Here is a 57,671-nt window from a genome sequence, read left to right on the forward strand (position 1 = left end):
TGCCAATTGAAGCAGTAAGTAATGGTATAGACTTACGCCTATTTACTCCTAAGAAAGTAGATTCTAGCTTCTTTGATAAATTCCATTTGCCTAAAGATAAGAAAATTATCATGAATATTGGCCGTGTTGATGCAGAAAAGCATATATCAACTTTAATTCTAGCTTTTAAAGAGAACTTAAAAAATAATAAAGATTCAGTACTAGTTATTGTTGGTGACGGTACGGATATGACTAACCTTCAGAATCTAACTTATCAGCTAGATATCTCTAATAAAGTTTACTTTATGGGCACACAAATTGGTGAAGATTTAATTAATTTTCACCGTATTGCTGATGTATTTGTTTCAGCTAGCCCTACGGAAACCCAAGGTATTGTATTTTTAGAAGCAGCCGCCTGTGGTAAACCAGTTATCGGCGTTGATGTAGGCGCTGTAAAAGAAATTTGCCAAGATGGCGTGAATGGATTCTTGTGTGAAACAGATAATGTGGATCAAATTGCTGAAAGTATAAATAAAATATTATCTAATAAAAAATTGGCTGACGAGTTCTCAAAAAATGGTTTAGAGATAATAAAACAGCATGACCTTAACTTCACAATTACTAAATTTGAAGAGATATACAAAAAAGTAGTAGATAAAAAATCTACTGAACCAAAAGATTGGCGTTCTAAGTTAATAAACCGATTTAAAAAATAATGCTTTTAGATGTAAATATTAGCGAAAAGTCATTTAATAATAAAAGTCTTATTAAAGATGTAAAATTTAGCGTTAATGAAAATGAAATTATAGGAATTATAGGTCGTAATGGAGTAGGAAAATCAACTATTCTATCAATTTTAACTGGTAAAGATTCGGATTATACTGGCAATATTATTAAAAAGAAAAATTTAATAATGGCCTCCTCCATTCAAGAGTACCATAGCGTAAAAAATAAAACGGTTATTAATTTTATTCTTAATGATTTACCAAACTACGCTAATCTTAAATATAAAATAGAACATCTACCTGAGGTTATGGGTGATAATCTTCGCCTTATAAATGAATATACTGAGGCTTTAAATAAATTTCATCAAAATAATTTCCATTTTATAGAAGATAAAATTATAGCTGAACTAAAAGATTTTGGTTTGGAAAATTTTCAAAATAAAAAAATGAAAGAGCTATCTGGGGGTCAAAAAAGATTAGTTGATGTTATTAAAATATTACACTCTTCTGCCGATATTGCCCTACTTGATGAACCAACTAACTTTATGGACTATCAATCAAAAAATATTTTCCTTAATTGGTTAAAAAAGAGCTCTGGCGCTAAATTAATTATTACTCACGACAGAGATGTTTTAATGAATGTAGATAAAATAATAGAAATTAAAGATCAAAAAAGTTATATTTTTGATGGCAATTACGAGCACTACCTTAAAGTAAATACAGAGCGTACCTCAGGAAATATTGACGATTATCAAAAAAAGCAAGCTGAAAAGAATAATCTAGCTGACAAACTTAAAAACTTTCAAAGAATGAAAGAAAAAGCTAGAGATCCTAATACTATTAAACGTTTTAAAAGATTAGAAAATAACGCTCGAGAAAAAATTGCTATTCTTGATAAAACTGAAAAACCTAGCTTTTGGATAGATGCCGAAAGCCTTAATTCTTTAAAAAATAATCAGCTAGCTAATTATGATAAATTTAAAGCAAAAAATATCAAAATAAACACTCAGTATAGTAGCAAAGATAAATCTAAACGTAATTTTATAACTATAAATAGTTTAACTGCTGGATATGGTAAGCTTGAAGATGCATTGGAAAGTAAAAATAATGCAAAAATACTATTTGAGAATTTAAATTTTACCGTAAACACACATAGTAAAATAGAGCTATTTGGGTTAAATGGAGCCGGAAAAACAACGCTTATAAAAATAATTCTCCATAGTATTTTTACCGACTACCCTATTAATTCGCAAATATATGATGGATATATAAAAGCAGATAGGGATATTAGGGTTGGCCTCTATTCCCAAGAAGTAAGTGAAGATATGTTTGAACTAGAGCTTAAAGAAGCTGTAGAGAATATTTATAAATCTCAGAATCTATCTATTACAGAATCAAAAATTCGCCAATTACTAGCACAATATCTTTTCTTAGAAGAAGATTTAGCCACAAAAGTTAAGGATCTGTCCGGAGGGCAAAAGGCAAGACTTCAACTAATTAAAATGCTCTCTACAGACCCACAATTATTAATATTAGACGAGCCAACATCTCACTTAGATCTTCCTAGTATAGAAGAGCTAGAAAAGGCTTTACTAAGTTTTAACGGTGCTATAATTTACGTATCGCATGATAATATTTTTCGCAAAAAAATAGGTGGAGAAAAAATTGAAATTAAATACTAAAACAATTTAAAATATAAATATAAAATAACGGTAAATTACTTACCGTTATTTTATTAGAATCTATTAATTCCTAGTAATTTTGAAAGTCTAGCTCTATCAAATCCAAGTACAATTTCACCGTCAATATCAGTAACTGGAACACCTTGGAATTGGCCACCCATCTTAGCTAATAGCTCTTCTCTTGCCTCATCATCTGATTCAACATCTTTAGCTACAAACTCTATATTATTATTAGCTAGCCATTCTTTTTCTGCTCCGCAGAAACCACACCAACTAGTTGTATATACAATAACTTTTTTCATATTTTAAATGATATCACATATTTCTTAGAAAATCATTAAAATATAAATTTATTTTCGTCTAGCTCTAGCAAATAGTATACCAGAAATTACTAATGAAATTCCTATTGGTAATAATACTAACAATGCATTAGGGTTATTTTTTACTACACCTGTCAATGGTGAAAGTATATCATTAATTTTATTGATTATCTTGCCCTTTTCTTTAGCTACTTCAGTTTTTGGTTTATAGATGTAGGTTATATGTTTAACATGGTCACCAAATTGGCCAACTGGTAAGTCTGATGAATCGCTAAGCATCATATATTCATATTCCTTACCATCTATTTTAACTATGCCTTTATCTTTAGTATTATATTTTTCACCTATTTTACCAGTACGATATTCTGTTTCAGAAACCTTTTTACCATCATTAGTTATATGGTCTACTATTATAGATGAATTCTTTAAGTATAGTAATCTGCGTTTTTTATTCTCTTTATAATTGTAAGTACCAATACCTTCATCTTCTTTTAACTTAACAAAAGTATATCCAGGAATTTCAGGGTGTGATATTTCTACAGGCTTTTTAATATTACCTTTAGTTAGGTCTGGTATAGTCTTATTTTTAGCATCCATCATTAAGAAAGAATCTGAATAATTGCGATAGTCGTTATCGGCGTATTTTGAATGTTTACTTCTACCTTGGTAGTGCCAAACTTTACTATCAACTTTCTTACCGTCTTTATCTATAGGCGCAGTTAGCTGTTCTTTTTCATCCATTGTATAAAAATCTACATCTAAACTTCCTGTAGGAAATAATCTTGCATATACATCGTCAGCTTTAGGGTCTCCGTTAGAATAAGTTTGGGTTCCACCAAAACCACCTATATCCCCAGTGATCTCTAGGTTAATTTGACCACCAACTTTGATAACTGGATTATCAGATGTAGATATTTTATTGTAACTCTCTTCTGTGATTACTGCATTTATACCACGTGAAAAGTTATCAGCAACAGATAGCCACATTGGTTTCATAAAATCTTCAAAAGATAGTTCAGCAAAAGCTTTAGGGTCAATTAAAGTTATAGGAATATTTACTTCATATTCACCATTAGCATTCTTCATCTGTTTTAGCCTTTCAGTAGAGAATGTAATAGTTGTTTTATTACCGTTCTGTCTTACACTTTTAGCACCTAATTCTTGCTGTCTTGCAGAATCTATTTTTTGCCATGTCGATTCAAAAGCTATTTCTACGTCCCTATCAAATTCTAATCTAGAATCAAAAACAGCTTTTAAATAACCTTTCCAAGATCTTATTTTATCAGTTCTTCCCCAAAGCACCCTTAAAGAATCACGGATATTTTCAAAATTTAACGTTGCTTTATAATGTAAATTCATACTTTGATCTACATTATAAGCTTCTGTATTTATAGTTTTACCATCAACCTGTTTTGTAGACGGACCAATACTTGTGTGAATATTAGGTTTAGATGCGTTAAGCTCATTATTTTCTTCGAGATAAATAACTGGCTTTACTTTCTTAACTTCTTTTACGAATGAAGTCATTTCGGCAGGACTTACCCACATTAGGTAAAGATCTAGCTTTTCTGGAGCGTTCGCAGGTAGTGGATATCCTAACCTGTAATAAGTTCCTGTTCCATCTGGTTTTGTATTCCATGCAAAAGTCCTATAGAATGGTCTACCGAAAAGAAAATCTAAACCTCAACCTATACCCATCCATTTTGATGTATTAGTATCAGCATATTTACCCCTATTCATTGTAGGGTTAGTTAAATTAGGATATTGATCCCAAAAATAGTAATAGATATAAGCATCATGAGCCATTTTGTCCCTTTCAGCTTTCATGCTAGGGTGTCCATCAAAAGGGCTAACCCCAAAAATAGCCTTATCACCAGCTAGTTGTAAATTGATAGTTTCATCTTGCTGGTTAGTATCCTTAGGGGGATTCCTATGGAATGTTATATTTCTAACTAGCTGATTAGTTGCCGCCATAGCTGGCATAGAATTAGTTAAAAATGATAACGTAAAAATAGCTATCACAGTAAGATATTTGGCTTTTTTAAACATTTAATAAACTCCACATTTTATTATTCCTATATATAATTTTACTGATAGATTCTTATAAAATCAAGCCTTGTTTTTACTTGTAAGATACCACCCGCCATCTATATCTTTATAAACTGTAAGTTTCAAATTTAAATTCAAAAGCATAGCATAGTTAGCAGCTTTTTCTGCCTCCGTTTTACTATTATATCTTTTTTTATTCGTTGGAGATCTATATATAGTTCTCCTAATAGGAATATTGTTATTTCTTCTAGGCATTTTTAAAATCTTCTATAATTTGCCTAACTTCGTCAATATTCTTAGTTTCCATTAGTTTTGCTCTTAGCTCACTAGCACCATAAAAATCACGAATATAAATCTTAAAAAATCTCTTTAAGGGATCGAATCGTCTTTGGCCTAATTCTTTCGTGTATTTTTCGAATAATTGAAGTTGTAACAAAAGCAATTCAATATACTCTTCTGTACTATGCTCTTCAATATTTTTTTCAAAACAATATGGATTTTCAAAAACTCCCCTACCAATCATTATACCGTCGATACCATTATATTGACGCCAAAGATTCATTCCTTGAGCTCTATTTTTTATGTCTCCATTTATTTGAATTAAAGTATTAGGAGCAATTTCATCTCTTAAAGCAATAATTTCAGGTATTATTTCAAAATGAGCTGGAACTTTACTCATTTCTTTTTTTGTTCGTAAATGAATAGTTAAAACAGCTAAATTCTGCTTTAATAAAAAAGTTAGCCATTCTTTCCATTCATCAACTCTAGAAAATCCTAACCTAGTTTTAACTGATATTGGTAAGCCAGATTCTTTAGCAGCATCTATTATTTGTAATGCTAATTCAGGATTACGGATCAAATCACTACCACCACCACTTTTTATTACTGCTTTATCTGGACAACCCATATTAATATCTATAGCTTGATATCCTATTTCTGGTAGATGTTTGGACATATAAGCTATATCTTCTGGTTTAGACCCCCAAATTTGTGCTACAATAGGCTCTTCATCTTCAGTACGAGCTAATCTACCCCTTGTGCTATGAATTCCTTTAGGACTAGCAAAACTAGAAGAATTAGTGAATTCAGTATAAAATACATCTGGCCTTGATGCTTTGGCTACAACATGCCTAAAAACCACATCAGTAACAGCTTCCATAGGTGCTAAAGAAAAGAAAGGTATTTTTTTACCATTTTCTTTACCGGTGCTAAGGGATATATCTTGCCAAAAATTATTTTGCATATTTTTTATTCTCACTTTTAAAATTAAAGGGCGAACACTTATATTTGTACGCCTCTATAAAACATGGTGTACACGAGAAGACTTGAACTTCCACGAACCGAGGTTCACTAGCCCCTCAAGCTAGCGCGTCTACCAATTCCGCCACGCATACATATGTTATTATAGTAGCAAAATTAAGGTGTTTTGTAAAGTTTACCCTTATCAACAGCCCAGTTACTTATATCTTCATATCTATTAATTTCACTATTAAATTTATTTCTATTGTCATAGGCTCTAACACTTTTACGGTAAACAAAAGTAGTTCTTGTTCTGGCTATTCCTATAGCTGGTACATCCCTAAGCCATCGGCGAGTAAATGCTGTTAAATACTTCTTTTTATCTTCTATATTATTAGCTTTTCTAGCATTCACTAACATATCACTGGCTACTGGATCGTTATATCCCGATAAATTTAAGCCCTCTGCGTTAGCTTGACTATAATGCCAAAAAGCATAAATATCTGGATCAGCACCAAATTCTAATTCATAAAGTAAAATACTATAACTTCTAGGTTTAATAATTGTCTTAACAAAATTTGCAGTTTTATCATTTTCTTCACCCACTATTAATTGCACATCAAAACCTAATTCTTTCAGTTGCTTTTCAATATTTTTAGATGCTTTTTCTAAATTGCTATTTTTTATAGTAGCTAGCTGGATTTGTAGCTTTTTACCATCTTTATATCTTATTTTATCGTTATTAGATAACTTCCAGCCATCATCGTCTAATAGTTTAGCTGCCAGTGTCTTATCAAATTTAGCAGGACTTATATCTTTCTGATTGATAAATTGTTCCAATATTGGGTAATCTAAACCATCCACAGCGTTCATATTAGATCTAACGGCGTTCATATCTATTCCGTGTTGCACTGCTTTACGTACCTTAATACTCTTCATAATTGAATCATTAGTATTTATAAAAGCATAGAAACCTCTATTTACACTGGTCTGATTCTCTTTTAACGTATTTTTCTCGCTATCGGTAAAATCACTTAATGATATGTCGTTAGAAGATATGACTGCCCCTGAGAGTAAAACTTTTTTAATATTTTCTTTATCTTTATACGTAAATATTTCATATCTAGACAATTTAGCTACATTACGGTAATAATTTTCATTTCTTACTAAACTAAGTATAGAATTTCCTTCGCTAGTATGTTGAAGTGATTTAAATTTAAATATACCCGAAGTTACCATATTTTTACTTATATCTAATTCTCTAAGCTCGTTATTCTTAACTTTGGATAATATGCGACTTGGCATTATTGGGAAATTAAGGCTATATAAAACAGAGTTAGATTCAACAGGCATAATCATCTCAAAACGATAATCATCTTTTTTAGTAATTTTTACATCTTTCCAGTTTTTATAGCCATAAGTATTTATAGAAGGATCTTTCATGAGGTTAACTGTATAAATAACATCATTAGCATCTAAACTGTCGTTATTGCTCCATTTTACATCTTTACGTAATGTAATATCTAAATTTCTATAATTATCTGTAGCTTTTAAATTATCCACTAAGTCTGCTTTAATTAACCCACTAGTATCAAAATCATATAATCTAGAAAACGCTAATTTAGAAAAAGCTTTTTCAGCAGAACTATCAGCAAATAAAGGGTTTAAATTATCTATATTTCCTATAAATGCTTCTGAAAATGTACCACCATTAATAAAAGAATTCTCTGAGAAAGATTTTTCAGATAATTCTCTAGTAATTCCGACACCGATAATTATAATTAAAATTATAGCTAACCACCCTAAAATAATTCTTTTAGTTAACCTTAAACTATAGGCCCTACGAATTACATTATCTCGAACATGGCGAAGGGCAATATTACCAACAAAGTATCTATATTCTTTGCTTAGTATTTTTTTACTTCTAATACCAGTACTTACAGTTGAAGGTTTTTTTGAAGCTACACTACGGTTATGTTTTTTTATATCCATAAAATATTACTAGGCAACAACTAGCATGAGTATAATTGAAGCTACAAATATGATTGCAAAGAATATTGTAGCATTAAATACACTCTTCTCTACTCCTCTTCTAGTAGTAAAAAGTTCTCCCGAAGCACCAAATCCAGCACCAAGGCTAGCGCCACGTTGCTGAAGCAGTACTAATATCATCATTAAAATACCTGATATAACTGTAGATATTTGCAATATTAAACTAAAATTCATTATTCAACTCCTCTTCTATTTTTATTAGTCCTATTCTACTAGTAATAATATAATTAACTATACTCATAACTATACCAACTGTAACTGCGTCAACAAATCTAATTGATACATTAGGGGCTATGCATAGTGAAATCCATACAATTATACCATTAATCACAAGAGTAAATAGCCCTAAAGTTAGTATTATCATAGGTAGTGATAATATAGTTATGATCGGCTTAACCATACTATTCATAATGGTAAATATTAGGCCAGCAAATATAAATGTTGAAATTGTATATTTGCTAGCTAAATTAAATAAATATATAAAAAATCCTAGTATAATACTATTTACTAACCAACGAAATACAAAAAAATAAAATTGCTTTTTCATTCTATATTTATTTTAACATATCTAAAAAATAAAAAAAACACCCTGTTAAAGGGTTATTTATCACAATGGAGGGTCTGATGGGGCTTGAACCCATGACACCCTGCTTAAAAGGCAGGTGCTCTAACCAGCTGAGCTACAGACCCACGCGTGATAAAAATAATTATATTAAATATAATTATAAAAGTCAAGCCTTTTTATCATTTTTACTATTACTATTAAATAAAATACTAATTAATGAAAAGCTTACTATTGATGTAACTATCCACTTGTTATATAGGCTTAAAAATCCCACCACTTTAGTTGAATAATTATCTAATGGTAATATTATGGAAATTTTAGGTATTATTACTACAAATATCAATATCCCACTACACAACACTAAAATAATATTCATAATAATATTATTTTGTTTTGGACTTTTTATTAAAGCGATAACTCCTAATACTATTAAAAGATTATAGATATAATAAAGCTAATTTTTTCTTTATTTAATATACTACCTAATAAGCTTATAACAAATTCTGTAATATCATTATTCCAATATTGGTCTATAGCCATACTTGATAAAACTGCCAAATTTAAAAAAGCAGTATTTTTCCTAAAAATAAATAATAAACAAAATATTATTAATATTAAAACAATGGCAACCATAATTTAAATTATACCCAATTATAGTTACCATTGCTATATTCTAAACACCAATTTTATCTTTTTTATTGCCTCGTTTTGCATTTCTCTCAATATAATCAATAATTTTTGAAGCAATATCACGATAAGTTATCTTCTCAATACCAAAACCAGGGCTAGCATTAACCTCTAATACTAGTGGACCCCTATTGGAACGCATCAAGTCTACCCCTGCTACTAAAAGACCCATAGCTTTAGCTGATTTTACTGCCATTCTTTTTTCTTCTGTAGTTAATTTAATTGGCTCCCCTAATCCACCCTTATGCAAATTAGAGCGAAAATCATCATCTAAACTTTGTCTTTTCATACTAGCTACAACTTGCGAACCAACTACAAAAGCTCTTATATCAGTTCCTGCTGATTCTTTAATAAACTCTTGAAGTAAGACGTTTGTACCATCTGAGTTAGTTAAATAAAATGCTTGGAGCACAGATTTAGCAGCTTTTTTTGTTTCTGCTAGTACTACTCCGTTACCATGAGTGCCTCTAGCAAGTTTAATTATCGCAGGAGTTCCCCCTATCTCTTCCAATAAGTTATCAATATCAGTAGAATTACGGCTAAAAACTGTTTTCGGAATAGTAACTCCAGCCTTTGCTAATAATTGAGTTGAACGGAGCTTGTCCCTCGCTCTAGTAATTGCAATTGACTTATTCATGAAAAAAGCACGAGGGTTTGAAGTTTCTAGTTGCCTTACTACAGAAGTACCGTATTTAGTCATATGACTGGCAATTCTAGGTATGAATACATCGTAGCCTTTTACTTCATTCCCTTTATACATAACTTTGGGGTTTTTATCGTCTATAGAAACATAACAATTTTTATATTTAATAATATCAACTTGATGACCTCTACTCTCTGCGACCTCTTTTAGCCTTTTAGTTGAATAATTTGCAGAGCCATTACTTAATATTGCTATTTTCATAATTATTTATCTCCCATTTCTCTCCATTCATTATCGATATTTCTACTTTCTCTACAATCAACCATAATATTATTTCTTATTAGAAACGCCCTACCAATCAAAACGTCATATTTCATATTAGATCGATCATCAAGCCCTAGCCGTTCTATATATATATGATCGCGAATTTTTATTTTCATATTAACTAAATATCTTTTTTTAGACCCACCATGAGTATTTCGAACCTTACGCACTAAAAAATCAGTAGTAGCTATATCTTGGTCACTTCCATATAAATTAAAGTATAAAGTACCATTACGCTCTACTATATTTTGAGCATGAATAACTCCTGAAAATGCCCCTGTATCAATTTTAGCATCATAAAAACAACTCTTCTCTAGGTCTAAATTTTCAAGTCCTAAAGTTTCTACTTTTTCAAATGCTGATATTACAATATTATTCATATAACCTTTTTTATTTAGATAATTAAAACATATATATCTATTTTTGTCAATAATTATCTCTTCCCAACTTTTAATTCATATATCTGCCTTTGTTGGCTATCGTCTAGCAAATTATTCTTACCACCCAAGAAAAAATTATCAAACATCTCTTCTGAGCCTATATTTTCTTCAATGTACTGCCATATTTTTTGACCACCATTAAAATAGCTCAAGTCTTTAAACCAAGGTAACTCATCAGTACCTCTAAATATTCTCTGAGTGGCTTTATAAGCTTCTTTTCTTTTATTTTCTATATCCCCACGAGATAAATCACCTTTATTTGAAGTTAACAATTTAAGTCGCCAGTTAATTTCGAATACCTCTCTAAAATTTTTACTATCAAAAAAGGCTAATCCAGCAGTAATATAGTGGCCAATCCCAGCCTCTACATATTCCCCCTTTACGGCCATTTCCATAGCTCTAGCGATCCCCTCTTCGGTTTCTAAATAACCATCAAGCCCATTTTTTAAAGTTGGTATTTTATATTGGTTACCAGTTTGGCCCCTCATATAATGAGTTCCTAGCTCATGAACAACAAGCCCTTCAACTTCATTACGTGTCATAGATTTTCTATTTTTAGGAATGGATATTTTTTTAGTTCCAGAATTAACGGATATAGCTCCAGAATCCTTCCATTCGATATCGAATTTTTCCATTCCACTATTATGAAAATCACCTACTATATTCTCAAATATAGAGCAGAGCTCTTCAGGGGTAAATTTATCGCCATTAATAGGTTCTTTAGGGATATATTCTAATTGTTTAGCATAGAATATTCTAGAAAATTCCTCCATTTTTTTGAAAGTTTCTTCAGATGGCTTAAACCTCTCTTTCTTTTCTGTATTAATATATTTTCTACCTAATAAATCAATTAAATCATTATATATTTTTTCGCTAGTATTATTTAAATTATCAACGTCTATTTTTGCTAATTCATCACTAACTAGAGATTCAAAAGTATCTTTTTCTGGAGCTCCATATAGCTCAATATTGTCTCTCATAAAATTATCTTTGGCTATTCTGATATCTTTAGAACTTTGGCTATTTTTAATGGTGTTAGCACAGTCGATCATTCGTGCAGATTTAAATTTCCTCTCTAAGCTAGTTTCTAACATTTCTCGTTCAATATTACCTAAGTTCTCCTGGTTATCTAAATATTCAACCGATTTAGATATATTGTCATATAGATCATTTATAGAGGTAGGGGTTATATTACCATAAATATTGTTAGGTTTCCGTAAAGTAGCATCATTTAAAAACTCTTCTTGAGCCTTCCTAGCATTGGTTGCAGTAAATTTTTCTACCATATTTGGTTCGGTTTTTTGATAAATTTCACCAAAATTAATTTCTTCATGGCTAAGATGTTTTTCTTTCTCTATCATGATTTTCCCCTACCCAAAAAATCCTGTCTTATGGTTAGCCTTAAAATCTTTCAATAATTCTTTTTGTTTTTTTGATAATTTTGTTGGCGTATCTACGATAATAGTTATTATGTGGGCACCACGTTTATCTGTTTTCATATATGGTACACCATGTCCAGAAAGTTTAAAATCAGTATGACTCTGTGTTCCTGCCGGTATTTTCATTGTAAGCTTTCCATCAATAGTTTGAACTTCTATTTCTCCACCTAAAGCGGCATCAACCATAGAAATATGTTCTTCGCTAAGAATAAGGTTTCCCTCTCTTGTAAATTTTTTATCTGGCTTAACTGATATATTTACATATAAATCACCTTTTTCACCATTTTTTATAGCTTCACCACGACCAGAAAGCCTAATAGTAGCGCCATCATCTATGCCAGCAGGTATTTTTAATTTTATAGATTGTTTATCTTTAGTAATTCCACTGCCCTTACATTCTTGACATTCTTTTTCTGGAATTTCCCCTTTACCATCACATGTATGACATACTGTAGACTGTTGAATAGGTCCAAATAAGGTTTGAGTAACTCTAACCTGCTGTCCACTACCTTTACATTCAGGGCATGTTTTAGTGCCAAAATTAGGGTCTCCGCCACTGCCATGACAAACATGACATTCATCATCAATATTTAAAGATATCTCAGTTTCAGTACCAAAAATAGCTTCTTTAAACCCTATTTCTAAATTAACTTCTATATCTCTACCTCTATTGGGCGTATTTTTACGAGAATTCGAAAATCCTCCACCAAAAATACCATCAAAGATGTCGCCGAAACCCCCACCGAAATCAAAGTTGATATTTTGAGCATTAAATCCTCCAAATCCTTCAAAAGGATTTCCGCCACCATTTCCACCAACACCAGCATGCCCAAACTGATCATACCTTTGTCTTTTTTCTTTATCTTTTAAGACTTCATATGCTTCATTAACCTCTTTAAAAGCTTTTTCATCACCTCCTTTGTCGGGGTGTAATTCTACAGCCTTTCTTCTAAAAGCTTTTTTAATTTCATCAGCACTTGCATCTTTTTTAACACCTAAAATATCGTAATAATCAGCCTTACTCATATATAATATGATATCATTTTAGCACTTTAATATCAAGAGTGCTAAGTAATCTATCTATTGACATATTAGTATTTTTATGTTATTATTTTGGAAGTGTCTAGATTTTGTCATTGCTAGGCATAAGATATTACACGAAAGAGGTGAAAATATAATGACAGTACTTTCACAAAAAGAAATTTTTACAATTAATCATAAAGGGGGTTCTTTACCAGAACTTATAGTTAATCAGAAAGGAGTAGCTAATGCTCTTAAAGATTTAAAGAATCTTCTTTCATTAGAACATATCAGAATATCAGATCTTGATCCAGATAAGCTAGCTAAAGTTCAAGATTTTAGAAATAAATATGTCCCTAACAGAGATGAGCTACTAGGCAACTTCAAAGATACTATAGTCTATGCTGAACTTCGCATGATTGAAAGACTATTTGAAAATGCTCAGTATAAAGAAGTTGAGAAGTGTCTAATAGCTCTTCAAGAAATGTAAAAATTTTATCTTCATCCCTCACGAAAAGTGAGGGATATTCTTTTATTAAAAATACCCTACTCTTTAATAGAATAGGGTATTTTTGTTATTTTACTGTTGATGGTTATTTATCTACCACTTCGCCTTCTACAGGTTCGTCATCAGCTTTTTTGCGCGTTGTTTTAGTTGTTCCTTTACCTTCACTACTATCAGATTGTTGAGCTTGGTATAGTTTAGCCCCAATAGGCATAATAGCATCTTGTAAGTCTTTGGCTGCTTTTTCTAATTCATCTTTGTCTGTTGAATTTTGATGTTTTTTAGCTTCATTTACAGCATCTTCTATAGCTTTTTTATCTTCTTCTGAAATCTTGTCCTTAAATTCATTTGGCATTTTTTCAGCTTGGTAAATAGCATTCTCTAAAGCATTTTTAGCATCAATTGCTTCTCGTTTCTTCTTGTCTTCATCTGCATGCATTTCAGCTTCTTTTTGAGCTTTTTCAATATCTTCTTTGCTCATATTTCCTGAATTTTGAATCGTAATATTATTCTCCTTGCCAGTACCTTTATCTTTAGCAGTAACTGTCAAAATTCCATTAGCATCAATATTGAAGGTTACTTCAATTTGTGGAACTCCTCTAGGGGCTGGGGCAATTCCAGAAAGAACAAACATTCCAAGAGATTTATTATCAGTAGCCATTTCACGTTCACCTTGGAGAACATGGATTTCTACTTGTGGCTGATTATCAGCATATGTTGAAAATACTTGTGATTTTGAAGTAGGAACAGTAGTGTTGCGATCTATCATAGGAGTTCTAACTCCACCAGCAGTTTCAATTCCTAGAGTCAAAGGTGTTACATCTAGCAACAACACATCTTTAACATCTCCAGCAAGAACACCTCCTTGTATAGCCGCACCAACAGCAACAACTTCATCAGGATTTACTCCTTGAGTAGGTTTTTTATTAAATATTTTTTCGACCTTCTCTACAACAGCAGGCATACGCGTCATACCACCCACCATCACAATTTCTGAAATTTCATTAGCACTTAAGTTAGCATCTTTTAAGGCTTTTTCTACAGGAGTAGCTAAACGATCTATTAAATCAACAACTAGTTCTTCTAATTTAGCTCTAGTTAGAGTATATTCAAAGTGCTTTGGGCCATCTTCATCTGCTGTAATAAATGGCAGGTTAACTTCATAGCTAGTAGTTGAAGATAGCTCTTTCTTAGCTTTTTCTGCTTCATCCTTCAAGCGTTGCATTGCAGCAGAATCATTTTTGAGGTCAATACCTTCTTCTTTTTTAAACTCATCCAAGAAATGGTTCACTATACGGTTATCGAAATCTTCACCACCAAGGTGTGTATCTCCATTAGTTGATAGCACTTCAAATACACCATCAGCAATATCTAGCACAGAAACGTCAAAAGTACCACCACCAAGGTCAAACACTACAATTTTCTCATCCTTTTTACCTTCAAGGCCATAGGCTAACGCAGCAGCAGTTGGCTCATTAATAATTCGCTTAACTTCCAGCCCTGCTATTTTTCCTGCGTCTTTAGTAGCTTGACGCTGAGAATCATCAAAGTAAGCCGGAACAGTAATAACTGCTTCTGTAACTTTCTCTCCTAAGAAAGCTTCTGCATCAGCTTTAATTTTAGAAAGAATCATTGCTGATACTTCTTCAGGAGTATATTCTTTATCTCCCATTTTTACGGCTACACCACTACCTTTTTTAACAATTTCGTAAGGCATAATATCAAGATCTTTCTGAATCTCGTTATCACTAAACTTACGTCCAATTAAACGTTTTACGCCATAAATTGTATTTTTAGGGTTAGTAACACGCTGCCTTTGAGCTACTTGACCTACAAGCCTATCACCTTTTTTATTGATAGCTACAACGCTTGGAGTAGTTCGGTTTCCTTCTGCATTAGTAATTACTTCAGGTTTACCAGCAACCATGTAAGCAAATGCACTATTGGTTGTACCTAAGTCAATTCCTATTATTTTACCCATTTTTTCCTTTCTTTTATTGTATTAATCTATTTTAAACAAATATCAGTAGCACTACCTCGCAATTATTCATTAGTGCTATGTATAAATTATATATTTTTAGCACTCAAGTGTCAAGACTGCTAATGATGTTTTATTTACAATAAATTATTTACATATCTAAAAAAATATAGCAGACTACTGCTATATTTCACTAAAAATGATGTTATCATTGATATTCTCAGGATCTACGCCATGTTCTCTAGCGTACTTAATTGTTTCTTCTGTTCTAGTTCTGTATTTTTCAATCAACTTATCACTATTAGAATTTTTAATTTTACATAACACCCTTTCGGCAATATCAAATCTACTTACTCCATTTCTAGCTAACATATCGAAAGGTGTAGTGGTGGAGCCCTTTTCTTGATAACCTAAAACATCAAACCTTGCAGGATTCCAATAATCAAATAATACTGATTTTATGGTTTTAGGATATCCATGAAATACATATACTGCTGGTATATTATCTCCAAAAATCTTTTTAAATTCCTCTATAGTAATAGTTTTTTCTATACTACCTATTCCATTACTATTTAAAATAGGAATATTAACAATTCTAATTTTTAAATTAGGTAAATCATTCTGTAATATCTGAGAACTAGCTATCACTTCACGGTACATATAATCTCCACTCGCTACCAATATCACATCTGGCTCTTCATTATGATTATCATGTAGCCAGTCTAAATATGTTTTTCGCCATAGATCATAAACAGTTATTCCTCCATTTGCTAGGCTATTGACAATTTGGTCACAGCTAAAGAATCTTGGCTCTGGAGTTTTACCGGCAACTAACACATTAATATTATTTTTTGTTTTTAGCATATAATCTATACACACTAAAGCAGATATATCGTCGCTAGGCAAAAAAACTTGTCCAATACTATTACCTCTACGTAATACGTCATCAATAAATCCTGGGTTTTGGTGAGAAAAGCCATTATGATCTTGTCTCCATCCTGTTGAGGTTAATATATAGTTAAGGCTAGCAAGATCACCCCTCCAAGAAACTTCTTTGCTTTGTGCTAAAAATTTAGCATATTGGTTCATCATACTTCCAATAATAGGCGCAAAAGCTTCGTAGGATGTTAATACCCCATGTCTCCCTGTTAATAGATAACCCTGCAACATACCTTGCAAACAATGTTCGCTCAGTATCTCCGAAACTCTTCCATTCTTCTCTAAATCTTTCTCCCATGAATTTATTTTACGTTGCCACATTCTAGCTTCTTTAGAAAATATAGCATCTAATTTATTTGAATACGTTTCATCTGGACTAAAAAAGCGAAAATCATCTTTATTTTCTTCAAATACTTTAGCAAGATAATTGCCTATTGAATTCATAGCTAAAGATTCTTCCTTCTTTTCAATAAGTTCTTCTAAATTATGCTTTGGTAATTTTAGCGGCTTATAATTATTACCTGCATAGATATCTTTATTAATACCTATTTTACCTTTATTGTTAGGCAAAAATTCCAATAACCAATTACCAAATAAATTACTTCTAGAACTAAATAGCTCATTAAATTTATAGGATTTCAACCAATCTTCCAATTGTCTAAGTTCGTATTCATCTTGACCAGCTTTAGGTAAAGGTACTTGATGAGCTAAATAGTTACCTTCTATTTTTTCACCGTGATTATTTTTAACTCCTGAGCTCCCTTTTTTAGAGCGTACAATAATCATAGGCAGCCGTACAAAATCTTCTTCACTATTTTTAAATTTTATTCTAGAAATATCCCTATAAGATTCTTCAAAAACTCTTTCCATATCTAAATCAAAATCTTCAGAGGTATATTCATCTACAATCTTAGGGTTCCAGCCTGCGCCATGAAAAAACTGTATTAGCTCAAAATCACTCATCGAACCAAAAATAGTAGGACCAGATATTTTATATTTATTTAAGTGAAGAATTGGTAACACTACACCATTTTTTATTGGAGAAACTAGTTTATTTAATTGCCACGCAGAAGCTAACGCACCAGTTTCTGCTTCTCCGTCGCCAATAACTGTAGCCATTATCAAATTAGGCTTATCAAGAACAGCACCAAAAGCAGTAGCTAGTGAATATCCCAATTCTCCACCCTCTAAAATTACACTTGGTGTAAATGGACTTGCGTGAGACGGAAAGCCATTTGGCCAAGAAAAATTTTTACAAATATATGCAATGCCTTGTTTATTCAAACTAGCCTTATTGTCATATTTATTTAAAGTAGATTCCATAAATAAATTAGCTTGTAGCGCAGGAAAAGCATGCCCAGGCCCAAGCATAAAAGCAGTACTTAAATTACTGTTAGCATAAACTAGTTTAGACTGAGATAATAATAAATGAGCATATATATGATTCACCCCAGGGCAGCTGCCCCAATGGCCTAATAGCCTTGGTTTAATATCCTTAAATTCTAAAGGCCTCTCTAAAAGAAAATTGTCCTGTAAAAAAATTTGCGCAACAGATAAATAATTTGTTGCTCTAATAAACTTTTTTAAATTATTAAGATTATTCCCACCGTTCATTTTTATATTATAGCATAATTAAGCATAATTTCATTCTAAAATAAGGTGTTATTTTTATTCTCTATAAAATAAGGCCCATATGTGTGGGTCAGGGTAAGGTGATTATTCCTCAATTGATCTTGAAAGAAGTTGAGATAATTGACTAGGGCTTAAACCTAATATTAAAGCAACTCCTCTAATAAAACTGTAATCACTAAACGAATATTGCTCAGGATCTTCAGACTCTAGTACTTGACCAACAAATGAAGCAAATAATCTTACTTCTTTAATACAGCTAAAATTCTTATTCTCAAGTGCTATCACATATTCAATAGGTACATTGAATAAATGAGCTATATCACGAGCATCTCCATCAAGAGCAAGCATTCTCCGAATTAAAGATTCACGAGAGAATGGATTAGCTGATGTGGCTTGCCATATTAGAGCTTCATCGAGGAACATATCTGGATACATTAGTATCTCCTTATCTATCTAGCCCCTCCGCTTACTCGGCGGGCTAGAGTACTAAACCAACCTAATAAGAGGTATTGCTATAAATTAAATGTGCTATAATAAATATATTACAATAAAAATATAGTTTTGTCAATATGTCACCTAAATACTTATTTTTTAGCAACTTTAACCATTGAATGTCTTAATACATTTCCGTGTAATTTATATCCTGTCCTAAGCTCTTCTGCTATGATTTCGGTTTCCCCATCCCCATCTTCAAATTGAATAGCTTCATGAACTTCAGGGTTAAAAACTTCTCCAGCTTTAGAATTAATTTTTTCAATACCATTTTTAGCCAAATTTTTCTCTAGCTTACCATACATTTTAACTACACTTTGTGCCCAAGCATTATCTACTAATTCTTCTGGTAAATGTGCTATAGCCCGCTCAATATCATCAATTATTGGCAAAATATTATTTACAGCTTTACGCTCACCTAAATTTTTAGCATCCATAACCCTATTTTCTACATTTTTTCGGTAATTTTCAAAATCTGCCCTAGTTCGCTGTAAGTCGTTAGTTAGTTCGTTTATTTTATTTACTAGATCAATATTTTCTTTTTTTTGTTCTTTCTTCATTCTCTCATACTCCTACATAATTATAAGTTAATACTTTACTATATATTGTCATTATAACATTATTGTTTTTATATTTTATTCTCCAAGTATGTCTTCCAAAAACTCACCAGTATGTTTAACAAGCCTTACAACTTTACTATAATTTTGTCTTGTTGGGCCGAGAACCCCAATATAAGTATTCTCGCTTAATGGTGAACTAAACTTACTAATAATTAAACTTACACCACTTGTTTTACCAATTGGGTTTTCACTACCTATATATACATTAATTGGTTCATTTGGCGAAGCTTCTTTTAACCAAGGTTCTAAATTATCAAGAAGCCTTGCTACGCTTTGTACGGCTTCACCACTTTCAAATTCTGGCTGTGAGAATAAATTATAAATACCATTAATATAAAGTTGATCACCAATTGTAGCTAGGCCTAAATTTCCTGTTAGTTCCACTAGAGAATCTACCGCCGACCTTATAGATTGATCAGCTCTATTATTCTGAGCCGTAATTCTAGAACATAAAGCTGAAGTAGCCCTTGTTAAATTATCTTTATTATTGTCTGCATTTAACAATAAATTACCCTGCTCTAATAAACTATCATTATTTTCATTTAATCTATTCACATAAAAACGGTAGCCTTTATCTGTAGGTATTCTTCCAGCTGATGTGTGAGGGTGTGTAATATAACCCATATCTTCTAGCTTTGCCATTTCTGATCTTATAGTTGCACTAGATACTCCAAATAGTTTAGCTAAGGTAACGCTACCAACTGGGCTAGCAACCTCTGCATATTGTTCAATAATAGCTACCAATATTTGAATTTGACGAGAAGATAATTGCATGTTCTTATTATAATACAAATTAGCACTTAATACAATAGAGTGCTAATTTATTTTTCATTATTCACTAAAAAATCATGTATTACATTATAAAATTTTTCTAGTTTATTCTTATATATAAACTCGTTTTGATGGTGCGCCTCACTAAACTCCCCCGGGCCATACACTACTACTTCTGTGTTATTTAAGCCTTTAACAAATTCTCCTTGATCAGTAGCTCCTGCGCTAATTCCAACATTATCAATATTTAAATTACTGCTTTTAAGCAGTTTTTTAACTAAATTAGAATTTTCACTTACTAAAGTTGATCCAACAGGAGTACTATGATATTTCCAACTAAAATTAAAATCTGTGGCTAGTTCATTCATAAAGCTATCTAACTGTTTATCTAGTTCTGGGGTAGTACGAATATCTATTACCATTTTACATATATCAGCAGTCTTATTTGGCGACTGACTATCTCCAGCAATAACAGAGGTAGGCACAAAACTAGGCATACCCAAAATATCGTTCCTATATTTAATTAATAAATCATGCAATACCCCCTTATCTTCAATATCTTTTACTGAAGCTAGTAAGTTATTCATACTATTAAGTGCCGATATATGATAATTGCCTTGCTGCGAGGCATGACCACTTTTACCTAGAAAAGTTATTTCTACAAAACAATTTCCTCTATGCCCTATTTCAATTGTATCTAAATTAGTAGGCTCCGGTATAATACCCTCAATTTTATTATATTTAAAACCTTTTTCTTTAAACCAAGCTACAAAATTTCTGCTCCCTCTGCCGTCAATCTCTTCATTAGCTACGGCAACAAGCCATAGATCGTCTTCGATGTTACCATTATCAAACGCTTCAATTCCTGCAATAAAAGCAGCAGATAAGCCAGCCTTCATGTCAGTAACACCCAGCCCTATTAATTTTTCATCATTTTCAATACAGCTCCAAGGAGAATTTTTCCAGTTACTTTCATCTCCTGCAGAAACAGTGTCGATATGACCTGTTAAAATAGTAGCATTCTCTGTTTTACCGTTAGTGAACAAAGCAGCACAAAAATCTTCATTTTGCCACACTTCTTTAGCTCCTTTGTTTTTCAAAAAGCCAGCTAAATACTCTAGTATTTCTTCTTCTTGACCAGAAACACTATTGATTTCAACCATTTTTTTTGTTAGTTCTATTACTTCTTTCATTAATAAGACCTCTAAAAGTATATTTTGTTAATATGCTATAATTATAACATGAAACAGATACGAAAAATACTTCTTCGCAACTTTATATCACCAATTTCTATAGCTATTTATTTGCTTGCTGGAGGGCTACTTTATCTTGGTGAATTTAAAGATGCTTGGTTTATTTCTTTCGTAATAACTATTAACTCAATAATCTCCAGCGTTCAAGAAATTCGTGCTTATTTAACACTTAAAAAAATTGAACTTATGAGTGCGCCAAGAGCTATAGTACTAAAAGGCGATAAGACAGAAGAAGTCATTTTTACTCAATTACAGAATGATGACATTATTATTCTAAAAACAGGCGACGAGATACCTGCAGATTGCGTAGTATTAGAGTCTAACAATCTAGAAGTTAACGAATCAATGCTTACTGGTGAAAGTATTGCTATAAAGAAAGACAGAGACGACAAAATACTTAGTAGTACCATTGTGGTATCTGGGGAGGCTAAAGCTAAAGTTATAGCTACAGGAGACCAAACTGAGGCCGGGCAAATGACTAAAAAACTTAAAGAATATAAGCCAACCCTTACCCCTATACAAAGAAATATTCAAAGGCTTATCTCTACTATGACCTATTTTGCAGGCTTTTTAGCATTATTGATTATTTATAGATATACTATATTAGGAGAAAATGAAACAACGATTCTAAAAACAATTACCTCTGCTGCAGTTGTGGTTGTTCCTGAAGGATTATTGCTAGCTAGCTCTCTATTTTTCGCTTACGGTTCTTTAAAACTATTACAAGCTAAGGTGTTACCTCAAAAAATATCTGCAATTGAAGATATGGCACTATTAGATGTTCTTGCCACCGACAAAACAGGAACCCTAACTTCTCCCGATATTATATTTGATAATATTAAAAATTTAAGCTCCGATCAAAAAGATAATGAAAAAATATTATTTGCTATCAACTCTCAAGGTAAAGAGCAAAACAGTACAGCAAAAGCCATACTTTCTTTCTTGAAAAAGAATAAAATAAAAAATGATATGCAAGTTGACGAATACCTTCCTTTTTCTAGCTCTAGAAAAATGTCTGCTATAAAAATAAAAAATAAAATATATAGTTTTGGCGCCCCAGAATTTGTATTAAAAACAATACCTTCAAATTTAAAAAAGGATATTGAAAAATTAGCTTCCCAAGGTTTAAGAGTTTTAATTCTTGCTAGTTGCAGTAATAAAAATAATCAAAAAATAGAAAAAACTATTAGTAATTCTACTTTTACTCCTCTAGCAATAGTAACTTTACGTAATAGTTTAAGACCTAATGTTAGAGAAACTGTTGAATTCTTACAAAAAAGAGGAGTTTCTTTAAGAGTAATATCTGGTGATAATCCACATACTGTTAGCTATATAGCAAATAGTGCTGGCATAAAAAATTCTGATAAATTTATTACAGGATCTGAGCTAGCTAAAATGGATAAAAATGAATTTAAAAAAACAGTATTAAACACTACTATTTTTGCAAGAGTTTTACCAGAGCAAAAAGAAAGAATTATATCAGTTTTTCAAAAAAATAAACTATATACAGGTATGGTTGGAGACGGCGTTAATGATGCTCTCGCTATTAAAAAGGCCGACTTAGGAATCTCCATGTTTGATTCAGCTCCAGCAACCAGAAGAGTTGCCGACCTAGTACTTATGGATAATAGCTTCACTTCTCTACCTAGTGGAGCAAAAATAGGTAACCGTATAATGCTATCTATTGAAATGATTGCTATATTATTCTTCCATAAGATTATTATGGGAATAACAATTCTATCAATTACGCTATTTCTTGGAGAAAACTACCCTTTCTTACCTAGAAATATAACTTACCTTAACTTTATCTTAGTAACCTTGCCTACCATATTAACTACTCTACTTCCACCACTACCTATTGAAAAAATTAACCCTAAAAAATTTTGGCAAGACACTTTATTTTCTATAGCTCCTATTGCCCTAATTAGTGGATTATCTATATCTTCAATATATTTATTACTCTTAAGAAACAATACACCTATTAGCCAAACTTTAGGAACAGTTGCTATAACTACTGCAGTATTAGGTATATGCACCTACTTAATTGCAGAAAAAATATTAAACTCCAAAATTACATTACAGAGCTATCAACGTAGAGGAATTTATGTTCTAATAACCATTATTTTTACCTTTATAGTTTTCGGTTTCGCTAAATTGAGAGCCTTTTTTGAATTTGGGTTGCCATCACCAGAAAAGATAGAGGTTGTATTAGGAATAATAGCTTTCACCATTTTATTACAAATACTATTAGCTAAATTTATTAAAAAGAAAAAACTAAGTTAATTTTAAGTAAAATTTGTTACTATTTAAATTATGCGAATATTAGTAGTAGATGACGAGAAAAAGATAGCTCTAGGCATAAAAAAAGCGTTAGAATCACAAAAATATGCAGTAGATGTATGCCATGATGGAATAGAAGCTTTAAATATGGCCGAAGCTATTGAATATGACCTGATTATTCTAGATCGTATGCTTCCAGGTATGGATGGAGTTTCCATAATTAAAAACCTCAGAAGTCAAAATATCTATACGCCTATATTGTTACTTACTGCCCTTGGCACTGTAAAAGACAAAACTGATGGGTTAGACGCTGGGGCTGACGATTATCTGCCTAAGCCATTTGCCCTTGATGAGCTATTAGCTAGAGTTAGGGCAATCTTAAGAAGGCCAAAAGTAAAAGCTGAAATAATACTAACTGTAGGTGACTTATCTTTAAACTTAAACACTCATTCAGTTAAAAGAAGTAATAAAGACATCATTCTTACTAATAAAGAGTTTTCTTTATTAGAATTTCTCATGCGTAATAAAAATCAACCTATTTCAAAAGAACAAATTATCACGCACGTATGGAATTGGGATTCTGATATTTTACCAAATAATATCGAGGTATATATTAGCTATTTAAGAGATAAAGTTGATAAGCCTTTTTCTAAAAAACTAATAAAAACAGTTCGTGGAGTTGGATACAAAATAAGTGATGATTAATAATATTAAAAAAATACTTAGGCTAGATACAAATATTTTTAAGTCTGCCCTATTTCAGCTTACACTAACATATCTAGCTATAATAATGGCAGTGGTATCGATATTTAATATTGTCATATATAATTCATTAAATATTCCTGAAATTAATGATAATAAAACAATAAACACCTATAGTCATGAAATTATAGAAATTAGTAGTAAAAAAACTAGAGATAATATATTACAAGCACTATTTATCTTAGATACTAGTATTTTAATAGCTGGTTTTTGGGGAAGCTGGACCCTTGCTAAAAAAACTCTTTTACCTATAGAAGAAGCCCATAGGCTTCAATCTGAATTTGTAAGTAATGCAAGCCATGAGATGCGAAACCCTCTTGCCTCTATGCAATTAGAAATAGAACTAGCCCTAGCAGATAAAAACACTAATAAGAATGAATTAAGAGATACCTTAAGGAGTAATCTAGAGGAAGTTAAGTCATTAACATCCCTTATAAATACACTTCTTAAGTTATCTAACATAAATAGCCATATAGAACTTGAAAAAATTAACCTTAATGAAACTATTACTAATCGTATAAGTAAATATAAACAAGATATCAAAATGTCATCTACTAAAAACTTTACTATTTACGGAAACAAAGATATATTGGAAGAATTATTGTCCATATTAATAGATAATGCATTAAAGTATCGCATCAGTAAAGAAAAAATTGAAGTTAAAACTTTTCGTTATAACCGTAAAGCAATACTAGAAGTATCTAACTACAGTAGCAAAATAGCTCCGTCTGAATTAGAAAAACTATTCGATAGATTTTATCGGTTAGATGATGTTAGAAGTTGCAATGGTAAATGCCAAGGATATGGGCTAGGGTTAGCTATTGCTAAAAAAATAAGTGAAGCATCCGGTTTTCAAATATCGGCTCAAAATATTAAAGAATCACCTAACAAATATAAAACAACCTTTACTATTAAAATGCCTTTTTATAAAGAATAAAATTATTTTATTTTATTATACTGCTTTTTTAAGTCTTCTAACATTTTTTGTGCTCTAACCCTAACTTCAATATCTTTATAATTAAATTCTATAGGTTGGTGCATTATTTGGTCAATAATCCTTGCGGTATCCCTAAAATCTTCATTTAAAATAAAATGAAAATATGGTAAGTCTAAAGCAGTAGTTAGGCTATTAATAGCTTCAGGAAGTCTTCTTTTAAACTCTCTTTCAAACTCTTCTTTATCGTTATATCTATTAGCAAATCTAGACCTCCAAATATCATAATCTGGTGGAAGAATAAAAACAGCTACAACACCAGGACTCATTTTTTTATATTCAGCAATACCATTAATATCTATATCTGTAACTGCTATTTTATTATTAGAATAAGCATTACAAATTTGACTTACACTTGTAGCATAAATATTACCATGGACAAACTTAGCTTCTATAAATTGGCGTTCTTTCAACATTATCTCTGCCTCTTGCGAATCTATAAAATTATAATCAATCCCATTAATTTCTTCTCTTCCGTTATTAAGTCTCGGTTTTCTTGTAGTATGTGAGATTATATCGCAATACTCCTCATTTTTAAGTAAATGTCGTTTAGTAGTATCTTTTCCAGCACCACTAATACCAGCAAGAAGTAAAATACGAGTTTTAGCAACCAATTCAATAGCATCCGGTAAAGTTTGGTAATTTTCTACTAAAAATTGGAGCTTATTATTCATTGTTTGATTCTAACAAATTTACAAAATTTTATCAATTTTGTTCAATAATATTTACCGTATTTTATACTCTTCTAACTTTAAAATGTCTTTTCTGCTTCTGAAAAATATTGCGTTATTCTATGTTTAAACTCATTTGAAATATTTTGATTAAAAGACAAATTAAATATAACCACTTTATTTAATAAAATCAAGAACTACTATTCTACGATATTTGCATTCGTGTGAACATTCACAACATCATCAACGTCATCAAGCGCATCAAGTAATTTTTCTAGTTTAGCTTGACTCTCTTCATCTGTAATTTCAATTTCAGAATTTGGTACATACTGAAGTTCAGCTTCTTTAACTTCTATATTTGATTCTAATAAAGCCTTTCGGACTTTCATTAAATCTTTTTGATCAGTGTAAACTGTAATCATTCCATCTTCTTCTACAGCGTCTTCCGCGCCTGCATCAAGAATTTCAAGTAGGGCGTCCTCTCCACTAGCATTAGCTATAATTACACCTTTTCTAGAAAACTGGAACATAACGCTACCTGCATCAGCAATACGGCCTCCATTTTTTACAAGAGCTGTTTTAACCTCTGGAAAAGTCCTATTTCTATTATCGGTAGCTGTTTCAATTATAATACCAACCCCTCCAGGACCGTATCCCTCATAAGTAATTTCCTCTAAGGTAGCTGCATTTTTATCTGCAGCCCTAGCTATAGCTCTATCTATATTAGCATTTGGCATATTAACAGCTCTAGCTTTTTCAATAGCTAAGGCTAGGCTAGGATTCATATCAGGATCTGCTCCAGATCTAGCCGCGATGGCGATTTGATTACCGATACGTGTAAAGATAGCTCCTCTTTTAGCATCATTAACACCTTTTTGTCTTTTAATTTTAGACCACTTATTGTGACCAGCCATATATCTCCTTTTTTACTATATACTATCTATAATCTTATTTATATTTTAACATATTATAGTATAATTAAAAATTTCACATACTTAGCTAGATCTAAAAAAGGCAATATAATATTGTGCCACAAAGAATGAAAATTCAATAGCCTCAATTAATATATGGGCGATAATTCCCCCTTTCGTATAGTTTGTAATTTAATCTTTTTTATTTTTGTTTTAATTCTATAAAACTACTATATTTTAGCATATATATTATATTTTGTCAATACTTAAACACTTATTAAAATAGCCTTGGGCTATTTTTTATCCTAAGGCTATTTATAATCTAATTAATCGCGCTTTAGCATTACAGTAAAGGCTTCGCTAGGTATTTCAACATTACCAAATTTTTTCATTCGTTTTTTACCGCGTTTTTGTTTAGCTAATAGCTTCTTTTTTCTAGATACATCACCACCATATAGGTAGCCAGTAACATCCTTACGATAAGCAGAAATATTTTCTCTAGCAATAAATTTTCCACCTATTGCAGCTTGAATAGCTACTTGAAAATTCTGTCTAGGTATAACTTCTTTTAACTTTGCAGTTATTTCCCTACCCATTTTTACGCTCTCTGATCTATGGCACATAACACTAAGTGCATCAACCATCTCTCCGGCAACATAAAAATCTACCCTAACTAAATCTTCAGTTTTATACTGCCATAATTCATAGTTAAAGGATCCGTAGCCACTCGTAACACTTTTTAGTTGATCATAAAAGTCTGTTAACAAATTAGCTAGTGGCGCTTCAAAACTAATTAGTACTCTTTGATCTATATAGCTAAGGTTTTTCTGCAATCCTCTTTTACTAACAATCAATTGAATTACTGCACCTACATAATCTTGAGGTACTACAATCTCGCCCTTAATCCAAGGTTCTTTGATTTCAGCAATTTTAGTTTGATCAGGCAAGTCAGCTGCTGATTTTATATCTAGCTCTTCTCCAGTAGTTAATAATACATGGTAGTCAGTTGATGGGTTGGTTATAACTAAATCTAAGTCATACTCCCTCTCAAGCCTCTCCCTAATAATATCCATATGTAAAAGACCTAGGAATCCAATACGTACTCCAAAACCTAAAACAGGCGAATTCTCAGGCTCAAACTGTAGGGCAGAATCACTAAGGCTAAGCTTTTCTATAGCATCTTTTAAGTCTTGATAATCTTCATTTGAAACAGGAAAAAATCCAGCATAAACAAACGGCTGAACGTTTTTATACCCAGGGAGAGGCTCATCAGATGGATTTTTTGATAAAGTAATAGTGTCACCAACCTTAGCGTCTCTTGTTGTTTTTAAGTTAGATACTATATAACCAATCTCTCCAGCTGTCATTTTTTCATAAGGCGTCATCTTTGGCCGCAGCTTACCTATTTCTAAGGCTAAACCTTTTGATCCAGTTGCCATCATTTGAATTTCATCACCTTTTTTCAGCTCGCCAGAGAAAATCCTAACATACAAAATCACACCACGATAATCATCGTAATAACTGTCAAATATTAACGCTTTCAACTTCTTCATTTATCTTCTCCAAAAAAATTCCGATATTCTTCAATTGCTAGCTTTATTTGCTCTTTATTAAAGACTACATATGCGTGAATACCTTCTTCTATTTCAATTGTTAATAGATTATTTTTATTACTAATATATGGCTGGCTATATAGTTTAATATTTTTTCTATATTTGATATACTTTTTATTTGCTAATAAATTTTTAAGTTTTGAGGGATTTTTAAAGTGTCCATCCTTTATTATTTGAATTAATTCTCTCCTTAAAGATTTAGTCCTTTTTTCCTCGGCAATTTTTTCAATTTTCTCTTCAGCATTAATTTTCTTTGGGAAAATTATTTCTCCCTTTAAAGCATAGAATAAAGTTTCTATTAAATCCCTATCGAGTGCGAAAAATTCTGTTTCGGAGATTCTACTTTTACTGAAAATTTCATGTAACATTTTTTCTTTTTCTTCGTAATTCTCAACTTTAATTGCAATTTCTCGCTGAAGACCAGTAATATTACTATATCCATTTTTTTCTAGATGATACATACGGTTTTCAAAATTTCCTTCACCTGTCTTCCCGATTTTATAGACACCATCAATTACCGTTTTCATTAAATAAATAACACCCACATTATTTTTCATCTAAATCTCCTTTGGTGCTGGGATTTTTTCTATTACTGCATCTAAGACACTTTCTACTCCCATACCAGTCTTAGCTGATATATGAAGTATATCCTCTTCTTTACAGCCAAGTAAATTAATAACTTCTTTGGACACCCTTGGAATATCAGCTGCCGGAAGATCAATTTTATTCAATACTGGAATAATTTCCAACTCTGCATTCATAGCCAAATAAACATTTGCTAATGTTTGAGCTTGAATACCCTGCGAAGCATCAACAACAAGTATAGCACCCTCACAAGCTTGCAAACTTCTAGATACTTCATAACTAAAATCAACGTGACCAGGGGTATCAATCAAATTGAGTTCAATCCCTTTCCATTCCATCCTAACTGGGGCAAGCTTAATAGTAATACCTTTTTCTCTCTCTAAATCCATAGAGTCTAATAATTGAGACTTCATATCTCGCTTTTGTACAGTTCCAGTAATTTCCATCATTCGGTCAGCTAAAGTAGATTTACCATGGTCAATATGGGCAATAATACAAAAATTTCTAATTTTATCTAAACTCATAAACTATAGCTAGTATAACAGATGTAGTATTTTTAAAAAAGGTTAAAACCAAAAAATAATATGTTATTTTTATTTTAGAATTCCAAATTTATTATTTATGAGTAGCTTTCACGAAGTTAATTTTCAACCCCTCTTGGACAAATCTTTTCTCATAAGTTGTCATAACCTTATACTCATCTAATAAGTCGCTTTCATGTAAATCAAAGCTAAGCTCTTCAATATTCCACCCCTCATTAACTAATTGTTCTAAGCTCCATTTAAATAGTTCTGTCGCATCAGTCTTAAAATATAAGGCACCACCCTCTTTTTTTATTAGTTTAGCGTATTTCTTTAAAAAAGTAGGGTGAGTTAACCTTCTACCGCTATTCCTTTTTCTTGGATATGGGTCAGGAAAAGTAATCCATAAAGAATTTAAGCTATTTTCTTTAACTACTTCAGTTAACTGATCTCCTCTAGCACGTAAAAACTTTATATTATCTAAATTATCCAGTTCTGCTTTTCTGGCACCCTGAATTAGCCTATCGCCCTTAACATCAACTGCAAGAAAACACTCACCTGGCTTCATTTTAGCTCTTTCTTCACTAAAAAGCCCCGTGCCTGCACCTATTTCAAGGTTATTTACATTTTGAGTATTATCCCACTGGCTAAATTCATAGCAAATTTCAGAATTATGAAAAAGAGCAAATTTATAAAGCTTTCGCTTACGTGTAATAATATAATCTTTAGGGTTAATTTTTTCAATCATTTAATTCTCTTTTTACTTTATATTTAAGTTTTGATCTTCTAGACCGTCACCAAAATTACCATGGTCTAATGAGTTAATCTTATTATTATAAATATCTTTAAAATTATCTATTACCTTTTCATTAATTTCCCCATCACTAGAAAAATCAACACTTTTTTTGTCGCCATCTTTAAGTAATCTTTTCTGTTCTTCTCTAGCCTCTTGATAACTTGGCCTAGAAAGATCTAATTGAGCAGTACCATCATAGCTATATAAAAATAAGCTAAAAGCTACCACTACTAAGGCTATAGCAAGGGACATTCCTATAAATAATGTAAATTTATTTTTTTTCATTAATTAATCCCTCTTTAAACACCCCTACTTCCTTTTTGTAGTTTTCTGCAACTTTTAATAATTTATCCATATTAAAATTTACTTCATCTTTAGCTTTCCTTACCCTTATTAGCTGATCATAAAAATTATTAGGCTCTTTACTACAACTAATTTTAGTTAGATTCGTAATTTCTCTTTCATAATTTTGATAATTATTTTTAAAATATTGTAAGTTACGATTAAACTCAACAGCTAATGAAGATAGATTGATAGAAGTCATATGGTTTAAAGCTATTCTAGCATTAAATCTAGCCATCAAGTTATTAGAAAGATTTTCATATTGGCCACCTAGTTTAACCCTCTTAAGGGCATCTTTTGATCTTATCTTTCGTATCTGAACTTCAATATTTTTACAAGAATCCTTAATAGATTGGATCTTGCTATCAGATAACATATTATCTGCATAAGCTATTTTAGGCTCAGAAAGTATTAACGAAACAATAGCTATAATAATTATTACTCTATTCTTCATCTTCTATAGTTTTAATTTTTAATTCTTTTAGCTGGTCGTCCTCTACAAAGCTTGGGCTACTCATCATTACATCCACGCCAGAGCCATTTTTTGGAAATGCCACAACTTCTCGAATATTATCTTCATCCATTAAAATCATAAATATACGGTCTAGACCAAAAGCACAACCTGCATGTGGAGGTGCTCCGAATTTAAATGCATTAAGCATTGCACCAAATTTATTTTCAACATATTCATTATCATACCCAAGAACATTAAATACCTCATACATAACTTCTGGGTTATGGTTTCTTACGGCACCAGAGCAAATCTCATATCCATTCATAACCATATCGTACTGGTCGGCCACTATCTCTAGTTTTTCGGCATCTGTTTTAGCATTTCTTAAGGCCTCAACTCCCCCTTTAGGCATAGAGAATGGGTTGTGACCAAAATCAACCTTTTTATTTTTTTCATCATATTCATAAAATGGAAAATCAATAATCCAAGCTAAAGCAACTTTATTATTATCTTTAAGCTGGAAGAAATCAGCAAATTCGTTTCTTAAACGTCCTAATACTTTATTTACTAACTGTTTATTATCTGCACCAAAGAAAATTGCATCCCCATTTTCAGCCTGCATTGTTTCTATCATTTCACTAATTTCTTTGTCGCTTAAAAACTTAGCAATAGGGCTTTTAGCCTCTCCATTTTCTATAAAAATATAAGCAAGCCCACCAGCGCCCTCATTCTTCGCAATGTCCGTAAACTTATCAATTTGTGATCTAGTTAAGCTTGTACCATTTTTAACACGAATAGCCTTTACTGACTCCGCCTTCTTAAATACGGCAAAATCAGTATCTTTAAATACAGAAGTTAAATCTACTAACTCCATACCAAAACGTAGGTCAGGCTTGTCGCTACCATATTTATCCATAGCTACCTGATAAGGAATTCTTGGAATATTTTCATTTTGTAAAGTTTTGCCTGCAAAATCTTGAACCAGATTTTTTATTAGAACTTCCATTTCTTCACGAATCTCTTCACCGTTCTCTACAAAGGCTCTTTCTAAATCAAGCTGGTAAAAATCTCCATATAATCTATCAGCTCTAGGGTCTTCATCTCTAAAACATGTAGCTATTTGGTAATATTTATCAACACCACCAACCATTAATAGCTGCTTGAATTGTTGTGGAGCTTGAGGTAAAGCATAAAATTTACCTTGATGAACTCTACTTGGGATTAAGAAGTCCCTTGCACCCTCAGGGCTAGAATTAGCTAGAATTGGAGTAGCCACCTCAACAAACTGCCTATCTTCCATAAAAGCACGAATTTTACTATAAAATTCAGCTCTCTTCCTTAACATATTGTTCATTTTCGGGCGTCTTAAATCTAAAAAGCGATATTTTAACCTAAGTTCTTCATTGGATTTTTGATTAGAATCGCCCACAGCAATAGGTAAAGGCTCACTACGGTTTAAAATTTCTAATTCCTCTACTGCTAACTCGATTAATCCTGTTTCTATATTTTTATTTACTAAATTATTATCACGATTTTTAATTACTCCAGTTACAGATATAGCAAATTCATCTCTACACTGTTCTGCAAGCTTAAAACTTTGCGAATATTCTGGCGCAATAACTAATTGCAATAATCCTGTATAATCTCGTAAATCAATAAATATAAGTCCTCCATGGTCACGCCTAGAGTTCACCCAGCCTTTAACTGTTATCTTATCACCAACTCTTGTTACTGTATCTTTAACTAAAATCCGCATATCTCTCCTAATTGTCAATTTCTTAATTAATATTATACTACAGTTAATACTACTTTAAATATTCTTTAAAAAATCATTAATATGTACAACCCCAGCTAAGTCACCATTTTTGCGTGTTATAACAGCAAAATTACTATTTTTTGCTAACATTTTTTCTAGCACATCTAAACACTTCTTATCTGATTTTATTTCTAGAAAATTAGATCGCATAACTTCTTTAGCTTTTTTAGAATCTTCTCCAGTAATAGCAACAATATCTTCTATGGCAACAATTCCTCTAACTTCAACTTCCTGCTCATCCATAACTACAAAATATTGTTGTTTTGTTTTGAATAATTCATCAATAACTAAAGGTGTTAAAATATCATTAGAATGAAGTATAGCAATTTTTTGGTCATCTAAAGCTATGTCCAAAATACTATCCTTTTGACTTATTTTTAGAATTCTTTCTATCCATATTCTTTCACTGTCAGACAAAACTTGGTGGTGCTTTTCTAAAAAGAATAGTAGTTCTTCTTTAGAATAGAACGACCAAGGTTGTTTTTTGCGTCCAAAAAATCTAATAATACGCTTTTTATTTTTTTCAGTGCTAGCATCATACAGCCTATAAATAAAAGGTAATGTTTTCTTATTTATATATATAGAAACAGAGTCTAATACTTTAGTTTTTAAGATCATTGCTATAACTATAAAAGTTACTACAGATATTAAAATAGCTTGATACAAAACAAATAAGCTTGAAACTATAGAAATAACAACTATAGCTAAAAACATAACAATAAAGTGCCTAATACGATTCATTATTGGTATCAGCTGTTTTTTAGTAAGCATCTTGCTCGCCCTATTATCACCACTGTCAATTCGCCTATTTAACTCAAATTCACTAAACTCTATTTCATTTTCTTTAGTACCAAGTATAACTATAATAAATAAGACAAATATAATATAAGTAAATATTAGCATATACTTATTATATTACCATAAAACAGCAGTCCTTTCAAAAAGGTTATAGTTATGTTAAAATATTATAACTGTAATAGAAAGGAGTTTATTTGGAAAAAATAAAATGGGCAGGGATAGCAATTCTAGTAGTTCTCTTTTTCGGAAGTGTTTTCTGGTTATCGGAATCTAAAAAAATAAATTTAGATGGAGTTGATATAAATAAAGAGATATCCTTAAAAGATAAGTCTGGTGGAATAGAAGAGCATGTTTACCATAATAACAACTCTAAAGTAACACTAATTGAATATCGTGATTTTCAATGTCCTTCATGTGGAAGTAATGCGCCACGTATTGCTAAACTAGCAGAAGATTATAAAGATAAAGTCAAAGTAATATTCCGTACAATACCACTAGATATACACCCTAATGCACTAAGTGCAGCTGCAGCTGCTGAAAGTGCCGGATTACAAGGCAAGTACCACGAAATGAGTGATTTACTTTTTGAAAAACAAAATGAATGGGCTTATGCAGATGCTAACAAGCGTACTGATCTATATATTTCTTACGCTAAAGAATTAGGTTTAAACGAAGCTAAATTCAAAGAAGATATGGATAGTAGTAAAGTTAAAGAAAAAATTAACTTCGATAAAACTGTAGCTGCAAAAGCTGCCGTAAAAGGAACTCCATCATTCTACTTAGATGGCAAAGAATTATCTAGCGAAGTATGGGGTGATGATGCAAAATTACGTGAAGCGTTAGATCAAAAACTAAAAAACTAGCATCATTTCCAAAATAAAAAAGGCTCTTATATAAGAGTCTTTTTTATTTATTTTATTCTTTTAGTTTTCAATGTAGCGTTGCCATTCAGCAGGCACCACTGCCACCGTAATATTTTTCTTCCTAGAAGGAGGAAAATTAATTTTGATTGGCATGTGTTTTCTATTACTCCTGTTTATTGCAACTCACGCGTTTCGACCTTTATCCTTATAAGATTTTTTGCTTTCACGCGAGCCTAACAGATATAATATCAAAAAATAGAGAGAAAGTCAATAGAAGCCCATATTTAATATAGCTATTCTAAAAACCCAAAATGCTTATATTTTTATTATATATAAAAATAATCATTAGTGCAATACATAAAATTACTTTTTACAAAAAATAGCTAAACTATCTTCTACTTTATATTTTAACCCTTTATTATTACACCACTGCCTAACAGCTTTTTCAGCTCCAGGTAAAGCCTGATTACCATAATCGTCTACAACAATAATTGCCCCGCTAGATAAATTATCCCATATAAGTTTTAATGGATCCAATATCGAATCATAATAATCCCCATCTAAAAAAGCAAAGCTAATTTTTTCTGGTATCTGTTCTTTAGTTAAATCACAAAACCATCCTTTTGTAATTTTTGGCATAGTTTTTAAATTAGCTTTCTTAAGATTATTAATTAATTGCTTTTTGCTAGAATAGAGTTCACCTTTTTTAAAAACTTCACCTAACGAATTCTCGTCCTGCTTACTTTTTTCAGGTAAGCCTTCAAAAGAATCATAAAGCCATAATGTTTTTTCTGTTTTTTCAATTTCTTTAGCTATAAATACAGAAGTAGTTCCAACATAACAGCCAAATTCAACTACATCACCTAAAATTGCGTGAGCCTTATTTAGCTCACGCAAAATTATTTTTATTTCATTCTCCGTAACCTGTTCACTAAGTAAATTCATACTTTATATGTTACAGATTATTTAATAAATTGTCTAGTGAAAGAATACTCCCATAACTACAATAACTACAAGGCTAATTACAGCAAATATAGCCATAATTGGAGCTGATCGCTTTATCCATTGTTTATAGGACACGCCAGATATAGCTAATCCTGCCAATAGAGAAGCAATTGTAGGAGCTACCATATTCAATAAACCTGAAGCTGTTGCGAAAGCTACAACAACAATCTCTTTACTAGAACCAACTAGTTCAGCAACAGGTGCTAAAATAGGCATAGTTGCAGTAGCTAGTCCAGATGATGATGGAATAATGAATGACATTGGAATATAGAATATGAATGCTAGTATTCCGAAAATACTCTTTGCCCAATCGCTAGACAACATCTTTTCACCCCAGTGGACAATCGTATCTTGAATGCCACCGCTCTGCATAATAACACCTATAGCAGCAGCTACTGCAATAATAAGTGCAACGCTTAATAAGTCAGCAACTCCTGATAGGAATGTATTAGTTAAAGAAACATCTTCCTCATTAAACTTCTCTCGATAGATTAAGCCAATCATAGCAGTAGAAATTAAGAACAATGCTGATATTTCATTAAAGTACCATGAACCAAATGGCACACCATGTTCAAATCCAAAGATAGCGCCTACAACAGGAAGACTAGCTAACCATTGGTGAATATCTTCAAATACTTTTATACCAAAATCACCCCATGGAATTAGCGATATAACCATTATTAAGAATGTAGTAGCAAATACGCCAATAATAAACTTACGCTCTAAAGTAAATTCAGGTACGTTTTTGATATCTAAAGTTTTTACTGCTGGTTTTCCGGTAGAGTCTTCTTTATAATGTCCAGCTTTAACCTTAGCTGCATAACGCATAGTAAAGGTAATAGCAGCAGCTAAACATAATACCAGTATTAAACTCTGAATAGGTATAATTTTACCAAGCTCAACTCCTGCATTTTCAGCAGCAATACCAGTAGAGAATGGATTAACTGTTGAGGCAAGCACACCTGTACCAGCACCAAGAACTATCACCATAACAGCTGTCATAGCATTGTAGCCAGCAGCTAACATAATAGGCACAACTAGGGCGTAAAATGCTACAGTTTCTTCTTGCATTCCGTAGGTAGTACCACCAATAGCAAAAAGTGTCATCAAAATAGGAATTAGCCACTTCTCACGACCTTTCATCTTAATAAGTAACCGACCTAGTGCAGAATCTAATGCTCCAGTCTTCATTACTACTCCTAAGAATCCTCCTAGAATTAGCACAAAGACAATAACATCTAGCTTATTACTCATACCTTTAATAGGTGATAAGAAAGCGTCCCAAAATCCCCTGCGTAACTCTATCTCATCGCCGGGCTTAACATTATTATATCCATAGTCTTTAGCTCCATCCACCGTAACTTCTTTTGAACGGTCGATATCATCGCTAGATTCAACTACCTTTAATTTTTTACTGGATTCTTTGTAGGAATCTTTAACTATAGATGTGCTTCCGTCTTTAGTTTCTTTACTATAGCTACCGGACGGAATTAGCCAGGTTAAACCTGTCATTGTAAGAATAATTATAAACAATACACCAAAAGCACTAGGCGATTTGATTTTCCTGTGTTTTTTATCCTTTTTACTATTCTTTATCATCTTTTTCTCCTTAGACAAATACTTCTTAAAGCGTTAATGCCATAACTGCCTTAATCGTATGAATACGATTTTCAGCCTCTTCAAATACTATTGAATTGTCAGAATTAAACACCTCGTCAGTAACCTCCATTTCTGTTAATCCAAATTTCTCATGAATATCTTTCATAACATAAGTATTTAAATCATGAAATGCTGGTAGACAGTGCATAAATTTAACATTAGGGTTTCCAGTAGCATTCAATAAATCTCTATTTACTTGGAAACCTCTTAGTTGATGGATTCGCTCTTCAAATTTATCTTCCTCGCCCATAGATACCCAAACATCAGTATAAATGAAATCAGCTTCTTGAACTGCACCATAAAGATTATCTGTTATAGTTATCTTTGCGCCTGTTTTTTTAGCTATCTTTTGGCAAGTTTTAACCAATTCGCCATCAGGATGAAGATTATTAGGTGCAGCAATACGGAAATCTAGCCCCATTTTAGCAGCTCCAACCATTAAACTGTTTGCCATATTATTACGGCCATCACCCACAAAAACTAATTTAACGTCCTTTAACTGTCCCATTTGCTCTTTAATGGTCATAAAATCAGCTAAAATTTGGGTTGGGTGGAACATATCAGTCAAACCATTCCATACTGGCACACCAGCATGTTTAGCTAATTCTTCAACAGTTTCATGTTTGAATCCTCTAAATTCAATTCCATCAAAAGCTCTACCTAATACTATAGCTGTATCTTTAATAGATTCTTTCTTTCCCATCTGGATGTCATCTTTGCCAAGATATTCAGCGCTTATACCTAGATCATTAGCAGCAACTACGAAAGATGTTCTAGTTCTTGTAGATGGCTTTTCAAAAAGTAAAGCTATTTGTTTTCCCTCATGAATACGATGGGGGATTCCTAGCCTCTTTAGTTTTTTATATTCAATAGCTGTATCAATCATGAAATCAATTTCAGCTGGTGTAAAATCTAATAATTTTAGAAAATTACGATTTTTAATATTAAAAGCCATTAAATCTCCTCTCTCCAAATTGGCATAGACATACATCTAGGACCACCTCGTCCCCTACCTAATTCTGCACCTTCAATTTCAATAACTTCCACACCTGCTTTTCTTAAAGCTGCATTAGTTACATAGTTACGGTCATAAGTAACAACTACACCTGGCGCAATAGCTAAAGTATTAGAACCATCATTCCATTGTTCACGAGCAGCTGCAATAGAGTCACCATCACCACATGGAATAAGTTTTATATCTTCACGTCCTAAAACTTCTTCTAGTGTAGCTTTTAAGTTAGTTTTATGAGTTATTTTTGGTTGTCCAGGAATACCAGAATCTTCTAATATATAAATGTTTAATTCACCATCTTTATCTAAAATTTCTGGGTGAACAGTAAATTTATCGTAGTCAATCATAGTAAATACGGTATCAAGGTGCATGAAAGCACGTGAAACTGGTATTTCTATAGCCAATATCTTATTAAATTCAGAAAATTCAAATAATTTAGAAGATAGTTTTTCAATGGCTTCTGGAGTAGTTCGTTGAGATACACCAACAGCTAATACATTCTTAGAAAGTACTAACTCATCTCCACCTTCCATATTAAATTTATTATACCTATCAAACCATACTGGCACTTCTTCGCCGGTATTTTGAGAAGCAAATCGTGGATGGTATCGAATAATATACTCCATAAATAAGCTTTCCCTACGGCGTGCGGCAAATTTCATTTTATTTATAGTTAAACCATTGCCTATAGCCGCTGCTGGGTCTCTTGTAAAGTATAGGTTTGGCATTGGGTCTAGTAAGAAAGGATAATTATCTTTAAAATGATAATTTAAATGGTTAGATTCATCATCGTCAGTAGGCACTTCATCCTTCTTAATTCCTGCCATTAATTTAGGAATTAATTCTTCTGGCTTAAATCCACCAAGGTATCGCATTAAAGCATGTGTTATGCTACGTTCACCCTGTTTAGATGCACGCACCATATCACTAATAAATCGCCATTTAATTTCATCATTATATAATGCTTCAGCAGCTAACTCGTCAAGGTATAAAACCTCAATTCCTCTATTTCTTAAAGCTTCCGCAAATTTATCATGCTCATCTTGAGCTTTCTGTAAATATGGAATATCGTCAAAAAGCAATCGCTCAAGGTAATCTGGAGTTAACCCTTCCAGTTCTTTACCAGGACGGTGCAAAATAACGGTTTTTAGCTTACCAATTTCACTGTTTACTTGAATAGGTTTTTCACCCATTTTCCCTCCCTTTATGATTATGCTTTAATTTTATCATGAAAAAAAGCTTTTAGCAATTATAGAAATATGTAGCAAAATACCAATAATTATCTATAAAAATATACCTAATAATAAAAGAAGACCTCACTTGAGGTCTTTTACTTAATTATTTATTTTCTAGTTTCTCAATTCTTTGGTCGTGAACTAGATCTCTTTGGAGGCTTTCTACATCCTTAAACACTAAATCTATAGTTACCTGACGGAAAATTACAAAACCTACAACAGTAATAGTTATTAATAAAATAAAATTTACTACTGTTAATATATCTAATATTTTTCGCTTATTCATATTGTTTAATTATAACTCACATCTCAATTAAATATAACAACTTTAAGTTTTTTATGGTAGAATAAAAATATATTAGAACTTTTCGAAGGAAGGTGAAATTATGGACAAACTTTATCAAGTTCATAATAAGGGTGATGGCAGATACTACATTAATGTTTGGCTTAATCCAGTAACATTAAACTCAGCTTATAAAGGCAACCAAATTGCTCAAAGAGATATTTGCCAAAAAATTAGAAAAGCCTACGGCTTAGAAAGACGTATTTATTGGAATGTAATTAAACATGGTATAAAAGAAAAGCCAACTGTAAAAAATACACTATCTCATTGCAATAAAGAAAACTGCAGTTATTGTGAAAATGGATATTATGAAAAATGCCCAAACAATAAATAATCGCCCTCCGTATATTCCTCAACCTTTTAATTTTAAGGTTGAGGTTTTTTATTTTATTGAATCTTCTTTGTCTTTTTATTCTTAGGAGCTTTTCGCTTATTTTTTAAAGCTATTTCAGGAAATTTTTCCTTTGAATCGTGTATAACCATTTGTGGAAATGGTATTTCAATATCGTTTTTATCAAATGCTTCTTTTAGAAGCCTCCTAAACTCTCCTGCAACATACCACTGCGACCCTGCCTTAACTCTTCCTACGCTCTTTATTTCCATAGAAGAATCTAAAAATTGGTTAATGCGTGTAAATTTAATAGGGTCAATGATCTGTTCTTTTAGATCTTCCCTTTCCATCATTTCTTCACCAATACGGTTAATAACCTCTTCTAACTTATCTATATCGGTACTATAAGATACGCCAAAGGCCATATTAACATTAGCGTATTTAAATGACATATTAGTAATAGCTTCACTTGCACCATTCCTTATGGTATGCAATCTACCACTAGTATCACGAATCTGAGTAATTCTTAGTGTAATATTTTCTACTTTTCCGGCTATCTCTCTACCACCTATCATAGTTTCAATACTGTCTCCAACGCGGTATTGATTTTCTATAACAATAAATATTCCAGCAACAATATCTCTAACCGTATTTTGTGCACCTAAACCAATTACTACACCTACAAGCCCAGCCCCTGTCATAAGAGAGGGAACATCAACACCTATTAATGTTAAAAATGAAATAATAGCATAAGCCCAAAGTCCTATATCTATAATAGTTTTGAGAATCTTACCTATAGTTTGCCGACGCTTCAGCCTTTCTTCACTAATACTACCTTTTTTGAAATGTTTTTTTGAAGAATGAAAAATAATATCAATTATTTTATGCGATAAAAAACTAGCCGTTAAGGTCCAAACCATAACGAAAGATAATTGTAAAATATCAATCTTTATAAAACTAGTGTAAAATTTTCCAATTTCTCTAATTACGCCATCAAGCATACGCTTATATTATTACATTTAAAAATTTATTTTTCAAGGTATCAGCTTTATTCAAACTTATTTCATTAAGAATTTAGGAATTGTCTAACCCTATCTGTTTTAGGGTGTTCAAAAACTTGCTGTGGTGTGCCATCTTCAATTATACGTCCTTTATCTAAAAATATAACTCTACTAGCCACTTCTCTAGCAAATTTCATCTCATGAGTAACAATAACCATAGTCATTCCACCTTCAGCAACTTTTTTTATTACTTCCAATACTTCTCCAATCATTTCAGGGTCCAATGCTGAAGTAGGTTCATCAAATAGCATAATTTTAGGGTTCATCGCTAAAGCCCTTGCAATAGCAACCCTTTGCTTCTGTCCACCTGATAAATTAGATGGGTATTCATAAGCTTTATTTTTTAGCCCTACCTTATCTAATAATTTTAAAGCTAGTTTGTCGGTATCACTGTTATTCATTTTTAAAATTTTCTTAGGTGCAAGCTTAATATTCTCTATTACGCTCAAATTAGGAAATAGGTTAAACTGCTGAAAAACCATTCCAACTTCCTGCCTTAATTTATTTAAATCTACTTTAGTCCCTACAATTTCTTCATCAATAATTTTAATTGAACCACTAGTGGGTTTTTCTAAACAATTTAAACATCTAAGAAAAGTTGATTTACCGCTACCACTAGAACCTAAAACAGCAACAACTTCACCTTTTTCTATCTCTAAGTCAATATCTTTCAAAACATGCAAACTGCCAAAAGATTTTTTTAAATTATGCACACTAATCATCATTTTTTAATTTCCTTTCTACTTTATTTGCAATTCTAGTGAAAATAGTTGTTAAACATAAATAAATAATTGCCGCCGCAAATAAAGATTGAAAAGCTGTTGCTGTTTGAAAGCGAATATTATCAGCTCCACGCATAATATCGTTTAAACCAATCCAACCTACTACAGATGTCTCCTTAAGCAATGCTACGAATTCTGAAGCTAAGGCAGGAATAGAATTTTTAAAACCTTGTGGTAGAATAACATATTTCATAGCTTGCCAATGTGATAAGCCTAAAGATCTCGCAGCTTCCATTTGACCTTTATCTATACTTTCTATACCACCTCTAATAATTTCTGCTATATAAGCACCTGCATTCATACCAAAAGCTACACTTGCTACTAGTATTTTTGGTAAAAATTGGTAACTTCCAAAAACTACATAATACATAATTAAAAGTTGGACTAATAGTGGTGTTCCCCTGATAATATCAACATATAGCTTACCTAAAGAGGCTATAGGGTTAAAATCACCAATTTTTCCACCAAAACTTGCCAAAGGTGTAAATTTTGATGCTCTCATTAAAGCAATCAAAACTCCTATAGCAACACCGAGGCTTAAAGATAAGGCGGTTAGAACTAGTGTAACTTCTAAGCCATGCCAAAAATAAAGCCATCTATTATTGCCAAAAATAACTTCCCAAAAATTCATATTATTTTAACTCCGTACTATCTTCTTCAGTGTTTATATTTCTATAGTAATCTTCACCAAAATATTTAATAACAAGGTTCTTATAGCGTCCATCTTTCTTCATTTGCTTTATTTCTTCATCAACCTTATTTTTAAGCTCTTCATTACCTTTTTTCATTGCTATAGCATAATTTTCACTTGTTAGGGGTGAAGATAATATCTCTAAATCTGGAAAGTTAACAACATATTGGCTTGCTGGTGCTTCATCTAAAATAACTGCTTCAATACCACCACTAGATAACTCTTGTAAAACACTAGGTGCATTAGGGAATTGTGAAATTTTACTGCCACTTATCCCCCTTGCTACGTTATCTCCAGTAGTTCCTAACTGAACGCCAATATGTTCGCCTGCTAATTGGAACTTGTTACGAATTCTAGACCCTTTGCGTACAATAATCTTTTGTGCTGCTGAAAAATATGGAGCTGAGAATAATGCATTTTTTTCTCTTTCTGGCGTTACACTCATTCCAGCTACAGCCATATCTATTTGCCCACTTTCTAGTGCTGGTAAAAGTCCATCAAAAGACATATCAGAGACTTTTAATTCTTTACCTAACTTTTTAGCTATCTCACGGCTCATATCAATATCAAAACCTACAACATTACCATTTTCTTGGTATTCAAAAGGTTTAAAACCGGCATTAGTACCAATAACTAAATAATTATTATTTTGTCTAAAAACACCCTCCCTGCTCATAATATCTAAAAACATAGCCGTAATAATAACAACGAAAAATATTCCCCCAAAAATCCAGCTAATGCCAAAATGATTGTTCTTACGCTTATCCATATAGTTATTTTACCACTTATCCTGAAATAATTAAATTTAAGATATTTTTAAGCTCATTCGTGGTAGAATACTATTATGTTAAAATATGATCTAATAATTATTGGTTTTGGTAAAGCTGGCAAAACTATCGCCTCAAAAATGGCTTCTCAAGGCAAGAAAGTTGCCCTAATAGAACAAGATGAAAATATGTACGGTGGTACTTGCATTAATATTGCTTGTATTCCTACGAAAATAATGCTAGAAAGTAGTAAAAATAATACAAATCTATTAGATATTATTAAAAATAAAAATATTATTACAAAAAAATTAAATCTAAAAAATTATAATCTAGTAAAAGATAATGGCGTACATATTATCACTGGTAAAGCAAGCTTTAAATCTAATAAAGTAATTTCTATTAATTTAGGCGACCATCAAGAAAATATAGAGGCAAATAATATTATTATTAATACTGGAGCTACCCCAATAAAACCAAATATAGTAGGTATTAATAATACTAAAAATGTTTTTAATTCTACCGAAATACAAAACATTAATTTTAAGCCAAAAAAATTAGCTATTATTGGCGGTGGTCATATCGGCTTAGAATTTGCTAACATTTACAAAAATATTGGTAGCGAAGTTACTATTTTTGATGCTATAGATACATTCCTACCCAATATTGATAAAGAGGTGTCTAGTCTAGCTAAATCTTACTTAATGGAAGATGGAATAACTTTATTACAAGGTGTTAATATTGAAAATATTAAAAATGTTGATGATAAAGTTTCCATATTAGCAAATAGTAAAGAATATACTTTTGACGCTGTACTTTATGCCACTGGTAGAAAACCTAATATTGAAGAATTAAAACTAGAAAATACAGAAATTAAGTTGAATGATAAAGGTAATATTGTCATTAATGAATTTTGTGAAACTACCGTTAAAGGTATTTTTGCAGTAGGAGATGTTAATGGTGGCCCACAATTTACCTATATTTCATTAGATGATTCAAGAATTGTCTATAATTACCTAAACGGAGATAAAAGCTATTCATTGAAAGAGCGTAAATTCTTTCCAACCTCTTCATTCTTGAATCCTCCTTTATCTCAAATAGGGTTTACCGAAGAACAAGCAAAAAAACAAAACTTGCCTTATAAAACTAAATCTATCTTAGTAGCCAATATCCCAAGAGCACATGTTGATGGTAAACTTAGGGGCATTTTAAAAGTAGTAGTAAATACAGAAACAAAACAAATTTTGGGCGCTACATTCCTATCAGAAAATGCTCATGAGCTAATTAATTTAGTAACCATTGCTATGGATAATAAAATTCCATATACCTATTTCCAAAAACAAATCTTCACCCACCCAACTATGGCAGAAATTTTCAACGACTTATTTAATATATAAAAGTAAAAAAGACATTCCAATAATTTTATTAGCAATTTTCGAAGGCTTCGCCTCCATACTTTTTCACTCAAGATATTAGTCTTCTTTCTTAAATCATAAATATTTGATTGGGTCAATTTTCGAAATAGCCATCACTCCTTCTCCCTTTCCGTCGCAATTTCATAAAGATTAAACAGCACTGCCAAGCGCTCTTCGTCATTATAAATTATATTTTGTAGTTTCTTACATAATTGAATGCATCAATTTGTTCTTTATAAAGAGATAGCAAAAGTCTAGTTTCATCTCCCAGAAAAAACTACAAAAACTCAGAGTTCTAATATTTTTAACATTCTTTAATCTGTTATGTTAAAAATTTTGGCAAGAAAATTTTATTTTTCAAGCAAACTTGGTGGTTTAAAATCAGCAAGTTTCATATAATTGATGTGTAATAATTAATATGAAAGGACGAAAAATGTTTAGTCAAAATTTACAAAAATTACGTAGCGAAAAGAATCTTTCACAAGAGCAACTTGCTGACAAAATTGGAGTTTCTCGCCAAACAATCTCGGCATGGGAAAGCGGAAAGGCTTCACCTGAATTGGATAAAATAACCGCAATTAGTAAATTATTTAGTGTTTCAATCGATGAATTAGTTGGAGAAATTGAAACAGAAGCCAGCAATTTCGATAAAAAAGAATATGAAAAAAATTATTCAAAAATAGCTTTATTGCGCGCTTCAGGAATTTTTATCTTGTTTTCAGGGATAGCTTTTGGTGCATTCTTTTTCGAAAAAGGTGTAATTGCAGGAGTTGGCTTGATGATTTCGCTTGCAATTTCAGTTCCGCTGTTTATTTTAGCAAAAAACACCGATGAACTTGCAAATAATAAATTGATTAAATCTAAAAAATCTCTGGAAAATGTTTTTGCTGATAGCGAAATTGAGTTTGCCACAAAAAATAAAATGCTGGCATCCATATTACTTGTAAGCTTATTGTTTATAGCTATCGCAACTCATCAAATTATTGTACATCTCACAAATTTTGGCGAAAATCTTGCAAATGCAATATTTATGTTATTACTTGGTATTGCTGTAGCTTCTACAACTTACGCAAATTCGATTTTTGCGAAAATTCAAAATTTTGAAGACAATAAAGCCGAAAATATTAAAACTAACGAAAAAATCGGATTTTTCGCCGCAATTCTAATGCTTAGTTTAACCGCAATTTTCCTAATTTATAGCTTCATTTCAAAAGACTGGTCGTCAGCAGAAATTTTATTTCCAATTGGAGGAATTGCAATCGGAATCTATGCAATATTCGTTAAAAAATTCCAGAAATAATTTCAAAAATCAAAAAAATCTCTCATGCAAAATTGAGAGATTTTTAATATATTAATTTTTATATAAAGAGTGTGAATTTGCCGCAACTGCTAAAACTTTCGTTGGAATACATGCAATATTTATACAAGTTCCATCATACATTTTTGGCGATTTCTCAATTATTGCAACTTTTTCACCCTTATCCGCCACAAAAACCGCCAAAGTTTTTTCCAGCTTTTCCAAAACCAATTATAATTTTATCAAATTTCATTTTTCTTCTTTTCTAATTATATTTTAGCACATCCTGCTTAAATTATCCTTAAATTTTCTAAAAAGTTAAAAATAAAAAAAGGTCCAAATTTTGTTGAGACCCTTCTAAATCAAATTTGGCTCCGGCAGCTGGGCTCGAACCAGCGACCTATTGGTTAACAGCCAACCGCTCTACCACTGAGCTATGCCGGAATAATTAATATTATACCTAAAAGATAATTATTTTTCAATACTTTTAAATAAAATACTAATTTAAAATATTTTTTAAATACTTTCCTGTCCAGCTATCTTTATTTTTAGCTACTTCTTCTGGTGTCCCGCTAGCTATAACTTGTCCACCACCGGCACCACCTTCAGGCCCCATATCAATAATCCAATCGGCTGTTTTAATAACATCTAAATTATGCTCAATAATTACCATTGAATTTCCACCATCTACTAATTTATTTAAAATCTCTAATAATCTTTTTACATCAGCAGAATGCAAACCTGTTGTAGGCTCATCTAAAATATACATTGTTTTGCCTGTATTTTGCCTTGCTAATTCGGTAGCTAGTTTAATACGTTGTGCTTCACCACCAGAAAAAGTTGTTGCTGGTTGACCTAGCTTAATATAACCTAACCCCACATCTACAATAGTTTGTAATTTTTTAGCTATTGATGGAATATTAGCAAAAAATTCTAAAGCTTGCTCAATAGTCATATCTAAAACATCAGCAATAGTTTTTCCCTTATATAAAATTTCTAATGCCTCGCGATTATATCTTTTGCCTCCACAAGTATCACACTCTACATAAACATCTGGAAGAAAATGCATTTCAATTTTAGTTACACCATCACCTTGGCAATGTTCACACCTACCACCTTTAACATTAAAGCTAAATCGCCCTGCTTTATAACCCCTTATATTAGCTTCTGGTGTACTAGCAAACAACTCTCTTATTTGTGTAAATACACCTGTATAGGTAGCGGGGTTAGACCTAGGCGTTCTACCAATAGCTGATTGATCTATTACTATTGCTTTATCTATTTTTTCTATACCAACAATATCTTCATGTTTACCAGCAATTTCTTTGGCCCTATGTTTTCTAGCCAGTAATTCTTTGCTTAAAATATCATTTACTAAGGTAGATTTACCAGAACCAGAAACACCACTAACAACAGTTATTACCCCTAAAGGAATTTCTACTTCTATATTTTTTAAATTATTTTCGCTTGCTCCAATAATTGTAATTTTATTATCTTTTATAATTTTTCTGCGTTTCTTAGGCACACTAATACTATCTTTACCACTTAAAAATCTACCAGTGGGCGAATTTTCTACTTTAGCTACCTCTTCAGGTGTTCCACTAGCTACAATATTACCACCATGCACACCTGCACTTGGGCCAATATCTACTAAAAAGTCGGCTGCTTTTATAGTGTCTTCATCATGCTCAACCACAATAACTGTATTATGAAGATCCCTTAAGTTCTTTAATGTTTCAATTAATTTATCATTATCACGCTGATGCAAACCAATAGATGGTTCATCTAAAATATATAATACGCCTTGAAGCCCAGAACCAATTTGGGTAGCAAGTCTAATCCTCTGTGCTTCTCCACCACTTAGAGTATTAGCCGCTCTACCAAGCTCTAAATAGTTTAAACCTACATCATTCATAAAGCCTAAACGTGCTATTATTTCTTTTAAAATCATTTGCGATATTTTAGCTTGCTTATCATCTAATTTAATATTTTTAAATAATTCTAATGCCTCAGCTATAGAAAGCTCAGTAATTTCAACTATATTAAGTCCATTTATTGTAACAGCTAGTACAACTGGTTTTAACCTTTTTCCTTGGCAGGTAGTACACTTTTTTATACGCATAAACCTTTCAATGTCTTTACGCATAAAATCACTTTCGGTTTCTTTATGCCTTCTCTCTAAGTTAGGTATAACACCCTCAAAAGTAGCTTGATACTCTCTTCCATCACTAAGTGATAAGGTAAATTTTTCATTGCCTGTTCCATAAAGTATTATATCTATAGCTTCTTTACTTAGCTTTTTAACAGGAACCTTAGTTGAAAAACCATATTTTTCAGCTACTTTTTCCATTAGTTTTATTCGCCATGTTTTTTCATTTATTCTATTATATGGGCGAATTGCCCCCTCGCTAATAGTTAAATTTTGGCTTAGTACTAAGCTAGGGTCTATTTCCATTCTAGTCCCTAAACCAGAACAAACTTCACAAGCTCCTTGTGGCGCATTAAAACTAAACAGCCTCGGTTCTAGCTCTGGAATATTTATTTCTGGATGATCCTGACAGGCATATCTTTGCGAAAAAGCTATAATTTCATCCTTATCTACATCTAAAACTTCTAAAAGACCACCGGAAAGATCTAGTGCCTGTTCAACACTTTGAGCTACTCTAGATTGCAATTCTTTATTAATCACTACACGATCAACTACAATTTCAATATCGTGCTTAATATTTTTCTGTAGCTCTGGAAATTCCTCTAAATTATAAATAATTCCATCAACCCTAGCTCTTGCAAAACCTTTTTTAGAATATTCATTAGCAATATGAATAAACTCGCCTTTTTTAGCTTTTACAATTGGTGACAAAAGTATAATTCTACTTCCCTCTTCTATCCTCATTACTTCATCAACAATATCTTGAGGGATTCGTCTCACTACATCTTTATGACATATCGGGCAGTGGGGCGTACCAACTCTAGCGAAAAGAAGCCTTAAATAATCGTAAATTTCTGTTACTGTAGCCACGGTAGAGCGAGGGTTTCTAGATGTTGATTTTTGGTCAATAGAAATAGCAGGGCTTAAACCAGTAATTTGATCTACATCTGGCTTGTCCATTGTCCCCAAAAATTGCCGTGCGTAAGAGTTTAAGCTCTCCATATATCGGCGTTGGCCCTCTGCGTAAATAGTGTCAAAAGCAAGGCTAGATTTACCAGAACCAGATAATCCCGTTATTACAACTAATTTATCTCTGGGAATTTTTAAGTCAACATTCTTCAGATTATGCTCACGAGCACCTTTAATTTCTATAAAATCCGACATACTTTTTACCTGCTAAATCCTTTTTAAATCAATATATTATAGCATAAAATTAGGCTTAATAAAATACTAGGCTACTTATTATAGCCTAGTATTTTGTGTTGCTCATTATAAACTTATTAAAGTTTATATAAAGTATAGTAAGTTGCTGTAGCTAGCAATGTACCAATGAATGCTAATGTTATAAGTAGAGGTGGCAACACTGGTCCAAAACCTGTATTTGGAGACGCAGTAACAATTTCTTCATATATAACTGTTATTTGTTGTTTCTCTTCCTTAACTTTTCCCTCTAAACTTGCATCACCGTTATTTTTTCTAACTTCTTTAAATTTGTATTTCTTACCGTTAACCTGTAACTCTTCAGGATATTTGTGTGTATATTCAGCCCCAACTTGCGTATCTTTCTTAGCTATAGTTATATCATCTTGTAACTTATTGCCATTAATATCTATATAACTAGCTATTACCTCTCCACCTTTTTTAGGCTCATAAATATAACGGACAATCTTTTCATCAGTAGATACTCTACCTTTTTCAACAGCAGAATTATCTGCTAGTTCTTTATATACGTAAACAAGGTTATCTTTCGTTATTTCGTTTGGCTTTTTAGAAGTATATTCTGTGCCTACTTGAGTACCATTTTCTACAATAGTTTCACTATCTTTAATTTCTTTGCCGTCTTTTAAGGTAAATGTTGCTTTAACGCCCTTACCTTTCTTAGCTTCATACACATAAGTAACTACCTGTTCATTAGTACTTACTCTACCGTTTTCAGGAGCTGAGCCTTGTTTTAGGTTTTTGAAGGTATAAACAAGGTTGTCTTTAGTTATTTCGGTAGGTTTAGTTGCTGTGTATTGTGTACCTACTTGGACTCCACCAGCTACGATAGTAGATTCTTTTGCAATATCTGTACCGTCAGCCAATTGATATTTAGCTTTTACACCCTTTCCTAATTTCTTAGCATATACCAAAGTAATTTCTTGGTTTTTTTCTGTTACTCTACCGTTTTCAGGAGCTGAGCCTTGTTTTAGGTTTTTGAAGGTATAAACAAGGTTGTCTTTAGTTATTTCGGTAGGTTTATTATTAGCCTGCAATCTATAATCAGTACCTACCTGTGTATCGGTTGGAGATAACACAAAGCTATTTTGGATATTTACGCCACTTTCATTTTGGTAGTGAACAGTTACCGTTCCACCTTTTTTAATTACGTAATTATAAATTATAGTTTGTGCATTTTCCGTAACTCTACCACTTTGTGGTGCTGAATTATTGGCTAGCACTGGGCTGGCTAGTACATATTTTAGGTTATTCTTAGTTATTTCGGCAGGTGGTTGGCTACTATATTCTTTACCAATTTGTTGGTTTTGGGCAACAATACTACTTGCCTTAATTTCAGTATTGCCTGCCATATATTTAGCCGTTACTGTGCCACCTTTCTTAGCTTCATACACATAAGTAACTACCTGTTCATTAGTACTTACTCTACCGTTTTCAGGAGCTGAGCCTTGTTTTAGGTTTTTGAAGGTATAAACAAGGTTGTCTTTAGTTATTTCGGTAGGTTTAGTTGCTGTGTATTGTGTACCTACTTGCGTATCAGCAGTTTTAACTACGCTCTCGGCTTGGATTTCATCACCATTTTCATTTACGAACTTAGCTTTAACGCTAGCACCAGCCTTTGGTTTGTAGTAGAAATAAACTGTTTTATCATTTTCAGTAGTATTTCCTGTTAATGCAGTATTGTTATCCTCCATTTTTTCAAAAGAATACACTAAACCATTAGCTAAGGTAATTTCATCTAGTTTTTTAGCTGTTATATTCCAAGCCGTACCTATTGCTACATTATCTAAAATAGTTTCTTTCTTGTATAAATTGCTATAAGGCGCACCGCCATTTGTATTGTTAGTATATTTATACTCTACAAATAAGCTAGATTTCTTTTCAACAATTCCTAGGTTTTTATAGAACTGTTTATTATTATCATTAATAGTAAATGATCCTGTTTCTACTTCAGCTGCTAAATTACCAGATGCTGAAACATTATTTCCGTAGTTATCACCACCATTAATTGTATTACTGGATACTTTGTAGTTATCTCCATTCAAGCTAGCTGGTTTTACAAACCTAACTTTGTATGTTCCGTGATCTTTAGTACTATAACTATAATGACCATTATTATCTGTTGTAATATTTGCCACTTCTTGGTTATCTTTTAGAATTTTTACGCCGTAGTTAGCTAGCCTTTCTTCACCAGTATCCCATTTTGAGTTTTTATTAGCGTCTTTAAAGGCAATACCCTCAATAGTTGCTGGGTATTCTACTCTAGCATTTACAGAATTCCCTTCTACTAGTCTGTTAGAACCAAAGGTTACAGCTAAAGAGTTTTTAGCTTCACTTAAATCTGGCGCATTATTCGGTAATTTTGCTTTTAAGTTAAAATCAATTATTTGGTTTGGCTGAATTTGAGTACCTGCATCTTGTTCAATTTTAATCATTCTAACTCTAGACCAATCGGTAATTTGATCTGCAGGCATAAAGTTTTTATTTAAACTTTCATCTTGGTTATTACCTGGTTCATCAGTTGAATATTTTATGCTAAAGCCAGTAACTGGAGTAATAGGCCCCCTAATAGTTACGCCAACTGTACTACCTCTATCTAATAAGTCACCATTATTATTTTCTACAATCTTTTTATCGCCAGCTTTTGGCAAAACATCTAACATTTTTATGTCCCTTACTGTACGATCAGATGTATTAATTACAGACAATCTATAATCAATATTATCGCCTTTATCTAGCTTTGTAACATTTTCTGCCCAAGAACCTACATTTTCCTTGCGTACATATTTTTTAGCAGCAATTTGCATCGGTTTTAAAACAGAGAAAGTAACGCTAGAGCGTGCAATGTGAGTATCGGTAGTATTACCGTTATCATGAAAGTCTAAATCATCTGAAACACCTGCAACGCCTTTATATCTTTCATCATCAGTGTCCCAAATTGTAACTTTTTCTGCTGTATATGTACCGTTCGGCGTAAAGTCAGTTACTTTAAAAATTGAATAATTATAAGATAGGTAAGTTTTTAATATATCACCTGAAAGAATTAAAGCACTTTTGCCACTATTTTTATAGTTTTCTATGTATCTAACTTCGCCATTATTCTTAGCCGCAAGCTCATTCCATTTATCAGTCAAAGCCATTGATTTATCAAATAAATAGAATACTTTTAGACCTTTAGGAAGGCTATTTTCCCGTTTTGATGAATAATTAATGTCTCCATATTTATAGCCATAAATACCATCTAAAGCTGAAGAACTATGATAAAAAACTACATCAGTATTCGGAGATATTATACTTTGGCTATCTTTGAGGCTAAGACTATTTGTTGCAGTAGTAACTATTTTATAAACCTTACTTTCTGCCATACTAGTTTCATTCTCACTACCGTCAATATGGAATCTACCTTTATTTAAATATGATTTATCCACTCCGTTAGAAGGTAAATTATCTTTAAAATTTTTCCAATTACGTGGTGTAGCCTCTACTATAATATCAATTTTATATTCCTGATTATTACTATTAATAACAGCAGGAAGCTCATAATTATCTGGGAACTTAAATTTAATTTGTGCTATAGCATCATCAATACCGTTTGGAAGACTAATTTGTTTATTATTTCTATTAATATAGCCTAAAGATATCTCACTATTGTCATCTTTAACGCCAACAACTTCTAGCTTTTTATCGCCAAAATAATTCCAAAATTCACTTTGATAACTATATTTATCCTCTACTTTTATATTGGTAATTTTAGCATCTTTTCTGGTTTCTGGCTGTAAAAGGTCTATTATATGCTTTACCGGTACAGGGTCAGTTCGTCCTTTATTTTTTATTTTTATTCCTAATTTCCACCCTAAAATATTTTCAGGGTTACTTAATAAAACATTTTCGCTGTCACGTGCTGAAGTTTTAGAAAATTCAACAGTACCTTGATTTCCATTCTCTAAAATAAGATTTTGTTTTATCCTAGTACTATCTAGAGTGTCATGTGTTCCATCTGCGTAATTAACTACAATTTTAGCTTTATGAGTTACGCTAGACTTTAATACATCTTCAGGAGTATCTTTATCGTATTCTATTACTACATCCTGACTATCTGGAAAATCAAGGCTAGTTAAGTTACCAGTTAGAGTCTTAGAAACTGTGCGAGCCGTGCTATCATAAACCCAGCCATCTTGCTTTAAAGATTTTTCAATAACATGAGTGTGAGGAGGTAAAAAGTAAGTAATAGTAGCATCTTTTGTAGCAGATAAGCCATAAGATCCACCTTGAGTTCTTCTTGAAGTGTATATATCAGCCTGATATCTACTCATACCAGCTATAGAGTCTCTATCTATAGTAGTATTCTGTTTATCACTATAACGAGCTACATAATTAACATTATCAGAGTCCAAAAATGATTTTTCTCCAACATAATCCCGTAGACCAAAAGCTAGACCAGTCAAACCTCTAGGTTGCTTAGTAGTATTTACACTTTTTGTTTGTCGGGAGAGTAAGGTATTGTTTTCACTATAAAGCTCAGAGATTACTTCTGGCTTATAGCCAGCAGGAGTTTCGTAGTTTTTTAATTTATAAACAAAGTTAATAGTGCTAATAGTACCTGGGATTAAGCTATTATATTTCACCTTCTTTATATAATAGTCGCTATCCTGCACTAGTTCTTGTCCTGCAACAGTATCAGTAGTAGCAATTTGTGGCTCACCATCTAAATATTGCTTAGGAATTTTAAGAAGTAAATAAGCATTTGGGTAAGTAATGTTTACATCTGCTGTAAGCTCTATTTTTTGTGACATAGTAATTGGCTCACCCGATAAATAATCAACCTTTTCAGCATTATTTACCTTGTCTAGAACGTTTAAAGAAGTTTTTATGCCATTAACAAAATTACCTGTCTGAGCGTTTACTGATTTAATAATGTTATTAGCACCAATAAAACTAGCTATAAGTAGAAATACTGCTAAGCTAGTAGCTTTAAACTTATTTTTCTTTAATTTAAAAAAAAAACCACCTTTAATTTTCATTTTCCTCCCTCGTTATTAACAAAGCTCCTACCCCTGAGAAATACGCAAAAGTAAAGCTATTATAAAATATATTTTAACATAAGTGCTATGATTTAGGCAAGTTCTTTCTTAAAGATATTATTTTACTTTAAAAATATTTTTTTAATATAGCTAATTATTGGCTCGGCCTCTTCAAGCTTTAATATTTTAGAAACAAAAAGGTAGGCAGTAGAACTAACTAGCCCCACAAAACAGAATTTAGGAAATACCGAGAAGAACCTTTCGTCAGAGTCCATTAATGGAAATACTACTACAAATAAATAACATACTGCCCCAGCTACTAAACTAGCTACCACCATCCTTAAAATACCAGATATAAACTGTATATCAAATAGCCCTTGAATACGAATTTTCATTAAAGCTAAAAGAATAATAATTTCTACCAATGCACCAATACTTTGCGCCCAAGCAAGCCCGTAAGCACCAAATTTAAAGACAGTACTAAATACTATAGCTAATAAAATATTAAGACCAATAGCAAAAATAGAAATATATAAAGGTGTTTTAGTATCTTCCATAGCATAAAAACTACGCGCTGCAATGTGATAAATAGAGCGGGCAAAAATGGAAATAACTAGCACTCCAAGAATCCCTGCTATTAAAGTATCCCCACCATTTTTAATAAAACTAACAACATACCCTCTTAAGAAAAAGAACAAAACAGCTACAGGCAAAGCTAAAAACGTAATCATTCTTAAGGCAGATTGTAAGTCTTTACGGAATAAATCTTTCCTGCCAATTGCTAACCTTTCTGTTAAATTTGGGAAAAAGGCCGTTGAAATAGCTACACCAATTAAATTAATGGGCATCATATGAAGTGTTAAACCTTGCTGGTAAGCCCTAACTGTTCCAGCACCCATACGGCTTGCCATATTAGTTTCAACAATAGAGTTAACATAGTCCAGCCCTTGATCCATAGACCTAGTAGGTAATAGTTTCATTACCTTACGAAAACCTTTATTTTTCCAAAATATTTTAAATTGGTAGTCAAAACCAACACCTATTAGCCCCACACTAGCAATAATTAATTGTAAGACAGAACCGAAAGCAACACCCATAGCAACGCCCATAATTCCACCCTCAAATAATTGAATGCCAAAAATATTAATACCATTAGTGAAGAAAATTGTACCAATAATAATACCAATATTATAAATTGCTGGAGCAAGAGCAGTAAAAGTAAACCGACCAATTGCTTGCTGAATACTAGTTATAACTGTTGCAATAGCGAACAGAAATGGATTTATAGCAATTACACGCATCATAGAAATTGCTAAAGATCGTGAAGACTCACTAAGCCCTGGCCCAACTATGTATTTTACTAACGGTTCAGCAAAAATAATAATTAGAATAGAAGTAACTAAGGTTAATAGTGCTAGCACGTTCAAAACGCTGGAGCTAAGTTCCCATGCAGATTTTTTATTATATTTAGCCATTCTTTGGTTAAAAACTGGTATAAATGTAACACTTAATGCTCCTGACACTAAAATAAAAAACATAAAATCAGGAATAGTAAAAGCTACAGTATAGGCATCAATACCATCTGGGTAACTATCTAAATAATAAGAATTTAACAACCTATCACGTAAAAAACCTAGCAAGCTCGACAATAAAGTCGAGCTTGCTAGAATAATAGCAGCAAATTTAATAGTTAACTTTGAATTAGCACGAGATACTAAATTGCGAACACTTTTCTTAATCATTATTTTTATTATTTTATTAATTAATGTAATTTAGCTTCTTTTGGTAGTTTTGCGTCTTTTAATATTTCGTTAACTTCTGCTTCATCAATGGTTTCTTTTTCAAGTAGTGCTTTAGTTAAAGCTTCTAATGGTTTTTTATTAGCTTTAAGAATAACCTCTGCCCTTTTAACGCTTTCTTTGATAAGTTTAGCAACTTCTTCATCAATTTTTTCGGCAGTTTTTTCTGAGTATGGCCTATCATGGGTCATTTTATCAAAGAACATACCACCCTCTTCTTCATGGAATACTTGATCTCTTAATGATTCACCCATACCAAGTTCTACAATCATATTACGAGCAATATTTGTAGCACTTCTTAAGTCGCTAGAAGCACCTGTTGAGATACCTGATTCACCGTAAATCATTACCTCAGCTTGGCGACCACCCATTGCACGTGCCAAAATATCTTTATATTCAAAAATATTAGTATAAGATTTATCTTCTGGTGGCAAGAACCATGTTACACCACCGGTTTGACCCCTTGGAATAATAGTAACTTTATGTACAGGGTCAGAATCTGGAAGTACATGTCCTACAACAGCATGCCCTGCTTCGTGCCAAGCAGTTGTTTCACGGTCTAAGTCGCTCATAACTTTAGCTTTTCGCTCAGGACCAATAGCAACTTTTTCAAATGCCTCAGTTAAATCGTCATTTGTAATTTCTTTACGGTTATTTCTAGCTGCTAAAATAGCTGCCTCGTTAGCAATATTAGCAAGATCTGCACCAGCTGAACCTGCTGTTTTTTTAGCTAAAGCGTTTAAATCTACACTACTATCTACTGGCTTATTCTTGAAGTGAACTTCTAAAATAGCTAAACGGTCTTTTCTTTCAGGAAGAGAAATTTCTACTCTACGATCAAACCTACCTGGGCGTAGTAATGCTGGATCCAACACATCTACCCTGTTAGTAGCAGCTAAAACAATAACGCCTGTATCTTTTTCAAAACCGTCCATTTCAACCAAAATTTGGTTAAGGGTTTGTTCACGCTCATCATGACCACCGCCCATACCGGAGCCACGCTTACGACCAACAGCATCAATTTCATCAATAAAGATAATAGATGGTGCATTCTTTTTAGCCTTGTTAAATAGATCACGCACACGGCTTGCACCAACACCTACAAACATCTCCATAAATTCAGAACCGG

49 protein-coding genes, 3 tRNA genes and 2 pseudogenes (2 of these 54 cut by a window edge) are annotated in these 57,671 nt (G+C 32.1%); 10 read left to right on the plus strand and 44 right to left on the minus strand.

Annotated elements, in window-relative coordinates:
- Positions 1–695, plus strand: the 3' portion of a protein-coding gene (locus tag G6CMJM_RS00280; protein ID WP_129718491.1) for a glycosyltransferase. 613 nt of this gene lie to the left of the window's left edge; only the last 695 of its 1,308 coding nucleotides appear in the window; its start codon lies off the left edge, out of view; it ends in the stop codon at positions 693–695.
- On the plus strand, positions 695–2,386 hold the full coding sequence (locus tag G6CMJM_RS00285; protein ID WP_129718492.1) for an ABC-F family ATP-binding cassette domain-containing protein: 1,692 nt from the start codon (positions 695–697) through the stop codon (positions 2,384–2,386). The genes G6CMJM_RS00280 and G6CMJM_RS00285 overlap by 1 nt, the downstream gene beginning before the upstream one ends.
- 53 nt (positions 2,387–2,439) lie before the next feature.
- On the opposite strand, the gene G6CMJM_RS00290 is transcribed toward G6CMJM_RS00285, so the two are convergent.
- The 13 genes from G6CMJM_RS00290 to dnaJ form a co-directional block, all read right to left on the minus strand.
- Positions 2,440–2,688 carry a glutaredoxin domain-containing protein gene (locus G6CMJM_RS00290; RefSeq protein WP_129718493.1) on the minus strand — a complete coding sequence of 83 codons (249 nt, stop codon included), beginning with the start codon at positions 2,686–2,688 and terminating at the stop codon, positions 2,440–2,442.
- A 48-nt stretch (positions 2,689–2,736) separates the two neighbouring features.
- Positions 2,737–4,233 carry a MucBP domain-containing protein gene (locus G6CMJM_RS00295; RefSeq protein ID WP_165302633.1) on the minus strand — a complete coding sequence of 499 codons (1,497 nt, stop codon included), beginning with the start codon at positions 4,231–4,233 and terminating at the stop codon, positions 2,737–2,739.
- A 156-nt stretch (positions 4,234–4,389) separates the two neighbouring features.
- On the minus strand, positions 4,390–4,755 hold the full coding sequence (locus tag G6CMJM_RS00300; RefSeq protein WP_129718495.1) for a hypothetical protein: 366 nt from the start codon (positions 4,753–4,755) through the stop codon (positions 4,390–4,392).
- Positions 4,756–5,002: 247 nt separating this feature from the next.
- Positions 5,003–5,998 carry a tRNA dihydrouridine synthase gene (locus G6CMJM_RS00305; protein WP_129718496.1) on the minus strand — a complete coding sequence of 332 codons (996 nt, stop codon included), beginning with the start codon at positions 5,996–5,998 and terminating at the stop codon, positions 5,003–5,005.
- Positions 5,999–6,062: 64 nt separating this feature from the next.
- A tRNA-Leu gene (locus G6CMJM_RS00310) sits at positions 6,063–6,149 on the minus strand.
- Positions 6,150–6,171: 22 nt separating this feature from the next.
- On the minus strand, positions 6,172–7,986 hold the full coding sequence (locus tag G6CMJM_RS00315; protein ID WP_129718497.1) for an ABC transporter substrate-binding protein: 1,815 nt from the start codon (positions 7,984–7,986) through the stop codon (positions 6,172–6,174).
- Between the two features lie 9 nt (positions 7,987–7,995).
- Positions 7,996–8,220 (minus strand): preprotein translocase subunit SecG, encoded by a 225-nt coding sequence (gene secG / locus G6CMJM_RS00320; protein ID WP_129718498.1) that lies wholly within the window; start codon positions 8,218–8,220, stop codon positions 7,996–7,998.
- Positions 8,210–8,593: a phage holin family protein gene (locus G6CMJM_RS00325; protein ID WP_129718499.1), complete on the minus strand. Its 384-nt coding sequence runs from the start codon at positions 8,591–8,593 to the stop codon at positions 8,210–8,212. Before G6CMJM_RS00325 ends, secG begins: the two co-directional genes overlap by 11 nt.
- A 66-nt stretch (positions 8,594–8,659) precedes the next feature.
- Positions 8,660–8,736, minus strand: a tRNA-Lys gene (locus G6CMJM_RS00330).
- Between the two features lie 548 nt (positions 8,737–9,284).
- A complete protein-coding gene (locus G6CMJM_RS00335) occupies positions 9,285–10,202 on the minus strand; it encodes a RimK family alpha-L-glutamate ligase (RefSeq protein ID WP_129718500.1) in 918 nt (305 codons plus the stop codon).
- A 2-nt stretch (positions 10,203–10,204) separates the two neighbouring features.
- Positions 10,205–10,645: a putative ATP-dependent zinc protease gene (locus G6CMJM_RS00340; RefSeq protein ID WP_129718501.1), complete on the minus strand. Its 441-nt coding sequence runs from the start codon at positions 10,643–10,645 to the stop codon at positions 10,205–10,207.
- A gap of 53 nt (positions 10,646–10,698) precedes the next feature.
- On the minus strand, positions 10,699–12,066 hold the full coding sequence (locus tag G6CMJM_RS00345) for a tyrosine/phenylalanine carboxypeptidase domain-containing protein (RefSeq protein WP_129718502.1): 1,368 nt from the start codon (positions 12,064–12,066) through the stop codon (positions 10,699–10,701).
- Between the two features lie 9 nt (positions 12,067–12,075).
- Positions 12,076–13,170: a molecular chaperone DnaJ gene (gene dnaJ / locus G6CMJM_RS00350; protein ID WP_129718503.1), complete on the minus strand. Its 1,095-nt coding sequence runs from the start codon at positions 13,168–13,170 to the stop codon at positions 12,076–12,078.
- 76 nt (positions 13,171–13,246) lie between these two features.
- On the opposite strand from dnaJ, the gene G6CMJM_RS00355 reads away from it, so the two are divergent.
- Positions 13,247–13,654 carry a hypothetical protein gene (locus G6CMJM_RS00355; protein ID WP_165302635.1) on the plus strand — a complete coding sequence of 136 codons (408 nt, stop codon included), beginning with the start codon at positions 13,247–13,249 and terminating at the stop codon, positions 13,652–13,654.
- Between the two features lie 103 nt (positions 13,655–13,757).
- On the opposite strand, the gene dnaK is transcribed toward G6CMJM_RS00355, so the two are convergent.
- From dnaK to G6CMJM_RS00385, 6 genes are all read right to left on the minus strand, one after another.
- Complete coding sequence (dnaK, locus tag G6CMJM_RS00360; RefSeq protein ID WP_129718505.1) at positions 13,758–15,650, minus strand: molecular chaperone DnaK; 1,893 nt, start codon at positions 15,648–15,650, stop codon at positions 13,758–13,760.
- Between the two features lie 180 nt (positions 15,651–15,830).
- Positions 15,831–18,200, minus strand: a complete 2,370-nt coding sequence (locus G6CMJM_RS00365) for a phosphoketolase family protein (protein WP_129718506.1) — start codon at positions 18,198–18,200, stop codon at positions 15,831–15,833.
- Between the two features lie 102 nt (positions 18,201–18,302).
- Positions 18,303–18,653 carry a hypothetical protein gene (locus G6CMJM_RS00370; protein WP_129718507.1) on the minus strand — a complete coding sequence of 117 codons (351 nt, stop codon included), beginning with the start codon at positions 18,651–18,653 and terminating at the stop codon, positions 18,303–18,305.
- 149 nt (positions 18,654–18,802) lie between these two features.
- The gene (locus G6CMJM_RS00375) at positions 18,803–19,270 is read right to left on the minus strand and encodes a nucleotide exchange factor GrpE (protein WP_129718508.1); all 468 of its coding nucleotides are present in this window, start codon (positions 19,268–19,270) and stop codon (positions 18,803–18,805) included.
- 75 nt (positions 19,271–19,345) lie between these two features.
- Positions 19,346–20,104: a transcriptional regulator gene (locus G6CMJM_RS00380; protein ID WP_129718509.1), complete on the minus strand. Its 759-nt coding sequence runs from the start codon at positions 20,102–20,104 to the stop codon at positions 19,346–19,348.
- Between the two features lie 47 nt (positions 20,105–20,151).
- Positions 20,152–21,294: a M20 family metallopeptidase gene (locus tag G6CMJM_RS00385; protein ID WP_129718510.1), complete on the minus strand. Its 1,143-nt coding sequence runs from the start codon at positions 21,292–21,294 to the stop codon at positions 20,152–20,154.
- A gap of 48 nt (positions 21,295–21,342) precedes the next feature.
- Here G6CMJM_RS00385 and G6CMJM_RS00390 point away from each other — a divergent pair, with 48 nt between their 5' ends.
- Genes G6CMJM_RS00390 through G6CMJM_RS00400 form a run of 3 tightly spaced genes read left to right on the plus strand, consistent with a single transcriptional unit; the run spans position 21,343 to position 25,333 of the window.
- Positions 21,343–23,637 (plus strand): HAD-IC family P-type ATPase, encoded by a 2,295-nt coding sequence (locus tag G6CMJM_RS00390; RefSeq protein ID WP_129718511.1) that lies wholly within the window; start codon positions 21,343–21,345, stop codon positions 23,635–23,637.
- A 30-nt stretch (positions 23,638–23,667) separates the two neighbouring features.
- Complete coding sequence (locus G6CMJM_RS00395; protein WP_129718512.1) at positions 23,668–24,339, plus strand: response regulator transcription factor; 672 nt, start codon at positions 23,668–23,670, stop codon at positions 24,337–24,339.
- The gene (locus G6CMJM_RS00400) at positions 24,332–25,333 is read left to right on the plus strand and encodes a sensor histidine kinase (RefSeq protein ID WP_241569286.1); all 1,002 of its coding nucleotides are present in this window, start codon (positions 24,332–24,334) and stop codon (positions 25,331–25,333) included. The genes G6CMJM_RS00395 and G6CMJM_RS00400 overlap by 8 nt, the downstream gene beginning before the upstream one ends.
- Before the next feature lie 2 nt (positions 25,334–25,335).
- On the opposite strand, the gene G6CMJM_RS00405 is transcribed toward G6CMJM_RS00400, so the two are convergent.
- The 10 genes and pseudogenes from G6CMJM_RS00405 to G6CMJM_RS00450 all read right to left on the minus strand — a co-directional run bounded on the left by G6CMJM_RS00405 (position 25,336) and on the right by G6CMJM_RS00450 (position 34,002).
- Positions 25,336–26,064, minus strand: a complete 729-nt coding sequence (locus G6CMJM_RS00405; RefSeq protein WP_129718514.1) for a guanylate kinase — start codon at positions 26,062–26,064, stop codon at positions 25,336–25,338.
- A gap of 197 nt (positions 26,065–26,261) precedes the next feature.
- Positions 26,262–26,975 carry a YebC/PmpR family DNA-binding transcriptional regulator gene (locus G6CMJM_RS00410; RefSeq protein ID WP_129718515.1) on the minus strand — a complete coding sequence of 238 codons (714 nt, stop codon included), beginning with the start codon at positions 26,973–26,975 and terminating at the stop codon, positions 26,262–26,264.
- 323 nt (positions 26,976–27,298) lie between these two features.
- Positions 27,299–28,525: a translation elongation factor 4 gene (gene lepA / locus G6CMJM_RS00415; RefSeq protein WP_129718516.1), complete on the minus strand. Its 1,227-nt coding sequence runs from the start codon at positions 28,523–28,525 to the stop codon at positions 27,299–27,301.
- Positions 28,522–29,142, minus strand: a complete 621-nt coding sequence (locus tag G6CMJM_RS00420) for a GIY-YIG nuclease family protein (RefSeq protein ID WP_129718517.1) — start codon at positions 29,140–29,142, stop codon at positions 28,522–28,524. Before G6CMJM_RS00420 ends, lepA begins: the two co-directional genes overlap by 4 nt.
- A gap of 9 nt (positions 29,143–29,151) precedes the next feature.
- Positions 29,152–29,694 (minus strand): annotated as a pseudogene (locus tag G6CMJM_RS00425) (GTP-binding protein); the annotation flags it as partial.
- A gap of 91 nt (positions 29,695–29,785) precedes the next feature.
- Positions 29,786–30,439 carry a tRNA (guanosine(46)-N7)-methyltransferase TrmB gene (gene trmB / locus G6CMJM_RS00430; protein WP_129718518.1) on the minus strand — a complete coding sequence of 218 codons (654 nt, stop codon included), beginning with the start codon at positions 30,437–30,439 and terminating at the stop codon, positions 29,786–29,788.
- Positions 30,440–30,451: 12 nt separating this feature from the next.
- The gene (locus tag G6CMJM_RS00435; protein WP_129718519.1) at positions 30,452–30,772 is read right to left on the minus strand and encodes a hypothetical protein; all 321 of its coding nucleotides are present in this window, start codon (positions 30,770–30,772) and stop codon (positions 30,452–30,454) included.
- Positions 30,759–31,283: a hypothetical protein gene (locus G6CMJM_RS00440; protein WP_129718520.1), complete on the minus strand. Its 525-nt coding sequence runs from the start codon at positions 31,281–31,283 to the stop codon at positions 30,759–30,761. Before G6CMJM_RS00440 ends, G6CMJM_RS00435 begins: the two co-directional genes overlap by 14 nt.
- On the minus strand, positions 31,273–33,039 hold the full coding sequence (aspS, locus tag G6CMJM_RS00445) for an aspartate--tRNA ligase (RefSeq protein ID WP_129718521.1): 1,767 nt from the start codon (positions 33,037–33,039) through the stop codon (positions 31,273–31,275). Before aspS ends, G6CMJM_RS00440 begins: the two co-directional genes overlap by 11 nt.
- 54 nt (positions 33,040–33,093) lie before the next feature.
- The gene (locus G6CMJM_RS00450) at positions 33,094–34,002 is read right to left on the minus strand and encodes a CBS domain-containing protein (RefSeq protein WP_129718522.1); all 909 of its coding nucleotides are present in this window, start codon (positions 34,000–34,002) and stop codon (positions 33,094–33,096) included.
- An 89-nt stretch (positions 34,003–34,091) separates the two neighbouring features.
- On the opposite strand from G6CMJM_RS00450, the gene G6CMJM_RS00455 reads away from it, so the two are divergent.
- Positions 34,092–34,760, plus strand: coding sequence for a DsbA family protein (locus tag G6CMJM_RS00455; RefSeq protein ID WP_129718523.1), 669 nt, complete (start codon positions 34,092–34,094; stop codon positions 34,758–34,760).
- 363 nt (positions 34,761–35,123) lie between these two features.
- Here G6CMJM_RS00455 and G6CMJM_RS00460 read toward each other — a convergent pair whose 3' ends face one another.
- The 5 genes from G6CMJM_RS00460 to G6CMJM_RS00480 all read right to left on the minus strand — a co-directional run bounded on the left by G6CMJM_RS00460 (position 35,124) and on the right by G6CMJM_RS00480 (position 39,957).
- Positions 35,124–35,705, minus strand: coding sequence for a TylF/MycF/NovP-related O-methyltransferase (locus tag G6CMJM_RS00460; RefSeq protein WP_129718524.1), 582 nt, complete (start codon positions 35,703–35,705; stop codon positions 35,124–35,126).
- Between the two features lie 33 nt (positions 35,706–35,738).
- Positions 35,739–37,364 (minus strand): YfcC family protein, encoded by a 1,626-nt coding sequence (locus G6CMJM_RS00465; protein ID WP_129718525.1) that lies wholly within the window; start codon positions 37,362–37,364, stop codon positions 35,739–35,741.
- A 25-nt stretch (positions 37,365–37,389) separates the two neighbouring features.
- Positions 37,390–38,379, minus strand: coding sequence for an ornithine carbamoyltransferase (gene argF, locus G6CMJM_RS00470; protein WP_129718526.1), 990 nt, complete (start codon positions 38,377–38,379; stop codon positions 37,390–37,392).
- A complete protein-coding gene (arcA, locus tag G6CMJM_RS00475; protein WP_129718527.1) occupies positions 38,379–39,629 on the minus strand; it encodes an arginine deiminase in 1,251 nt (416 codons plus the stop codon). The genes argF and arcA overlap by 1 nt, the downstream gene beginning before the upstream one ends.
- A 145-nt stretch (positions 39,630–39,774) precedes the next feature.
- Positions 39,775–39,957: a hypothetical protein gene (locus tag G6CMJM_RS00480; RefSeq protein WP_129718528.1), complete on the minus strand. Its 183-nt coding sequence runs from the start codon at positions 39,955–39,957 to the stop codon at positions 39,775–39,777.
- A gap of 100 nt (positions 39,958–40,057) precedes the next feature.
- Between G6CMJM_RS00480 and G6CMJM_RS00485 the strand changes: the two genes are divergently transcribed.
- A complete protein-coding gene (locus G6CMJM_RS00485) occupies positions 40,058–40,348 on the plus strand; it encodes a hypothetical protein (RefSeq protein WP_129718529.1) in 291 nt (96 codons plus the stop codon).
- A 53-nt stretch (positions 40,349–40,401) separates the two neighbouring features.
- Here the strand turns inward: G6CMJM_RS00485 and G6CMJM_RS00490 are convergent, their stop codons facing one another.
- The 4 genes from G6CMJM_RS00490 to G6CMJM_RS00505 all read right to left on the minus strand — a co-directional run bounded on the left by G6CMJM_RS00490 (position 40,402) and on the right by G6CMJM_RS00505 (position 43,648).
- Entirely contained in the window at positions 40,402–41,346 is a 945-nt protein-coding gene (locus tag G6CMJM_RS00490) for a mechanosensitive ion channel family protein (RefSeq protein WP_129718530.1), read from the minus strand.
- Between the two features lie 65 nt (positions 41,347–41,411).
- On the minus strand, positions 41,412–42,128 hold the full coding sequence (locus G6CMJM_RS00495; RefSeq protein ID WP_129718564.1) for an amino acid ABC transporter ATP-binding protein: 717 nt from the start codon (positions 42,126–42,128) through the stop codon (positions 41,412–41,414).
- On the minus strand, positions 42,121–42,819 hold the full coding sequence (locus G6CMJM_RS00500) for an amino acid ABC transporter permease (protein WP_129718531.1): 699 nt from the start codon (positions 42,817–42,819) through the stop codon (positions 42,121–42,123). The genes G6CMJM_RS00495 and G6CMJM_RS00500 overlap by 8 nt, the downstream gene beginning before the upstream one ends.
- Position 42,820: 1 nt before the next feature.
- Entirely contained in the window at positions 42,821–43,648 is an 828-nt protein-coding gene (locus G6CMJM_RS00505) for a basic amino acid ABC transporter substrate-binding protein (RefSeq protein WP_129718532.1), read from the minus strand.
- A 75-nt stretch (positions 43,649–43,723) separates the two neighbouring features.
- Between G6CMJM_RS00505 and G6CMJM_RS00510 the strand changes: the two genes are divergently transcribed.
- Positions 43,724–45,040, plus strand: a complete 1,317-nt coding sequence (locus G6CMJM_RS00510; RefSeq protein WP_129718533.1) for an FAD-containing oxidoreductase — start codon at positions 43,724–43,726, stop codon at positions 45,038–45,040.
- Between the two features lie 436 nt (positions 45,041–45,476).
- Positions 45,477–46,358 (plus strand): helix-turn-helix domain-containing protein, encoded by an 882-nt coding sequence (locus G6CMJM_RS00515; protein WP_129718534.1) that lies wholly within the window; start codon positions 45,477–45,479, stop codon positions 46,356–46,358.
- A gap of 78 nt (positions 46,359–46,436) precedes the next feature.
- Here G6CMJM_RS00515 and G6CMJM_RS00520 read toward each other — a convergent pair.
- The 6 genes and pseudogenes from G6CMJM_RS00520 to ftsH form a co-directional block, all read right to left on the minus strand.
- Positions 46,437–46,608 (minus strand): annotated as a pseudogene (locus G6CMJM_RS00520) (FAD-dependent oxidoreductase); the annotation flags it as partial.
- Positions 46,609–46,724: 116 nt separating this feature from the next.
- Positions 46,725–46,799, minus strand: a tRNA-Asn gene (locus G6CMJM_RS00525).
- 55 nt (positions 46,800–46,854) lie between these two features.
- Entirely contained in the window at positions 46,855–49,668 is a 2,814-nt protein-coding gene (uvrA, locus tag G6CMJM_RS00530; RefSeq protein WP_129718535.1) for an excinuclease ABC subunit UvrA, read from the minus strand.
- 116 nt (positions 49,669–49,784) lie between these two features.
- A complete protein-coding gene (locus tag G6CMJM_RS00535) occupies positions 49,785–54,743 on the minus strand; it encodes a MucBP domain-containing protein (protein ID WP_129718536.1) in 4,959 nt (1,652 codons plus the stop codon).
- Between the two features lie 122 nt (positions 54,744–54,865).
- Positions 54,866–56,485, minus strand: a complete 1,620-nt coding sequence (gene murJ / locus G6CMJM_RS00540; protein ID WP_129718537.1) for a murein biosynthesis integral membrane protein MurJ — start codon at positions 56,483–56,485, stop codon at positions 54,866–54,868.
- A gap of 20 nt (positions 56,486–56,505) precedes the next feature.
- Positions 56,506–57,671, minus strand: the 3' portion of a protein-coding gene (gene ftsH / locus G6CMJM_RS00545; protein ID WP_129718538.1) for an ATP-dependent zinc metalloprotease FtsH. The gene runs 685 nt beyond the window's last position; only the last 1,166 of its 1,851 coding nucleotides appear in the window; its start codon lies off the right edge, out of view — the gene reads right to left on this strand; it ends in the stop codon at positions 56,506–56,508.

The organism is Candidatus Nanogingivalis gingivitcus (genome assembly GCF_004151455.1).
GTDB classification, from domain to species: Bacteria; Patescibacteriota; Saccharimonadia; order Saccharimonadales; family Saccharimonadaceae; genus Nanogingivalis; species Nanogingivalis gingivitcus.

What these genes read in the sequence shown, in the direction of transcription:
- G6CMJM_RS00285 (WP_129718492.1), top strand. Translation starts at nt 695, where the DNA reads ATGCTTTTAGATGTAAATATTAGCGAAAAGTCATTTAATAATAAAAGT.
- G6CMJM_RS00290 (WP_129718493.1), bottom strand. Translation starts at nt 2,688, where the DNA reads ATGAAAAAAGTTATTGTATATACAACTAGTTGGTGTGGTTTCTGCGGA.
- G6CMJM_RS00295 (WP_165302633.1), bottom strand. Translation starts at nt 4,233, where the DNA reads ATGACTTCATTCGTAAAAGAAGTTAAGAAAGTAAAGCCAGTTATTTAT.
- G6CMJM_RS00300 (WP_129718495.1), bottom strand. Translation starts at nt 4,755, where the DNA reads ATGTTTAAAAAAGCCAAATATCTTACTGTGATAGCTATTTTTACGTTA.
- G6CMJM_RS00305 (WP_129718496.1), bottom strand. Translation starts at nt 5,998, where the DNA reads ATGCAAAATAATTTTTGGCAAGATATATCCCTTAGCACCGGTAAAGAA.
- G6CMJM_RS00315 (WP_129718497.1), bottom strand. Translation starts at nt 7,986, where the DNA reads ATGGATATAAAAAAACATAACCGTAGTGTAGCTTCAAAAAAACCTTCA.
- secG (WP_129718498.1), bottom strand. Translation starts at nt 8,220, where the DNA reads ATGAATTTTAGTTTAATATTGCAAATATCTACAGTTATATCAGGTATT.
- G6CMJM_RS00325 (WP_129718499.1), bottom strand. Translation starts at nt 8,593, where the DNA reads ATGAAAAAGCAATTTTATTTTTTTGTATTTCGTTGGTTAGTAAATAGT.
- G6CMJM_RS00335 (WP_129718500.1), bottom strand. Translation starts at nt 10,202, where the DNA reads ATGAAAATAGCAATATTAAGTAATGGCTCTGCAAATTATTCAACTAAA.
- G6CMJM_RS00340 (WP_129718501.1), bottom strand. Translation starts at nt 10,645, where the DNA reads ATGAATAATATTGTAATATCAGCATTTGAAAAAGTAGAAACTTTAGGA.
- G6CMJM_RS00345 (WP_129718502.1), bottom strand. Translation starts at nt 12,066, where the DNA reads ATGATAGAGAAAGAAAAACATCTTAGCCATGAAGAAATTAATTTTGGT.
- dnaJ (WP_129718503.1), bottom strand. Translation starts at nt 13,170, where the DNA reads ATGAGTAAGGCTGATTATTACGATATTTTAGGTGTTAAAAAAGATGCA.
- G6CMJM_RS00355 (WP_165302635.1), top strand. Translation starts at nt 13,247, where the DNA reads ATGTTATTATTTTGGAAGTGTCTAGATTTTGTCATTGCTAGGCATAAG.
- dnaK (WP_129718505.1), bottom strand. Translation starts at nt 15,650, where the DNA reads ATGGGTAAAATAATAGGAATTGACTTAGGTACAACCAATAGTGCATTT.
- G6CMJM_RS00365 (WP_129718506.1), bottom strand. Translation starts at nt 18,200, where the DNA reads ATGAACGGTGGGAATAATCTTAATAATTTAAAAAAGTTTATTAGAGCA.
- G6CMJM_RS00370 (WP_129718507.1), bottom strand. Translation starts at nt 18,653, where the DNA reads ATGTATCCAGATATGTTCCTCGATGAAGCTCTAATATGGCAAGCCACA.
- G6CMJM_RS00375 (WP_129718508.1), bottom strand. Translation starts at nt 19,270, where the DNA reads ATGAAGAAAGAACAAAAAAAAGAAAATATTGATCTAGTAAATAAAATA.
- G6CMJM_RS00380 (WP_129718509.1), bottom strand. Translation starts at nt 20,104, where the DNA reads ATGCAATTATCTTCTCGTCAAATTCAAATATTGGTAGCTATTATTGAA.
- G6CMJM_RS00385 (WP_129718510.1), bottom strand. Translation starts at nt 21,294, where the DNA reads ATGAAAGAAGTAATAGAACTAACAAAAAAAATGGTTGAAATCAATAGT.
- G6CMJM_RS00390 (WP_129718511.1), top strand. Translation starts at nt 21,343, where the DNA reads ATGAAACAGATACGAAAAATACTTCTTCGCAACTTTATATCACCAATT.
- G6CMJM_RS00395 (WP_129718512.1), top strand. Translation starts at nt 23,668, where the DNA reads ATGCGAATATTAGTAGTAGATGACGAGAAAAAGATAGCTCTAGGCATA.
- G6CMJM_RS00400 (WP_241569286.1), top strand. Translation starts at nt 24,332, where the DNA reads ATGATTAATAATATTAAAAAAATACTTAGGCTAGATACAAATATTTTT.
- G6CMJM_RS00405 (WP_129718514.1), bottom strand. Translation starts at nt 26,064, where the DNA reads ATGAATAATAAGCTCCAATTTTTAGTAGAAAATTACCAAACTTTACCG.
- G6CMJM_RS00410 (WP_129718515.1), bottom strand. Translation starts at nt 26,975, where the DNA reads ATGGCTGGTCACAATAAGTGGTCTAAAATTAAAAGACAAAAAGGTGTT.
- lepA (WP_129718516.1), bottom strand. Translation starts at nt 28,525, where the DNA reads ATGAAGAAGTTGAAAGCGTTAATATTTGACAGTTATTACGATGATTAT.
- G6CMJM_RS00420 (WP_129718517.1), bottom strand. Translation starts at nt 29,142, where the DNA reads ATGAAAAATAATGTGGGTGTTATTTATTTAATGAAAACGGTAATTGAT.
- trmB (WP_129718518.1), bottom strand. Translation starts at nt 30,439, where the DNA reads ATGATTGAAAAAATTAACCCTAAAGATTATATTATTACACGTAAGCGA.
- G6CMJM_RS00435 (WP_129718519.1), bottom strand. Translation starts at nt 30,772, where the DNA reads ATGAAAAAAAATAAATTTACATTATTTATAGGAATGTCCCTTGCTATA.
- G6CMJM_RS00440 (WP_129718520.1), bottom strand. Translation starts at nt 31,283, where the DNA reads ATGAAGAATAGAGTAATAATTATTATAGCTATTGTTTCGTTAATACTT.
- aspS (WP_129718521.1), bottom strand. Translation starts at nt 33,039, where the DNA reads ATGCGGATTTTAGTTAAAGATACAGTAACAAGAGTTGGTGATAAGATA.
- G6CMJM_RS00450 (WP_129718522.1), bottom strand. Translation starts at nt 34,002, where the DNA reads ATGCTAATATTTACTTATATTATATTTGTCTTATTTATTATAGTTATA.
- G6CMJM_RS00460 (WP_129718524.1), bottom strand. Translation starts at nt 35,705, where the DNA reads ATGAATTTACTTAGTGAACAGGTTACGGAGAATGAAATAAAAATAATT.
- G6CMJM_RS00465 (WP_129718525.1), bottom strand. Translation starts at nt 37,364, where the DNA reads ATGATAAAGAATAGTAAAAAGGATAAAAAACACAGGAAAATCAAATCG.
- argF (WP_129718526.1), bottom strand. Translation starts at nt 38,379, where the DNA reads ATGGCTTTTAATATTAAAAATCGTAATTTTCTAAAATTATTAGATTTT.
- arcA (WP_129718527.1), bottom strand. Translation starts at nt 39,629, where the DNA reads ATGGGTGAAAAACCTATTCAAGTAAACAGTGAAATTGGTAAGCTAAAA.
- G6CMJM_RS00480 (WP_129718528.1), bottom strand. Translation starts at nt 39,957, where the DNA reads ATGAATAAGCGAAAAATATTAGATATATTAACAGTAGTAAATTTTATT.
- G6CMJM_RS00485 (WP_129718529.1), top strand. Translation starts at nt 40,058, where the DNA reads ATGGACAAACTTTATCAAGTTCATAATAAGGGTGATGGCAGATACTAC.
- G6CMJM_RS00490 (WP_129718530.1), bottom strand. Translation starts at nt 41,346, where the DNA reads ATGCTTGATGGCGTAATTAGAGAAATTGGAAAATTTTACACTAGTTTT.
- G6CMJM_RS00495 (WP_129718564.1), bottom strand. Translation starts at nt 42,128, where the DNA reads ATGATTAGTGTGCATAATTTAAAAAAATCTTTTGGCAGTTTGCATGTT.
- G6CMJM_RS00500 (WP_129718531.1), bottom strand. Translation starts at nt 42,819, where the DNA reads ATGAATTTTTGGGAAGTTATTTTTGGCAATAATAGATGGCTTTATTTT.
- G6CMJM_RS00505 (WP_129718532.1), bottom strand. Translation starts at nt 43,648, where the DNA reads ATGGATAAGCGTAAGAACAATCATTTTGGCATTAGCTGGATTTTTGGG.
- G6CMJM_RS00510 (WP_129718533.1), top strand. Translation starts at nt 43,724, where the DNA reads ATGTTAAAATATGATCTAATAATTATTGGTTTTGGTAAAGCTGGCAAA.
- G6CMJM_RS00515 (WP_129718534.1), top strand. Translation starts at nt 45,477, where the DNA reads ATGAAAGGACGAAAAATGTTTAGTCAAAATTTACAAAAATTACGTAGC.
- uvrA (WP_129718535.1), bottom strand. Translation starts at nt 49,668, where the DNA reads ATGTCGGATTTTATAGAAATTAAAGGTGCTCGTGAGCATAATCTGAAG.
- G6CMJM_RS00535 (WP_129718536.1), bottom strand. Translation starts at nt 54,743, where the DNA reads ATGAAAATTAAAGGTGGTTTTTTTTTTAAATTAAAGAAAAATAAGTTT.
- murJ (WP_129718537.1), bottom strand. Translation starts at nt 56,485, where the DNA reads ATGATTAAGAAAAGTGTTCGCAATTTAGTATCTCGTGCTAATTCAAAG.